Here is a 56,686-nt window from a genome sequence, read left to right as displayed (position 1 = left end):
CTTGGCGTTGTAGTCAGCTCGCAGGTTGGCGGACGGGTAGCTAACAAATTCCGGTTCCGCGACGTGATGATCATTTCGTCCATTGTTCTGATTGTGGGTACGTTCCTGCTCGGCTATGTGATGGATACCTCCTCAAGCCGCGGACTGATTACGGTATTTATGGTCATTGTTGGCCTGGGGATTGGCGTATCGTTCTCTTTGCTCAACATCTCGACCTTAAACTCCGTGCCTCCGCAATACAAGGGCTCGGCATCGTCGCTTATTACCTTCTTCCGCACGATTGGCTCCGCCCTTGGCATTACCGTATTCGGCACGATGCAGAAGTCGCATTTCCAGAACTCGCTGACCGAGATTCCGGGCATTAACCCGGATATGGCAGATCAAATCAAAGGCGGTCAGGCTCTGCTTGATCCTGCGGTTCAAGCCAAAATGGGATTGCCCGCGGATTTCGTAACGCAGCTGCTCGGCAAGCTGTCGGATTCCATTCTGTTCCTGTTCCAATGGAGCTTGCTGCTGCCCGTGCTGGCGTTAGTATTCGCCATTCTGATGGGCCGCGCAAGGCTTCAAACCGCTCCGGCGCCAAAGCAGGCTCCAGCTTCCGATGAAACTGTCAAGCCATCTTATTCGGGGAGATAAGCGAGATGTCGATGAAGCTGTTAATTCTTGGGCTTCTTATGGAGAGAGAGAGACATCCTTATGACATCAGGCAGACGATTAAACAACGGAATTGGAATGAATGCTTCAAGCTGCGTGACGGTTCCTTGTATTATGCGGTGGATCAGCTTCGTGATCATGAGCTGATTGAAGCCGCCGAGATTGTTGCGGTACCCGGTGATAACCGTCCGGACAAAACGATCTACCGGGTTACGGAAAAAGGGAAGGCTGCCTTCGATAAGCTGTTGTATGATCAGCTCAGCCAGGTTTCTTATCCGCAGCATCCCGTATTTCTTACCTTGCCGTTTATCCGTTACGGGGATCAGGAGCAGGTTGAGCAGCTGCTGCTGAAGCAGCTCGCGGCTTGCGAGGATCGGATCAAGCGGATGGAAGCCGTCCTGGAATTCAAAGGCCCTTATATCCCGAACGGCTCGCAAATGATGATCAAAGGGATCAAGAAATTTGGGGAGACGGAGAAGGAGTGGCTGCTTGAGCTTCTCGAGGAAACGCGGAGCGGCAGACTCCTTCAGGGGCCATCCTGGTCGATTGAACAGATTGAGCAGTATCTTAAGTCCTATTCAGGGCCTCAAATATCGGAAGAATAGTACAAATACAGCTAGTGAACCGCACATCCGTGCGGTTCTTTTGTTTTTATTTAACTAATTTTCACGTATGGGGTCATTTACGTGCTGCTTTTTCGTGCAGGTATTGGATGAACCGATCCAAACGGACGGCATTTGTTCAAAATCCGCTTTTTCGGTCAAAATTTAGCCCTAATCTCCGACAAAGAAACAAGTGAGCCGCGCAGGATATATGACACGTTTTTCAAATCCTCCTATGTACAATCTAACCTATACCACAGCAGGTATGTCTGATTTACAAAAACGAGGGAAGAGGTGTAACGATGCATACAAAATTAAATCGTCAAGTGCTCTTATATGTACTTTGTATAGCTTTGTTCATGACCTTGGGCACGCGTTTTTTACCTTCAAATAAAGTATCTGCCGAAGTTACGCATGATTTATCATCCGCTCATCTGACTATTGACGAAGGCAATATCGTGGCGAGTGAAGCCTTGCAGCTGTTCACTCCGCAACTGCCGGAAGCCGCCGGTCTCAACCAGTCGGAGAGGCAGGAAGCCATTCTGCCGGAGCCTGAGCCTAGTACCATCCCCGAAGTACATAGTGCGATCGCGCCTGCCTCTGTGGAAGAACCGCCTGTACATACATATGAAGTAACCGCGTATTACCTCAACGTCCGCGAACAGCCGGATGCAAACTCCAATATTATTCAAGTTCTGAAGCAAGGCGACACCGTCAAGGTGGATCATACAACGGATAATGGATGGCTTGCACTAAGCGGTCAAGGGTTTGTCCATGGGCGTTACGCGGAACGGGTTGAAGGAAAAGAGACGGCAACAGCCAAATCCGTTGGTGAAGTTAAAGCGCAATCTCTGGCAAAAGCGAAAACAATCGCGGTCGAAGCGCCGCTTAACGATACCTTGGAGATTAAACCCGTTCTAGAATTGCCGTCGAAGCCGGAGAGGCCGTCATCCGCGGTGGAATCGGAATCGGGCCTTACCGAAGAGCATATAGCGAAGTTGTTTGAGAAAACGGCTCTGGCCAACCATGGATTGGAGAAAGCCATCCTCGATATTGAAGAGGAATACGGCATCAATGCCTATTTTACAATCGCCGTTATGAAGCTGGAGAGCGGCAACGGCAAGAGTACGCTTGCCAAGAAGAAGAACAATCTGTTTGGGCTTAACGCGATAGACAGCGATAAGTACAATAAAGCATTTTCCTTCGCAACGAAGGGAGACAGCGTCCGCAAATTCGGCCAGCTGCTGGCAAGGAATTATATTAATAAAGGCTTCACGACAATAGATAAGGTAGCGAGCAAGTATTGCCCGGCCAATCCAAAGTGGGCGAGTCTGGTTATGAATATTATGAAACGAGACTATAAGAAGCTATAGTTAACTTAAAACGGAAGCTAGGAACCTTTTGGCCCAAGATTCAATAAGTTATATAGTCAAATGACTATGTAACGGAGGTAAAATGATGGATAATCGTGGCTTTGTTCCTTTTGGAGGCGGCTTTGGAGGCGGAGGTTTTGGCGGAGGCTTCCGCCCACCATTCCGGCCATTCCCGCATCCTTTCTTCCCTGGGCGTTTCCTGTACCCGTTTTTCTTCTTCTCGCCGTTCTTCTTCCCATTCATCCGGGAAGACGACCGCAACTACTACTACGCTCATCATCAAGTGCAGACAGGGGATACGATGGAGCAAATCGCTCATGCGTACAATATTCCGGGCTCGCTCCTGGAAGAAGCTAATCTGCACATTGCGAATCCAAAATCGCTGAAGCATGGCGAGACTGTTGTTATTCCGCGTATTTCTAATATGTATTGCCACAAAACGTACATGGATATGCCGTCTACTCAATCGCTTTCCCAAGCACAGCCTAATGCTCAACCAAACGCAGTTAGCCCAAACATGGTAAGCCCGAATATGGCTAATCCCAATATGCACGGGGCTTCCGTAAATGGCCCCTTCTAAGATACAAAAACAAAAACAACGTCTGTCACCTTCGGCCAAGAAGGGAGCGGACGTTGTTTATTTGTTTATTTGATCAAGAGATTGTTAATTCTTTCATCTCCCAAGGGCTGACCGGACTTGTTCGAACGAACTGGGAGTGGAATTGAAGCAGCCTTTTGCCCCGGGTCGCATGCAGAATTTCCGCTTCCAGCTGAATCTCTGACAACAATGATTCCTGACCGGGAAGCTCGCGGCCATCCTTTTTGCGAATGGAGCGCCAATCCTGTTTCTGTTGCAATAACGCCACAGACTGCTCACTGGACAGCCCTTCGGTCAATAGCCGGACCATCTCGGGATCTTCATGATGGAGCGCTTCGATCAAGCTCTGCCCGAGCCGGTAAGGCGAAGAGTCGGCAAAATAAGGACGCAGCATCCCGGCTGCTTTATGGACCATAAGCTGATGCGGCAGATCCGGTGCATCGGATTTATGGGTGGAGCTGTTAAGGAAATGCACGCAAAAATGCCCCGAAAATCCGTTCTCCGGTATTCCGTCTCCGCCATGCGGCATTCCGTTCATGGAAGCCGCGATCTGCTTACCGTCCTTTTCCGCAATAACGGCTTTCCGGTCCCAGGTCCAGCCCTTGTTGTAAATTTGCTTCATAATTTCCGTATCTGCCTTGGTTACCGGCTGAACATCGGCATGATCATGACCTGCTCTTCGCTGTACCCGGAAGGACAAGCCGGTTTCCATATCCTTGATGACAAAAATGGCCTTGCGGGAGAACAGCTTCTCGGCCTCCTGCCAATCGAGCAGCTTGCCGTAATGGCGCTCGCGCAAAGCAGCGGCCGCCTGATTCAGCTTAGCCTCTGCTTTTGCAGGAAGGATTAGCAGCTTCCTCCGATTGTCGTCCCATAACCGGCCGCTGGAATCCACGCGAAGAAGAAGGGACGTGGATGCTTCCCGGGAAATATACAGATCGGTCAATCGCGGTGTCTCGTCGGATGCCTGCCAACTTGGTGAATTAACGGCGTTCACGAAATCGGAATCGTTAATTACGATATGGTCCTCGAAGAGAGCGGAGGGACTTGTTCTTACGGACAACAGCAGGCTGGCAGCCGATCGGCTCTCGCCATGACTAGATTTCGCGTAAACGGCATTCCCGGGCATCGATGCCAGGACGAGCAATACCATGAAGATTCCGCAAGCCATCCAACGGGTAAATCGCATAAAAAGCATAATTTCCTCCTGTTTCAAAATAATTCAAGCGTCTGCGAACCATACTATCCCTTGTCCATTATTATTCTCGGGTGTAATGGCGCTTATGTGACGATAGGAGAAGTGAGGAATGGGATTAAACGGAATCTGGATAGCTGGCCTTGCTATCTTATTGCAGCAGCCAGTACAACCGCCATCGCAGCCTGAGCAGACGCCTGCAGGTTCAGAGGAATTAACCATTGAGCACCGCGGACAACCGCTTGCCCGCATTAAACGGCAGGAATACGGTCTTCCGGGGACCTCGTTTCTGGATATAGGGAAATTTAACAAGCTGCAGTCCAAGCTGGAAAAGCATATCAACAATCCTCCCGTGAATGCCTATATCGGTGACCGGGGCCATATTGTGGCTGAGAAGCCGGGGTATCAGCTTGACCGCGATCGATTTGCTGCGCAGTTCTACGGTTATTTCTTCAATAATGAGCCATCCGCGATCGATGTTCCTCTCACGCCAGTGCATGCGAAGGTGGACAGCGAACTGCTGGCCAGCATTAAGGAGAAAGCGATTGGCCATTATGTCACTTATTACAACAGCAACAATAAGAACCGCTCGCATAACATCTCTCTGGCTGCCAAAGCGATATCCAATGCCGTCGTATTTCCCGGAGAGACCTTCTCCTTTAACCGGACGGTTGGACAGCGAACCATGGAGAAGGGGTATTTGAGTGCTCCGGTTATCGTCCGGGGAGAGCTGTCGGAAGGAGTTGGAGGCGGCATCTGCCAAGTCTCCTCGACGTTGTACAATGCGATTGACAGCGCAGGACTAAAGATCGTTCAGCGGTATTCGCACAGCCGCCATGTTCCGTACGTGATGCCGGGACGCGATGCCACGGTCAGCTGGGACGGGCCGGATTTCGTATTTCAGAATCAGTATAATCAGCCGATTCTGATTCGGGCTTTTGCCGGCAGCGGACGCGTCTTCGTATCCGTCTATTCTTCCGAGCTTATCGAATACAAACACCGCGATGTACCTAGCATGTCCAAGAAAATGCCGGAGGAAATCGCGTTAAAATCGAGGCAATTGCAAGACAGCCACAAGGAGGTGCAACCATGAGGAAACGGCTCGCGGGATTGATTATCGCTGCAGCTGTCGGCGTACAGATGGTTATGGCAACCGGAGCAGCGGCAGAAGGGGAGCTGGATGCGCTGCAGGCGGGATTTATCCGAAACAATAATCTGTGGCTGGCTGTGAAAGAGGTTCAAAAGCCGCTGACGAAACAAGAGTACATCCGGAGTCCGCAATGGTCGGATGACGGGAAATGGATGACTTTCCTGCGAGGAGAGAACCGCCCTGAGGTTTGGACGTACGAAGCGGCAACCGGCGGTATGCGCAAGCTCGGAGAGGGCTCCAATGTGAAATGGGCTCCGGGCGGCCATCGTCTGGCGATTCTGTCCGGAAGAATGCTCAGCGTCATGTCGGCGGACCGGCCAAATGATCATTCGCAGGAGCAGATCATGGATAATGCCGGAGAGTTCTCCTGGCTGCCGGATGGCAGCGGGCTGCTTGTATCTACGGCGCCCGAACTGCGGCCCGAAGGCGGGTGGGACCCCATTGAACTCTATGTCCTAAAGCCAGGCGGTCCATCAGCAGCCTGGACCAAGCAGCTGTTCTACCGCCTGCCTGGCCAATCGGATGATTTCTTCGCCATTCAGACAAGCCCGTTCAAATGGTCGCCTGACGGCAGCTGGATTGCTTTTATCGCGAAACCGACGGCATCTTTGTCCTCCGATGCCAATGCGCTAATTCTGCTGTCCTCGGATGGCAGGAGCTTTGTTAAAGCGGGAGAGATGTTAGGCTATACGGATTGGTTTCAGTGGGCTCCGGCAAGCAATAAGCTTGCTTTCGTCGATGGGACGGGCAGAGATGCGTCTTTAAACAAGAAGCTCACTATCCTGGAGGATATTGCTGCCTTAACCAAGCATGTTGTCACCCCAGCCGGTTATGCGGATAATGATTTTGCCTGGGATCGCGAAGACGCGCTAATTGTATCCCGGAGAAAAGAAGCGGCATGGTCAAGCGACGAAGAGGAGAGAACGCTGCCTGTATTGACAAGAGTGGATCTTCGTACCGGACGGCATAAAAACTTGACCAGGGCCATTGACGGTTACGGAGACTATGCTCCAACAATCATGAAGAACGGGCTGCTGGCTTATATTCAGGCGGGACAAGGATCTGCGGAGGTTAAGCTGCTGAAGGCAGGCGCCCGAAGTTCAATAACTTGGATTCCCAAGCTGACTGCTGCAGAGGATTACTACGGCAGGAGCAATTGGAGCGAGATGCTTGATTATCTGGAATAAATGGATTGGCCGGAACCCTGGAGTTCCGGCCAATTTGGCTTCAAGCGGAGTCTAGCCTGTCGAAGGGCTGTTTGGAACATGGCCTTTCTGGTTGCGGTTCCGGTCCGTTGAGCCCGCCACATTATTTTCAGCTTCTAAAGAGTTGAACTGCAGTGCATGCATTTTACCTTGGAAAGACCGTCGTTTATTATGCGACATAATCGGAATTCCTCCCTGCGATAGAATGGCGCCTACATCCTGTGGCGAGTTTAGAATGCCCGCAGATCGCAAGGAATATCGGGAGAAAAATCTTCTCTTTACACCATGACATGGATGACATATATTGAACCTTGTCCGTACAAATGTAAACGTCTTCACAAATGGGCAATAAGAACGCATGAAGGAGAGGATGCACTTGGAGAACAGCAATAAATTCGCATGGACCTGGAAAATCAAAGAGGAAATGCTTGAGGAATATGTAGCGATGCATCTGGCGCCTTGGCCGGAGATTATGGCAGAGCATACGAGGGCGGGCTTCCGGAATTATTCGATCTTTCAGAATGGCAACCAATTTTTCTACTGCTTCGAATGCGACGATGTAGAGAAGGCGTTCGGCATTATCGCCGAGAGCGAGCCATGCAACCGTTGGAACGCGATTACCTCGCAAATGGTGGAGGGCTCCTTCGACTTCCGGGAAGCGGAACCGATCCGGCCGATGAGAGAAGTATTTTATCTGAAATAATCCTAAATGAACTTATCCGGGACTGCTTGGCGCTCATGGGCGTTAAGCGGTTCTTTTTTGTTGCTGGAAGCCATTGCTTTGCAGAAAGTCGAAATTCGTCGTATTATATAGATTAGGTGTCATTCGATTTATTGAAGTCTGAGAGGAGCATTTATACGATGAGCGAGTTGAGTCAATACGGAATCCAATTAACGGCGCAAACAATACATGCTAAGCAATTCGAAAAGAAAATGAGAGGCTACAACCAGGAGCAAGTGGACGAGTTTCTCGATGAGATCATCAAGGACTACAGCCGCATGCAGGAGCTGATCGTGAAGTTCGAAGCGGATCTGGCGAACATACATAAAGAACTGATGAAGGACAAGGAAGCCTTTGATTACTTTATGATCAAGCGCCGACTGGAAGATCTGGAACAGCGCGTATTCGGGGAAAAGAGAGAGACGCTCCGTCCTCGCGTATTCTAGTTGGCAGGAAGCAAACAGCCGCTTGGCTCTATGGGAATAGAGCCAAGCGGCTGTTTTGTTGTCCTCTATTTGTTCGCTCGGCGAACCTTTAACTGCTTGCCTTTTACCGTCGTATTCTTCATCAGCTCTAGCACAAGCGACCCTTTGCCGTTCAGAATCTCAACGTCGGTCACATGGTCGAGAATGGTAATAATGCCAATGTCGTCGGCCGTTACGCCTTCAAGCTTGGCGATAGTCCCCACGAAGTCCACGGCTCTAAATTTCTTTTTCTTCCCGCCATTGAAGTTCAGCTTCATAATTTGCTTGTTCAGCTGCTCGCGGCGGTCTTTTTTTAGCTCCGCTCCGACGTTGATTTTGCGTTCGAAATCCTCCCGGCGAAGGTCGACGGCTTCTTCAGACGGAGCCTTCACTCTCGGAATGGCGAATCCAATGTAGTCTTCAATCTCTGCCAGCCGTCTGCCGTCATTGGGCGCGAGGAAGGTAATCGCCGTTCCGTTCTTGCCGGCACGGCCCGTGCGTCCGGTACGATGCACATAGCTCTCCTTCTCCAGCGGGATATCGTAGTTGATGACATGGGTGATATTCGTAATGTCGATACCTCGCGCCGCCACGTCCGTCGCAATCAGGTAACGGAATTGACCTCTCCTGAACGCATTCATGACCTCAAAGCGCTCTTCCTGCTCCAAACCGCCGTGGATGCGGTCGCATGGATAGTCCTGCTCGGCCATTGCGCGGAACAGCTTATCGACATTCTCCTGGGTCCGGCAAAAAATGATGCAGCTGTCCGGATTTTCCACAACGAGCACATCCTGAAGCAAAGCTAGCTTGTCTGCTTCCTTCACTTCGATAAGGGAATGTTCGATGGTGGCCGTCGTTAACCCGCTTGCCTGGATCTCGATTCGGGCAGGGTTGTCCATGTACCGGCGCGACAGCTGGGCAACATCCTCAGGGAAGGTAGCGGAAAATAACATCGTTACCCGGTCCTTCGGCAGGGCTTGTATGATCGCTTGTACTTGTTCGATAAACCCCATATTCAGCATTTCGTCGGCTTCATCAATGACGAGATAGGCAAGCTTATCCAGCGCAAGCGTACCGCGCTCGATATGGTCGAATACCCGTCCCGGCGTCCCAACCACCACATGCGTTCTTTGCTTCAGCTCCGCTTTTTGAATATGAAACGGGGATTTGCCGTAAAGTGCGGCTGCTTTAATTCGCTTAAACCGGCCGATATTCGCAATGTCTTCCGTAACCTGAACCGCCAGTTCGCGGGTTGGCGTTAAGATTAATGCCTGGGGCTTATTCTCGTTCCATTCCACGAGCTCGCAGAGCGGAATGCCGTATGCGGCCGTTTTGCCGCTGCCGGTTTGCGATTTGACGACCAAATCTTTTTTCGCGAGCGCGATGGGAATGACCTTCGACTGCACTTCTGTCGGGGTGTCAAAGCCCAAGCTATTTAGTGCCGTCGTAATTTCTTTGCTTAAATCTTTGAATGCTGTCATCTTCAACCTCTTCTGCATTTGATCTACACCGTACATTCTACATATACTTGTTCATTATACCCGGAAATGAGCCCGATAGTGTTATAATCGTTAGACGAACGGAAGGATGATAGAGATGAGCGTAATTAGGCTGGAGAACGTAACGAAGAAATATGAAGACGCCATGATCTTTCGCGATATTTATTTTCGCCTGAGTCAAGGAGAGCGTGTTGGACTGATTGGACGGAACGGTGCCGGCAAGTCGACGGTATTTAAGCTGATTATGGGAAAAGACGAGCCGACGTCCGGGAAGGTTGAAATCGATCCGCAAGTGAAGATCGGGTACTTCTCGCAGTTCTCGGAGCTTAGCGGCAGCTTATCCGTTCAGCAAGAGCTGGAGATGTGCTTTGCGGAGGTCGCGCTTATTGAGCGAGAGCTTCAAGAGGTCGGAGAGAAGCTGAGCACGGTTACGGATGACAGCGAAATGGACAAGCTTCTGTCGAGGCAGGCGGAGCTGTTTGAGCAAATGGAGCATCTGGACGGCTGGAACGTATCCGTTGAGATTAACACTGTGCTTACAAAGCTGGGATTCAACGATAATTCGCGTCATCAGCCGGTTGACGAGTTGTCCGGAGGCTGGAGAAACCGCGCTGCCTTGGCCAAAATGCTGATTCAAATGCCGGATGTCGTTCTGCTCGACGAGCCTACGAACTATCTGGATATAGAAGGGATCGCATGGCTGGAGCAATGGCTGTTCCGGTTCAAGGGCGCCATGATACTGGTATCGCATGATCGGCAGTTTATCGACAAGGTCGTAACGCGCACGATCGAGATTGAAAATTATCATTTCCAGGAATACGACGGCAATTATACCGATTATGTCCGCAAGAAGAAAATGCGCAAGAAGGAGCTGGACCGCCAGTTCGAATGGGAAGAGGAGCTTCTCCTGATGGAGGCCGAAGCGATTGACAGCCGCGGCAGCAAGAAATCCTCGAAGGACCGGCTTTCCCGCAAGCTGGCGGATAACAAGAAGCGGATCGAGCCGCATCCCGTTGAAGTTCTCATTACCGATATTTACGAGAAGCTGCGCTTCCCGGACAAGCTATGCGAAGTGAAGCAAATCAGCCAGACCTATGATGGCCGGCAGATCTTCCGGGATATCAGCTTCGATATTCAGAAGGAAGACCGCTTGGTCATTGCAGGCCCTAACGGGAGCGGGAAATCCACGCTCATTAAAGCGCTGACGGGGCAGGAGAAGCCGGAGGCGGGCGAAGTCGTCTGGGAGAGAGGAGTCAGCTACGCCTATTTCAACCGGATGTGGGAGGAGCTTGATCCGAAGGATTCGGTCAGCCACGCGGTGAACACGTATGGACTGGGACTTGACGCGCCGCGGAAAAAGGTGAATAAGTTCCTATCCATGCTGCAATTCTCGGAGATGGATTTAAGCAAGATGATCGGCAACCTCTCGGGCGGGCAGAAAGCACGGGTTGCGCTGGCCAAATGCCTTCTATCCGGCGCGGCCGTTATCATCTTGGACGAACCAACGAATCATTTGGATTTAACGAGCATCCAGGTCATGGAGCAGGCTTTAATTCATTTCCCGGGTGCGGTTATTACGGTCAGTCACGATCGGTTCTTTATCGATAAGATTGGGACAAAGATGCTGACTTTCGATCCGGAATCCGGTGTAACCGAGCAGCACTTATAGGGAACGCAGCATGCGGGACAAGGCACGTTTGTGCTTATGTTCCGCCTTTTTTATGCCTCTAGAAAAGTTCAAGGTTTTGAACAAATCGCAAAATATATTTTCGTTATAAGCGAAATATGCATAGACATACGAACATTCGTACCCTTAGAATAGGGATATGTTTCCATTTTCCATCATTCTCCAAAACAGGGAGGGGTCGTTCGCATGCAAGACATGATTCACCTTCATGAAGGCTGGACGAGCGCAAGTCCGGAGGAAGCCGGCTTCGACAGAGAGAATCTTCGCCGGCTCGACGAGCATTATTCTTCTATTATTGCTAGCGGTACGATTCAAGCTGCAAGCTACATTATTGCAAGAAGAGGAAAGGTATTTGCCCACCGGTCCCTCGGCAAGCTCCGAAGCGAGGAGAACAGCGCGGATCTGCTGCCGGATTCTATCCGCAAGATTTACTCCATTACGAAAGTCTTTACGGCCGTGGCTATTCATCAGCTGATTGACCGGGGTCAAATTTTCCTGACCGAATCCGTCAGCCGGATCTTGCCCGAGCTTGATAACGATAAGCATCGCGGCATTACGATATTCCATCTGCTCACCCATACATCCGGCATTCAAGGGGATCCCGGCTTTTATACGGAGCCTTACGGTCTGCCCTGGTATGAATGGATGGCCAAAGAAGCAAGGAAGGCTTATCCGCATGTCAACTGGCTGCAGGTAGTGCTGTCCGGACCTATGCAGCGCATGCCGGGCAAGGAGTGGATTTATTGCTCCAGCGGGTACGCGATTTTAGGCGAGGTTATCGCCAGGGTATCCGGGAAGTCCTATGAGCAGTACATACAAGATGAGATACTGGCTCCGCTTGGCTTAACAAGCACTTTTTTCAGCGTGCCCGAGGAGCGGAGGGATTCGGTCTGCTGTACGAATGATTGGGAGAAAAACCAGATATATAATCCGCGCGAGCGGACAGCCGAAATGCCCAACGTGGCAGGCAACGGTCTATACTCGTCGCTCGAGGATCTGTGGAAGTTTGGTCAGATGATGCTGGACGGCGGTATCGGCAACGGCAGGCGAGTCTTGTCTAAACGATCCATCGAGCTGCAAACGACAAATCATTTGAACGGTCTAACAAGCAGAGGCTGGGGGAATCTCCATACCGATTTCAAATACGGTCTAGGCTGGTCGGTGGATCATTATGACCTGGCTAGCCAAGGCACCTTCTCGCATGAAGGCTATGGTCATTGCGGCTTGTACGTGGACCCGGTTGAAGAATTGGTATTCGCATTTTTTGCTCCCAGCCATAAAGGATACACCAATGAATCCGTCTTAACGCCGCGCGCCATTGTATGGTCGGGCTTGGAATAATAAATCCCATGTACAGGAGGGCTGCCCATGACAACATCGGGCGTGTATGCAGCAATTCAGCCGCAGGAGACCGGATTTGATCCGGATGCGCGGCTTCGGTTGGAAGAGCATTTCAAGAAGCTGATTAAGCGGGAACAGATTCAAAGCGCAGCGTATCTTCTCTCCGCGAAGGGCAAGGTCTTCGCGAAAGGCGCATATGGACAGCTCAAATATAATGATCCGGATTCGGCGTACAAGGAAGATACGATCCGCAAAATCGCGTCGGTGACCAAGCTGTTTACCGCAACGGCGATTTTCCAGCTGGTGGAGCAGGGGAAGCTGTTTCTAAGACAGTCGGTCTCGGAGTGGATCGAGGAATTCAAGAACCCTACGTACGACAAAATTCAAATCTGGCATCTGCTCACTCATACTTCGGGACTTCATGCCGATGTCGGATACTTCCAGGAACCTTATCCAAGAGGCTGGTGGGATGTCCTGTTTGCTTTCGAGCCGGAGACGGAAGGTCCCTTTGCCATAACTGATCCGGAAGAGCTGGAGAAGCAGCGCCGCGGCCAGTGGCTCAGGGCTTTATTATCCGGACAGCCTTTATCGGCACCTGGTGCGGAGTGGAGCTACTCCTCTGCCGGATTTTGCGTGCTTGGCGAGATCGTAACGCGCGCGAGCGGAATTCCGTTCGAACAGTACGTGATGGAGAAGATTGTTCAGCCGCTAGGCATGAACCGCACTTTCTTCGTTATACCTCAGGAGCTGCATGACGAGGTATGCTGGATTAATGAGCAAGAGGTGAATCGGGATACCAAGCAGCAAGACCGCAGTTATGGTCCTCCAAGAGCAGGCGGCGGCATGAGTTCGACGCTTGCGGATTTATACCGTTTCGGCCAGATGCTGTTGAACAAAGGCACGCTTGACGGGGTTAAGATCTTATCTCGCAAGTCGGTCGAGAAGATGAGCACGAATGTCTTGAACAGCGGGATTGAAGGCTTTTGCTGGGGCGGGCGAATCAAGAATTTCACCTATGGACTAGGCGCGAATCTGACCGGTCACGATGATTGGCTGCCGGTTGGCTCCTATGGACATGAAGGAGCGGGACGCTGCAAGCTGCTTGTGGACCCGCAGCATCAATCCGTCGCGGTCTTCTTTGTTCCTTCTAATACGGATTGGTGTCCGGAGTCGATTAACGGTACGCAGAACATTATCGGCTCCGGCTGGCTGTGAAGCGGCTGACCGCCGTCATTTCCGCGATCGGATTCGCTACCTATAAGGAGTGGGCGGCGTTCCGGTCGCATATGGCGGCTTCGCTCCTGGTTGGTCCGGTAATGTTCCTCGTACAGGTCTTTATTTGGAAGGCCGTCTATCAGGGGCATGATACGATAAACGGATTGACGTATCAACAAATGCTTACCTATTACGGCGTGGCGAGCCTCATTCATTATATTTCGTTTGATTTCGCGGATTGGAACCTGCAGATGCTCGTGCGAAGCGGGAAGTTCGTCACCTTCGCCCTGAGGCCGCTGCCGCATTGGCTGTTTGCGCTCGCTCAGAAGATCGGTCATCGCTCGCTGGCCATATGGGTTGAAGTGCTGCCGGTGCTCTTGCTGTTCATCTTTGTCTTTGGCGTGAATCTGCAGCCTGCGGCACCAGGATGGGCGCTTCTTTCGATTATGTTCAGCTTCCTGATGAACTTTATGGTCAATTATTGCGTCGGGCTGACGGCCTTCTGGCTCGTCAGGGCAGAAGGGATCCGCCGGGTCTTCCTGTTGCTGAAGGATATTTGCGCGGGGGTATTCATTCCGCTGTCCTTTTTCCCGGAGGTTCTGCAGAAGATTCTGTTCTTCCTGCCCTTCCAGTTTATTACCTATCTTCCTGCCAGGGTATATGGAGGAGAATACGAGCTTGCCGGTATTCGTCTGTCCCTTGCGCAAGCAGTAGGACTTCAAGCTGTCGCTGTTGCCGCAACCGCTCTCGCGATGACTCTCCTGTACAACGCAGCAATGAGAAGATTCACGGGGGTGGGCGTATGAAGGAGAGCTTGCTCGGGGCTGTAATAAGAACGAAATTTGCGGAGCAATTGGCCTATCGCAGTCATTTCATCATCAGCGTTGTCATGCTCGTTATTGGTGATCTTGTTGTTCCGCTGGTCACCTTGCTCGTGTATAAGTCCGGTGCGTCGTTCCCCGGATGGACCATCCATGAGGCGCTGCTTATCCAAGCGGTATTTGCCTTGTCGAAGGGGATTGCGTTTCCGTTCTTCTTCGGGATGGTAGGCACGACGCTTGGCCATGTCCGTGAAGGCACCTTCGACTTGCTGCTGCTCCGGCCGCGGCCTGTCATGCTGATGGCGATGATTACCGGCTTTGATCCCGATGATTTCGGGCGGCTGTTCAGCGGCGCGGTTCTATTCGTCTACGCGTTAAGCGGGATGGCGATGCCGGGTGGGGAAGCATGGCTTCAATTCGGCTTGCTCTTCCTGGCATCGGTAACCATGCTGTGCGCGGTGTCTCTGTTCCTCTCCGGCATGTTGTTCCGCTGGGTTGGCAGCAGCCGCGTCTTTGATATCTTCGATGCCTTTACAAGCTTTGGCATGTATCCGGGCACGATCTTCTCGAAGTCGCTGCAAAATATCTTAACCTACATCCTGCCTATAGGACTCATTGCCTTTGTTCCTGCGGAAGCGCTGCTTGGCAGAAGCGGCTGGACAGGTCTGTGGGCATTGCTGCCCGCTGCAGGCTTCCTGCTGCTCGGAATGGGGTACTGGAACCGCATGCTTCGAGGGTATACAAGCGCAGGCGGATAATGGTTAACGACGGATAGGGAGGATGCAAGACGATATGATTGAAGTTCGCAATTTGACAAAAACCTATATGACCCATGAACGCGGCCACACCTTTCGGGAAGTGACACGCAACTTGATCAAACGGCCGATGAAGGAAATCAAGGCTGTTCACGACTTGTCTTTTACGGTGCCGCAAGGCGAGATGCTTGCTTTTCTTGGTCCTAACGGAGCAGGCAAGTCGACCACGCTAAAAATACTGACGGGTGTTCTTCATCCTACCGCCGGTGAAGTGAAGGCACTCGGGCTTATTCCCTGGAAGCAAAGGCGGCAATATGTCGGCAGGATTGGGGCTGTATTTGGCCAGAAATCGCAGCTGCTCTGGGATATTCCGCCGGTGGATGCCTTTTATATGAACAAAGCCATCTACGGGGTGCCGGAACAGCAATATAAGTCGACGCTGGATGAGCTCACCGAGCTGCTGAACGTTGGAAGCATTATCCGGAAGCCGACGCGTCAGCTCTCGCTTGGCGAACGGATGAAATGCGAATTCATAATGGCGATGCTGCATCGCCCGGAGATTGTATTCTTAGATGAACCAACGATTGGACTGGATATGATCGCGAAGGAGAACATCCGTCATTTTATCCGGAGCATGAACAGCCAGGGCGTCACCTTCATTCTGACTACGCATGATCTGGAGGATGTAGAGATGCTGGCGGAAAGAGTTATTGTGATCAATCACGGCGAAATTGTGGTGGATGATTCGCTTGGCGTCTTGAGAAGCCGGCTGGGAGACAAGAAGTCCGTTCGATTGACTACGGAAGCCGTGGTGCCTGATATTCGCGTTCAGGGCATTACGATCACTGAACGGATGGGTCCGCTCGAAATCGCGCTGGAGATTGACACGACTCTGTTGCCTTTAAAAAGATTTATTCGGGAATTCAATGAAGTCTACGGTATCGTCGATATGGCGATTGACGCGATTCCTATCGAATCGATTATGAAAGAGCTGTATATGAATGATTCGGCTGTTGAGACAGCCGCAGGGAAAGCTTGAACGTTGAAAAGGGCTGCCGTATGAGGCAGCCCTTCCTTCGTTTCGTCATTTGCAGTTGTTTTTGTTGCTGTTCTTCTTAGGAACCGATCCTGAGTTATCCGCCAGCTTATCGCCAAATTGATCAAGGCGCGATGGACTAGCTGCAGGCCCGTCATTATCCGGCTTATTGTTGCGTCCAGTCATGATTTCTCACCTCCAACCCTACTAGATTGAGCGGACGGGAATCAATTCATGCATGGTATCATCAACTTAAGAAAAAGCTGATAAATGCCGTTGACTTTGACGTTGCGTCAAGGTGTAAAGTGAGGTTGTCGGGAGGTGAGCAGATGGAATATACCGTACAGAAGCTGGGACAGCTCGCCGGTGTCAGCACAAGAACGCTGCGGTATTACGATGAACTCGGACTATTGAAGCCGGCAAGAGTCAGTTCATCCGGATACCGGATTTATGGCGAAGCGGAGGTTGATCTGCTGCAGCAGATATTATTTTTCCGCGAGCTTGGAATAGGTCTTGAACAAATCAAGCAGATCGTTACCGATCCTTCCTTTGACAAGACCAACGCCCTGAAGGAGCACCACGAGCAGCTTCTCGACCGTAGGCGGCAGCTGGATGTCCTCATCCGGAATGTCGAGCAGTCCATTGAACATGCGGGAGGGAAAATAAAAATGTCCGATAAACAGAAGTTTGAAGGCTTCAAGCAGAAGCTGATTGATGAGAATGAGAAGAAATACGGCAAGGAAATCCGGGAGAAATACGGCGATGATACGGTGAATGCGTCCAACGCCAAGCTGAGCAACATGACGCAGGAGCAGTTTGAAGAAGTGACTCAGCTGTCCGAGGAAATCAAGACCACCTTAGCCGAAGCCTTTGTAACAGGGGATCCTGCGGGCGAGCTGGCGCAAAAAACAGCCGATCTTCATAAACGCTGGCTGTGCTATTATTGGAAAGAATATTCGAAGGAAGCCCATGCCGGGCTTGCCCAAATGTATGTCGATGACGAGCGCTTCACCGCTTATTACGATACCGATCGGCCTGGAACGGCAGCTTTTCTGAGAGATGCCATTCATATTTATGCCGGAGTGAAGCAGCCGTAACCTATTATTTCTCCGCAGCCCTACGGGCAACGGTCATAATGCGGAGATCACCGCATATGTGCACCGCAGCTCTATGGAGCTGCGGTTTTTTGTTATGTGCGGCATGTTAACGGAAGGCCCCCTCATATATTGAAGTAGGCTCGGAATCCGTCGAAAGTTTGTCCTTTTGCAGAAAGGGGGAGGGGGAGATGCGGTTTCAGCTGGACGAGGAATACGAGCTGACCCGTTCGGCAGTGAGGGATTTTGCAGATGCTGAAGTAGCCCGGGGAGCGGCCGATCGGGATGAGTTCGAACGGGTTGATCGAGATTTGTTCAAAAGCATGGCCGAGATGGGGTTGACGGGAATTCCGATTGCCGAACGATGGGGCGGCGCGGGAAGCGATGCCTTGGCGTATGCCATCGTCCTGGAGGAGCTGGCACGTGTCTGTGCCTCAACCGCTGCCGTTCTTCATGCGCATACGATGGCATCATGGGTGGTCAGCCAATATGGTCAGCATGAGCTGCGCGAGGAAAAGTTAACGCCATTAACTACAGGGGCGAGAATGGGCACGCTCGCTGTCTGCGATCAGCCATTAAGGCTTAAAAGATTGGCTCAGAGCTCCTATCAATTAAACGGCTGTATTTCGTCCGTTGATCTGGCAGGTACGGCAGATGATTATATCCTTCTCGTCAAACACCGGAACGGCCGATTGTCGCTTGGGGTCGCTCCCGCCCATGCTGGCTCCTCCGGCATCAGCATGGGTCCAACGGCTAACAAGTTAGGGTTAAGAGGAGTGCCTTCCGCAAATCTGCAATTTAATTCCGGCATCTGCTCATTATTTAATGTGGTTAAAGAAAGTAATGGCCAATCTGAATTGGCGGCGGATTCGCATATCATTAACGCCATTAATGAAATGAGGGAGATCGGCCTTGCAGCGCAAGCGACGGGGATTGCCCAAGGGGCTCTCGAGGCTGCGCTTGCTTACGCAAAGGAACGGACCCAATTCGGCAAACCGATTGGCCTCCAGCAGGGCATTGCATTCAAGCTGGCTGATATGGCGGCGAATGTGGAGGCATCAAGGTGGCTTGTCTATGAAGCAGCCTGGTTACGGGATAGAGGGAAGGAAGGCAGCGGGAAGGCTGCCATGGCAAAGCTTTTTGCAATCAAGCATGCTGCAGCCATTGCAGTTGAAGCCGTGCAGATTTTCGGAGGTTACGGCTATATGCGCGAGTATCGCGTTGAGAGGTATTTGCGGGATGCCAAAAGTCTAGAAGCAGGCGGGGAAAATTCGTATTCGGCGATATTGGCCAGCCTGGAGGCGGAATAGGAGGAGCTGACGGCATGTCTACACGACAGTCTGTCATTGTAGCGGGGGCTAGAACGGCCTTTGGTAAATTTGGCGGCCAGTTCAAAGCTGTTCCCGCGGTTCAGCTTGGCGCTTCGGTGATTGAAGGAGCGCTGCAGAGATCCGGCATCAATGCCGATCAGGTCGAAGGCGTCATTATGGGGATGGTGCTTCAGGCAGGCGCGGGTCAAATTCCATCCCGGCAGGCTGCTAGACTGGCTGGTCTGAGCTGGGATGTTCCATCGGAGACGATAAACAAGGTTTGTGCATCCGGCCTACGAGCCATAACGGCGGCAGATCAAATGATCCGCTCCGGAGATGCTCATATTCTGGTTGCGGGCGGCATGGAAAGCATGAGCCGCGCGCCATATGCGGTCCCATCGGCCAGATGGGGAGCAAGAATGGGAAATGCGGCAATTGTTGATTTGATGAATAATGACGGTTTATTCTGCGCCTTCCATCAGGTACCGATGGGCTCGCTTGGCAACCGGGTGGCGGATGAATTCAAGATTGGCCGCAAAGAACAGGATGAATGGGCGCTGCGAAGCCATATCCGTGCGGTAGCTGCACAGCAGAATGGCCGTTTCGCCGAAGAGATTGTAACCATTACTCTGGACGATGGAACAAAAGCGGGAAGTGATGAGTGCCCTCGTCCGGACACGGATGCGGCTAAGCTTGCGAAGTTAAAGCCAGCCTTCGACAAAACCGGGACCATAACAGCCGGTAATGCCCCCGGCGTTAACGACGGCGCTGCCGCGGTTACGGTTATGTCGGCGGAGGAGGCCTCGCGCCAAGGGATAATGCCGCTTGCCACTATCCTTGGTCACGCTTCAGCCGGCGCTGAAGCGGCTTATCTGGCGACCGTTCCGGCTCTGGCCATCCGCAGGCTATTAAAGAAGACGGGAATACCAATCGAGCGAATTGATCTGTTTGAAGTAAATGAAGCCTTTGCCTCCGTTGTGCTGATCAGCGGTCAAATGCTGGGCTGGGATCCTGAGAAGGTCAACGTCAACGGCGGTGCCATAGCGCTAGGGCATCCGATTGGAGCAAGCGGCGCCCGTATCGTCCTGACGCTAATTCACGAGCTGAAGAGGCGGGGAGGCGGACTAGGCATCGCGGCTATATGCAGCGGCGGTGCGCAAGGCGACGCGATCCTGCTGCAGGTAGAAGGATGAACGAATTAGAGGTGAGGGGTTATGGAGCTGGTACAGCGTATCCGCCAGGTAACCGTGCTTGGGGCCGGGCAAATGGGAAGCGGTATCGCCCAGACACTGGCGCAAAGCGGGTATACAACGGCGCTATACGATATTTCCGATGCTGCGGTTGAGCGAGGAATGGGAGCTATCGCGAGTTCGCTTGACCGTTTGATGAACAAAGGGCGTCTGTCTCCGGAGCAGAGGGATGCCGCATGGCTCAAGCTTACACCGGTCACCACGCTTGATTCCTGCCGTAACTCGGATTTTGTAATTGAGGCAGTTCCGGAGCAGCTTGAGCTGAAGCAGAAGCTTTTCCGGGAATTAGATCGCTTATGTCCGCCCGAGACCATCCTTGCGACAAACACCTCTTCGCTGTCGATCACAGTAATTGCAGGGGTAACTAAACGCCCCTCGCAGGTGATCGGCATGCATTTCATGAATCCGGTGCCTCTTATGCCGCTGGTGGAAGTCATTCGGGGACTTGCGACTTCAGAGGACACGTTGACAACGACCGTTTCGTTAGCCGAAGCACTCGGGAAGACGGCGATCCGGGCGGAGGATTATCCGGGCTTTATCTCCAACCGCATCTTGATGCCGATGATTAACGAAGCGGTCTATGCGGTCTATGAAGGAGTTGCTTCGCCCGAAGCGGTAGACCAGATCATGAAGCTGGGCATGAATCATCCGATGGGTCCTCTGACGCTCGCTGATTTTATTGGTCTGGATACTTGTCTGTCCATTATGGAAACGTTGCAGGAAGGGTTTGGCGATTCGAAATACCGGCCTTGTCCGCTGCTTCGCAACTATGTATCGGCCGGATGGTTAGGGAAGAAAACCGGGAGAGGTTTCTACAGCTACGATTAGAATCGCACCCGAAAGGAGCGATTGACGATGGAACTCCGGTTTACGAAGGAGCAGCAAGAGCTGCAGCACGCTATACGTCAATTTGCCGCGGCAGAGATTGCTTCAGCCGTACCGATGATGGAGTCGGAGGAGCGCTTTCCCGTTGATCTCATTAGACGTATGGCTGAGCGGCAATGGATGGGAATACCCATACCGAAGCTGTGGGGAGGAGCAGGCAAGGATTTCATCTCCTATATTATAGCGATTAACGAAGTATCGAAGGTTAGCGCGGCGGTTGGCGTTATTTTGTCGGTACATTCCTCGGTCTGCACGCTCCCTATCCTGAATTACGGGTCGGATCAGCAGCGCCAACAGTTCGTCAGGAAGCTGGCTTCGGGAGAGTGGATTGGCGCTTTTGCGCTGACAGAGCCGCATGCGGGCTCAGATGCGGCTGCGATACGAACTTCTGCCGCCAGAAAAGGCGAGGATTATGAGCTGAACGGCTCCAAGCTGTTTATTACGAATGCCGGTGCTGCCGGCGTATACCTTCTGTTCGCAGTTACGGATGCGGCCAAACGGGCAGGAGGGATCTCGGCGTTTATCGTTCCCGGCGATACGGAAGGTCTTCATATCGGGAAGCCGGAGCGGAAAATGGGCTTGCATGGCTCCAATACCTGCGAGCTTCATTTCGAGCAGCTGCGAATTCCCGCAGAGTACCGTCTTGGCCGGGAAGGCGAAGGGTTTGCGATTGCCAAAGGCTCGCTGGACGGCGGCCGGATCGGCATTGCGGCGCAAGCGTTAGGCATTGCGGAAGCTGCGATGCTGCTTCTGCGGAAGCGGCTGCAGCTGCCAAAGGGCAAGCTTCTCACTCACCGCCACGCGGAGCTGGCAGAGCTGATGGCAAGAACAGAAGCAGCCAGGCTGCTTGTCTATCGGGCGGCGTCCTTGCGACAGGACGGCAGGCCATGCACGAAGGAAGCTTCGATGGCCAAAATGTTCGCATCTGATACGGCGGTAGCGGTAACCGGTGCCGCCGTTCGGCTATTGGGGGCTGAAGGGTTGTCCAGGGATCATCCGGCAGAGCGGTTGTTCCGGGATGCCAAGGTGACGCAAATCTATGAGGGCACCAATGAGATACACCGCATTGTAATCAGCGGCAGATTGATGAAATGAAGGTGACTTTTATGACAAGTAGTCCCGGACTTAAGCTACGGGAGGCGATCCAGGAGGAACAGCCGCTTCAAGTGGCGGGAGCAATTAACGCCTATGCGGCAATGATGGCGGAGCAGGTCGGTTTCCGTGCCCTCTACTTATCGGGTGCGGGTGTCGCGAACGCCTCCTTTGGCCTTCCTGATCTTGGCATCACCACGCTTCAGGACGTGCTCGAGGATATCCGCCGGATTACGAATGTGACGGAGCTGCCGCTGCTGGTCGATATTGATACCGGCTTCGGAGGCGCCTTCCAAATTGCGCGCACGATTAAGGAGATGCAAAGAGCCGGAGCGGCTGCCGTCCATATCGAGGATCAGGTGGCGGAGAAGCGCTGCGGCCATCGGCCCAACAAGGCAATGGTCCGCACGGATGAGATGGTGGACCGCATCAAGGCAGCCGTTGATGCGAGGACAGATAGCAGCTTCGTTATTATGGCCCGTACGGATGCGCTTGCTTCGGAAGGGCTTGATGCCGCGATTGAACGCTCGCGCAAGTACGTGGAGGCAGGCGCGGATATGCTTTTTCCCGAAGCGGTGGGCAGTCTGCAGGAATATAAGCAGTTTGCCGAGGCTGTTCGGGTACCAATACTAGCGAACATAACGGAATTTGGAAGGACGCCGCTGTTCACCGCCCAAGAGCTTCGGTCGGCCGGCGTTGGTCTTGCGCTTTATCCGTTATCCGCGTTCAGGGCGATGAATGCGGCAGCGCTGCGCGTTTTCCGCGCCATCCGTGAAGAGGGCACGCAGCAGAAGGTGATTAATCTGATGCAGACCCGCGCGGAGCTGTATGATTTTCTGCACTATTACGACTATGAACATAAGCTGGATGTGCTGTTTGGGATGGAAGAGAAGGACAAGAAGGAGGAAGAGTAAATGCCCGGAGCTAAGCAAGGAGGTCTTGCGGATGTTATTGCCGGTCAGACAGGCATCTCCACAGTCGGCAAAGAGGGGAAGGGATTATCCTACCGCGGCTATTCCATCTATGAGTTAGCCCAGTTCGCAACCTTTGAAGAGACCGCTTATTTACTCCTGTACGGCTGGCTTCCAACAGCTCAGCAGCTTAACGAATTTCACAGACAGCTGGCTGACAGCCGGGAGCTGCCTCCTGCCATAGCCAGCATTCTTGAATTGCTGCCGGGAAGCACTCACCCGATGGACGTACTCCGAACCGGCATCTCTGCGCTCGCTTCCTTTGAACCGGAAGAGGAAGACCGTTTAGCCCTGGATATCGCGGTCCGGTTGCTCGGCTGCACGTCGTCGATGCTGCTGTATTGGCATCATTACCAGCATTCCGGCAAACGGATCGATACGTCCGGAAGCGGAGGAGGAATTGCCGAGCATTTCCTAAGCCTGCTCCATCAGAGAGAGCCCGATGAGCAGCATGTCAAAGCGTTGGATGTATCCCTTACCTTATACGCGGAGCATGAATTTAACGCCTCAACCTTCGCCGCCAGAGTAACGGCCTCCACGTTGTCGGATTATTATTCAGCGATTACCACGGGGATTGGCACGCTGCGCGGACCGCTGCATGGCGGCGCCAATGAGGCTGCGATGGAGCTGATCGAACGGTATGATAATCCGGAAGAAGCCGAATCGGGCATCTTGGAAGCGCTGCGGGTGAAGCAGCTGATTATGGGCTTTGGCCACCGCGTGTATTCGGTATCCGATCCGCGGTCGGATGTTATTAAGGAGTGGTCCCTTACCTTGTCGGAGCAAGCAGGAGACCGGAAGCTCTACGACATATCCGAGAGAATCGAGCAGGTGATGCGCCGGGAGAAAAAGCTGTTCCCGAATCTCGATTTCTACAGCGCCTCGGCTTATCATCATCTGGGCATTCCGACCTCCCTGTTTACGCCCGTCTTTGTTCTCTCCCGCCTGACGGGATGGTCGGCCCATATCCTGGAGCAGCGGGCAAGAAACCGGATAATCCGCCCGAGCGCGGACTATATCGGACCGGAACCGCAAGGGTGGCTGCCGCTCGAGCAGCGATAGAGGATTCTAGACCTCAAGGGAGGAGTATAGATGATATGTCTGTAACGGTTCATCATCAACGTCCGGAACCCGACCCGCTGCTGGTCGATATCGCCGATTACGTGCTTCATAAAGAGCTGACGAGCGCCGAAGCGTACGGGACAGCCAGGCTGTGTCTGATGGATACGCTCGGCTGCGGATTGTTAGCGCTGCGCTATCCGGAATGCACCAAGCTTCTGAGTCCTCTTGTGCCCGGTACGGTTGTGCCAAATGGCGCCCGAGTGCCAGGCACCTCAATCCAAGCAGATCCGGTCACGGCCGCATTCCAGATCGGCTGCCTGATCCGCTGGCTGGACTATAACGATACCTGGCTGGCGGCCGAATGGGGGCATCCATCGGATAATCTTGGCGGAATACTCGCCGCCGCCGATTATATCAGCCGCAGGAACAGAGCCGAAGGCAGCGCGGCATTAACGATGCGCGATGTGCTGACGGCAATGATTAAGGCGCATGAAATCCAAGGGATACTCGCGCTCGAGAACAGCTTCAACCGAGTGGGGCTTGATCATGTGCTGCTCGTGAAGATTGCTTCAACCGCCGTTGTCACCCAGCTTCTTGGAGGCGGCAAAGAAGAAATCATAAATGCGGTATCCCATGCCTGGCTGGATGGTCATGCTCTACGGACGTATCGTCATGCGCCGAATACCGGCTCCAGGAAATCATGGGCGGCAGGCGATGCGACAAGCCGCGCGGTATGGCTTGCTTTCATGGCACTGAGAGGGGAGATGGGGTATCCTTCCGTTCTGTCGGCTCCCGGCTGGGGCTTTCAGGATGTGCTCTTCAAAGGGAAATCGCTTGTTCAGGCGCGTCCGTTCGAATCCTATGTGATGGAGCATATCTTGTTCAAAATCTCCTATCCGGCGGAATTTCACGGACAGACCGCGGTGGAGGCTGCCATCCGCCTTCATCCGCTAGTGAAAGACCGGCTGGATAATATAGCGGCAATCGAGCTTACCACTCACGAGTCGGCTATACGCATCATAGACAAGAAAGGGCCTCTGCATAATCCGGCCGACCGGGATCATTGTCTGCAGTACATGGTTGCGATTGGTCTGCTGCACGGCGGGCTTACGGCGGATCATTATGAAGATGCTGCGGCATCTGATCCAAGAATTGATCGGTTGCGTGACAAAATGCGAGCCGTTGAGGATCCGCGTTATACGGCGGAATACCTCGCGGCGGACAAACGTTCGATCGCAAACGCGATTCAGGTCTTTTTCGCGGACGGTTCCGCAACGGATAAAATCGAGGTGGAGTATCCGATCGGCCACCGGAGAAGGAGAGGGGAGGGTATTCCGCTGCTCGTGAGTAAGTTCGCGGACAATCTGAGGACGCGGTTTCCCGCCAGACAGACGGAGAGGATCGCCGGTCTCTGTCAGGATCAGGAGGCATTGGAGCATACGGCGGTAGATCAATTTGTTGATTTATTCGTCATTTAGAGTGGCGGCCTGCCAAAGGCCGTCTTTTTTCGTGTTTTCCTGACATCCTTCATTGAGTTATAGGCCCTCTAACGCTTATAATATAACGAGAAAAAAGTTTAAAAAGAAAAGGTGCATTCATGAGTATATTAAACGTAGAAAGATTAAGCCATGGATTTGGCGACCGCGCGATTTTTAATGATGTCTCGTTCCGCTTGCTCAAAGGGGAGCATATCGGCCTGATCGGGGCGAACGGCGAAGGCAAATCGACCTTCATGAACATTATTACGGGCAAGCTCCAGCCGGATGACGGCAAGGTGGAATGGTCCAAACGGATGCGCGTTGGTTACCTTGACCAGCACGCGGTATTAAGCAAAGGACTTACGATGCGCGATGTTCTTAAAGGCGCCTTCCAATATTTGTTTGACATGGAACAAGAAATGAACGATATGTACGGCCGAATGGGCGACGTATCGCCGGAAGAACTCGAAAAGCTGCTCGAGGATGTCGGCACGATTCAGGATACGCTCACCAACCAGGACTTCTATCTGATTGATGCGAAGATCGACGAGACCGCGCGTGGACTTGGTCTGACCGATGTCGGCCTCGACAAGGACGTTCATGATCTGAGCGGCGGCCAGCGCACGAAGGTCCTGCTCGCCAAGCTGCTGCTCGAGAAGCCGGATATTCTGCTCCTCGACGAGCCTACCAACTACCTGGACGAGCAGCATATTGAATGGCTGAAGCGTTACCTGCAGGAGTATGAGAATGCCTTCATTCTGATCTCTCATGATATTCCGTTCCTGAACAGCGTAATTAACCTGATCTACCACATGGAAAATCAAGAGCTTACCCGCTATGTGGGCGACTACGATCATTTCCTGGAAGTTCATGAAATGAAGAAGCAGCAGCTCGAATCGGCGTTCAAGCGCCAGCAGCAGGAAATTTCCGAGCTGAAGGATTTCGTTGCCCGGAATAAAGCCAGCGTTGCGACGCGCAACATGGCCATGTCCAGACAGAAGAAGCTCGACAAGATGGAAGTCATTGAGCTCGCGAAGGAGAAGCCGAAGCCGCAATTCAACTTCATGGACGCAAGAGCATCCAGCAAGCTGATCTTCGAGACGAAGGATCTTGTCATCGGCTACGATTCGCCGCTTTCAAGGCCACTGAATCTCCGCATGGAGCGCGGTCAGAAGATTGCCCTCGTTGGTGCGAACGGTATCGGCAAAACAACCCTTCTGCGCAGCATTTTGGGTGAAATTCCGGCGGTTGAAGGCTCCGTTCAGCGTGGCGATATCCTTAGCATCGGTTATTTCCAGCAGGAGATGAAAGAGTCGAACAACAATACCTGCATCGACGAAATCTGGAATGAGTTCCCGTCTTATTCGCAGTTCGAAGTGCGTGCTGCTCTCGCGAAATGCGGTCTGACGACCAAGCATATCGAGAGCAAGATCGCCGTGCTCAGCGGCGGCGAGAAAGCCAAGGTACGCCTGTGCAAGCTGATCAACCGCGAGACTAACCTGCTTGTGCTCGACGAGCCGACGAACCACTTGGACGTTGACGCGAAGGAAGAGCTGGCCCGCGCGCTGAAAGCGTACAAGGGAAGCATTCTGCTGATTTCCCATGAACCGGAATTCTACAAACAAGTCGTTACCGAAACGTGGAATTGCGAAGAGTGGACAACGAAAGTATTCTAATGAATTGAGCATAATAGGAATAACTGATCCTGCCTGACAGCTTGTTGTCGGGCAGGATTTTTTTATGGCTTAAGGAGGCCGTTTGCATGAATCGGCAAAGCATTGGATATGTATCCGGGATTACCCAATATCCCGTGAAATCATTGGCTGGCAACGAATTGGAGAAGGCTGTCATCACGCCGTACGGACTTTACGGTGACCGGAGTCATGCTTTTGTGGACGAGACGAAGGAAGGCTGGAATCAGTACATAACGGCGCGGGAGGTGCCGATGATGTTAGGTCTGCATGTGGTTTTTCAAGATGGAGAGGAACGATCCGGCACGGAAGAAGAGTTCCCGCCTCTTCAAATTACCGGACATGAGGGTCAGACCTTTGGCTGGAATGAGGAGCTGCTGGCTTATCTGCAGCCCCATTCAAGGCGAACGATGGCTCTAAAACGTTACAAGCCAACGGATGAGCTGCTCGGAGTAGACGCCCGCTGTCTATTGATCATCACGGATCGCACGCTGGCCCGCTTGGAGCAAATGCTTGGCAAACCGCTCGATTCCCGGAGATTCCGGGCCAATCTCCTCGTCCGTTTATCCGATGATTACGCGGGCGATGAATACGGATGGATCGGGAAGCAGCTTCAGATCGGAGCAACGAGACTGGAGGTGGTGGAGCCTTGTGACCGCTGCTCCCTGATTACGCTGGATCCGGATACCTACGCGAGAGATGTATCAATCCTGAAAAAGGTGAATGAAGAGATGGGCTTAAACTTTGGCGTGTATGCTCAAATTGCAGAAAAGGGAGTAATCGGGATCGATGATCCAATATACCCCCTATAGGTATTTTTATTGATTGACATATATACGGGTGGGGGGTATACTGAAGCCATTCAATGATATTGAGAAATGGATGTGTTGCGTATGCCCCCCATGGAATCGAATGACCAGGCAACCTTTGACATAACCGGAATGACCTGCGCCGCTTGTGCGAACCGTATCGAGAAGGGATTAAACAGATTGCCCGGCGTTGCATCCGCTACGGTGAATTTCGCGATGGAAACGGCCCGGGTGGAATATGCGTCAAACGAAGTGACCGTGGAAGATATGCGGCGCAAGGTCGAGCAGCTGGGTTACGCGGCTCTTGAGCGCGTGGAAAGAGGGGATGCGCGGAAGCATCCCGAAAGACAAGGACAGATCAGGAAGCTGATCATATCCGCCGTCCTATCCCTTCCGCTTATCTGGAGCATGGTTGGGCACTTTTCTTTCACCTCGTGGCTTTATGTGCCGGAGCTGTTCATGAATCCTTGGTTCCAGCTGATCCTGGCGACTCCCGTTCAGTTCTACATTGGCCGGTCCTTCTACGTAAGTGCCTATAAGGCGCTTAGGAACGGCGGCGCCAATATGGACGTCCTTATCGCGTTAGGCACGTCTGCCGCGTATTTCTACAGCTTATACGCCACGGTGAAGTGGGCAGCGGACGGTTCCTCGATTCATCACGGACCGGAGCTGTATTTCGAGACCAGCGCGATTCTGATTACTCTTGTCTTGCTCGGGAAGCTGTTCGAGACGCTTGCGAAGGGCCGTACATCGGAGGCGATCAAGTCGCTGATGGGATTGCGAGCTAAGACGGCGACAGTTATAAGAGAGGGTCAGGAAATGATGATCCCCGTTGAGCAAGTGATCAAAGGGGATGTCGTAGTTGTGCGGCCCGGCGAGAAAATTCCCGTTGACGGTATCGTGGTGGAAGGCGCTTCTGCCGTGGATGAAGCGATGCTGACGGGCGAAAGCCTGCCGGTTGAGAAGAACGCGGGAGATACGGTTATCGGAGCAACGATTAACGGCAACGGCATTCTGAAAGTGCAAGCGACGAGGGTTGGGGCAGAGACAGCGCTGGCTCAAATTATCCGGGTCGTTGAGGAAGCCCAAGGCTCCAAGGCGCAAATTCAACGGATTGCGGATGTGATCTCGGGTATCTTTGTTCCTATTGTGACAGGTATAGCTCTTATCGCTTTTCTGGTCTGGCTGATCTTTATCAAGCCCGGTGACGTAACGGCAGCCCTCGAGACAGCCATTGCGATTCTGGTTATTGCCTGCCCGTGCGCGCTTGGATTGGCAACGCCTACTTCGATTATGGCGGGATCCGGACGCGCAGCCGAGCTCGGTATCTTGTTCAAGGGCGGAGAGCATCTGGAGCAGACGCATAAAGTGGATGTCGTAATCCTGGATAAGACGGGGACGGTGACAAACGGCAAACCGACTTTAACGGATCTTGTTGTTGCGGAAGGCAGAGACGAGGAAGATTTTCTGCGTCTTGTAGGCGGTGCAGAGCAGCTATCGGAGCATCCCTTGGCCGTTGCGATTGCCGATGGGATACGGGAGAGGGGTATATCCTTTGCAGCCGCGGAATCGTTTGAGGCTTTGCCGGGCTTTGGGATCCGGGCTGTAGCGGAAGGACAGTCCATCCTGATTGGCACTCGCAGGCTGATGGAGCAAGAGGGGATTCAAGCGGCGGAAACGTATCCGGTAATGGCCGATCTGGAGCATGCAGGCAAAACGGCGATGCTGGTTGCCATTAACGGTCAATACGCGGGAATGATCGCGGCTGCCGATACGATCAAAGAAAGCTCGCTTTCCGCCGTACAGCGGTTGAAGCAGCTTGGCATTAAGGTCATTATGGTTACCGGCGACAATGAGCGGACTGCGCTAGCTATAGCCGGTCAGGCTGGTATTGACCACGTGCTGGCGGAGGTCCTGCCGGAAGGCAAGGCCGCTGAAGTGAAAAAGCTTCAACAGCAAGGACATATCGTCGCGATGGTTGGTGACGGCATCAACGACGCTCCTGCACTGGCTACCGCCAATATCGGCATGGCGATTGGCACGGGTACCGATGTGGCGATGGAAGCGGCAGATGTCACGTTGATGCGCGGCGATCTGGAGAGCATCCCGGATGCCATCTATATCAGCCGCATGACGATGCGCAATATTAAGCAGAATTTGTTTTGGGCGCTTGGCTACAATACACTTGGCATTCCAATAGCGGCCATTGGCCTGCTTGCTCCGTGGGTCGCCGGCGCGGCGATGGCGCTCAGCTCCGTCTCGGTTGTTGCGAACGCCTTAAGACTGCAGAAGCTTCATGTAAGACGCCGATAACGACGAATGTCCGCACCGCATTCGGATTAGGAGTTGTCCAATACAAGGAAAAGTCGTTATAATAGGCATATAGAAAATGAAGAAAGTGGTGCAGCATGGGTCGTAAGTGGAATAACATTAAAGAGAAAAAAGCTTCTAAAGACGCCAATACAAGCCGCATTTATGCGAAATTTGGTCTTGAAATTTATGTAGCGGCGAAGAAAGGCGAGCCTAACCCGGAATCCAACGGCGCTCTGAAGTTCGTTCTTGAGCGCGCGAAGACGTATAACGTACCGAAGGCGATTATCGATCGCGCGATCGAGAAAGCAAAAGGCGGCTCGGATGAGCAATATTTCGAGCTCCGTTATGAAGGATTTGGTCCCGCGGGCTCGATGATTATCGTTGATGCCTTGACGAACAACGTTAACCGCACGGCTCCTGAAGTACGCTCGGCTTTCAACAAAGCCGGCGGCAATATGGGCGTAAGCGGCTCGGTATCCTATATGTTCGATCAAGCGGCGGTTATCGGCGTGGAAGGCAAATCGCTGGATGACGTCATGGAGATCATGCTGGAAGCGGATGTGGATGTCCGCGACATCGTGGAAGAAGACGAGTCCGTGATGGTGTATGCCGCTCCGGATCAGTTCAACGCGGTTCAAGAAGCCTTCAAGAATGCGGGCATTACGGAATTTGTAGTTGCGGAAGTAACGATGCTTGCGCAGAACTACGTTACTCTTCCGGAGGATGCGGTAGCTTCCTTCGAGAAGCTGATTGATGCCCTGGAAGATCTTGAAGACGTTCAACAGGTTTACCATAACGTTGAATTTGAATAATGGTTATATGGGAGACGGTCGCCTGTTAGGCGGCCGTTTTTTCGTGCCGCGTGGATTAATATCAAGGTATATCCAAGTATAGTAGGTAACCTGGAACCAATCTAATGAAAAACATTTCAGTTCTTTTCAACCTGATGGTTGTCCATTAGAATAGGGGTTGCTTGTACGAAACGTGCATGGCTCCTAGTTGGCAGGATGATGCCGTTTGCGTTTGAAAGCGTTTGTCTAATCTCGGCTATCGAATGGAGGAAGAAAACAATGAAATATCGGAAACTTGGCGGTACAGGTCTGAAGGTTAGTGAAATCAGCTTAGGCAGCTGGCTTACATATGGCGGTTATGTCGAGCGCGAGAACGCGGTAAACGCGATCCGCACGGCTTACGATTTGGGAATTAACTTTTTTGATACGGCAAATGTGTATGAACGGGGCGGAGCAGAGGAGCTTGTAGGCGAAGCGCTTAAAGCTTATCCGCGCGAGTCTTACGTTCTGGCGACAAAAGTATTCTGGCCGATGGGCGACGGCCCTAACGACCGCGGTTTGTCCCGCAAGCATGTTATCGAGCAGGCCAACGCCAGCTTGAAGCGTCTTGGTCATGATTATATCGATATTTACTATTGCCACCGTCATGATCCGGAAACTCCGCTTCACGAAACGCTTCGCGCGATTGATGATCTGGTTCGTTCCGGCAAAGTGCTGTACGTCGGAGTAAGCGAATGGCAGGCTTCGCAAATCGCGGAGGCTCTTGGCGTAGCGGATCGTTATTTGCTCGACCGCATTGTAGTGAACCAACCGATATATAATATGTTCGAGCGTTACATTGAGAAGGAAATCATTCCTCTCAGCGAACGTTCCGGCATTGGCCAAGTCGTATTCTCGCCGCTTGCGCAAGGCCTGCTGACGGGTAAATACACGTCAACGACCGATTTCCCTGCCGACAGCCGCGCAGCCAAGATCGATTGGATGGGTAAAGGCATTACGGAAGAGAAAATCAACAAGGTCCGCCAGCTTGAAGCTATTTCCGCTGAGCTTGGCATTAGCGTAGGCAACCTGGCGCTTGCTTGGATTCTCCGCCAGCCAAACGTTGCCAGCGCGCTTGTTGGTGCCAGCCGTCCGGATCAAGTAACCGAGAATGCGAAGGCTTCCGGCATTAGCTTGAGCGAAGATGTACTGACGCAAATTGAATCGATCTTGAAGTAAGGAGACTAGTTTAGATGGCAAAAGTCGTAGTTACCGGAGGCAGCGGAATGCTTGGGCGATGGATCGTCAAGCATTTTGCGGACAAAGGTTATGAAGTGCTGAACGTGGATACTAAGCATCCGGAAGAGGCTGTTTGCCCAACCCTGATCGTGAATCTGGAGGACCTGGGACAAACTTACGGCGCGCTTGCGGGAGCAGACGCCGTCGTGCACATGGCGGCTATTCCAAGAGCGGGAATGGTGCCGCCCGAGGTTACTTTCCGCAACAACGTGATGTCGACCTATAATGTGCTGGAAGCAGCGGCCGGCCTCGGCATTAGCAAGGTGGTAATCGCGTCCAGCGAGTCCTCCTACGGGATCTGCTTTGCGGAGCATCCGTTTGGACCGCAATACGTGCCGATGGATGAGGCTCATCCGCAGCTTCCGCAGGACAGCTACGGTTTATCCAAAATCGTCAACGAAGCTACAGCGGATATGTTCCACCGCCGTACCGGCATGCAGGTCGTATCGCTTCGCCTGGGCAATGTCATTCCGCCGGAATGGTATGAGCGCTTCCCGTCCTTTATTCATAAGCCGGAGGAGCGGGAACGCATCCTTTGGAGCTATATCGACACGCGTGATGTCGCGGAGGCTTGCGAGCTTGCGATTAAAGCGGAAGGGCTTGGCTCTGTGGCTATCAACCTTGCTAATGATGAATCGAGCATGGATATAGTAAGCCGCGAGCTGATGGCGGCGCGTTACCCGGAGGTCACGGACTTCCGCGCTCCGCTTGAAGGCTACGAATCGCTGCTTAACAGCGATAAAGCGAAAAACCTGCTTGGCTGGCAGCCGAAATATTTCTGGCGCGAGCAGCTGGACAAATAGATGAACAGAAGACCGGCTATCACCGTAATCGATTGGTGAAGCCGGTCTTTTTGTATAGACAGCCTTCCGGCAGGAGGAGTATACTTTATTAGCTTACTTAAGGGAATTTACTTATCGATATAAGAAGGTGCCGCAGCTTGTGAGTTATTTGTTTCTATTCCTGGCGACATTGGCCTGGAGCTTTGTTGGGGTGCTGGTCAAGACGGCATCTACGATGGTGGACAGCTCCATCATCTCATTTTGCAGGTTCTTCTTTGGCGTTATTGTGCTAGGAATCTACCTGCTCATGAAAGACGGCAAGATTCAGTTCCGTTATCGTATGAAATGGCTCTGGTTTGGTGCCGCTGGCAAGTCTGCCAACTATATTTTCGAGAATATCGCGTTAATGATCGGTTACTCTTACGGCAATATCCTCGTACAGCCTGTTCAGACGGTCATTCTTCTGTTTGCGGGAAGCGTTATCTTCAAGGAGAAGGTAACAAGGGCAGGCTGGCTCTCAGCTGTTCTCTGCGTCATGGGCGTTATTGTGGTTGGCTGGAATGGCGTTCCGCTGGATGAGCTGCTGGGCAGCAGCGGATTGACGACTGTGCTCTTTACCTTGGCGGGGATCGGCGCCGCGATTCATGTCTTGAGCCAGCGCATGCTTGTGAAGACGATGGATAACGGGAACATGAACTTTTCCGTCTTCCTGCTCGCTACGTTGATGGTGTCTATTCCCATACCGTTTCAGACGCAAGGGTTTACGGGAGTGTCAACGGCCGGTGCGTGGAGCGCGCTTGTTATCCTTGGAGTAATTACGGGTCTCAGCTTCTTCTGGTTCGCGGAAGCCATGAAGCGGGTGCCGTTTGCCGTCGTGGCGATTGTTGGCAACAGCTCCGTATTGTTCTCGATTCTGTGGGCGTATATCTTCTTCAAGGATCCGATTACAAGCTATATTATTATAGGTACACTAATCTTTGTAGCAGGCTTCCTTCTTCTTAACTTCTCGGGTCCAAGGAAAAAGACGGTGAAGCAGGAAGACGGCGTCGAAGCCGCAGTATAAGAAGAACGGAGCGATTATCATGGAACAAGTCAGCGACCTGCCGGCGAAGCTGAGCAAGCCGGCCTTGCGGGCTTTTGCAAATGCAGGCTACCTGAAGCTCGAACAATTTGCCGGATTAACCGAAGAAGAGGTGCTGGCGCTGCATGGCGTGGGGCCAACGGCCATTGTTCTGCTTCGCCAGGCACTTGCGGAAAAGGGACTAGCCTTCCGTCAATAAGGCAAAGAGCAGCAGTCGCTGCTCTTTTTTTTCGTGCATGCGGATTTTATGCCGATATAACGTATTCATCCCATCCGTGGCCCGATTGGCATGGGCAATCTGTTTCATAATTTGGTCTCCTTCGTTATATATTTGTAAGCATGTGACCATGATGGGTAATGAAGGGGGAAGCTGCAATGTTCGTCAGCAGTAAGAAATCTGCCAGGCTCCGGCTGCGCATTGCCTCTCAGAGCACGATCCGCACAGCAAGCGGCAGGGAGCTGGTTGTCGCAGAAATTAAGACAAATAAACCGATTCCGCCAGCCTCGCATGGTACCGTACGATTACGCGGCAAGCTGCAATAATGCAACGTTAGCCCCTATATTTAGGGGCTTTTTGTTGTTGCCTGGAAAACTTTTCTTCGAGTATACTGTTAGGAGGACGGGAGGGGGCTAGACTTGAAAAGATTCGGACAAGCCGTCTTTGGTACCGTTGCCGGACAGATTATCTTCTGGGTAGTTGTCAGTGTAATGCTTCCCGCCTTGCTGGAGGAGCTCTTCGCCTTGAATGATTGGCTGTCAAAGCCTCTTGGACGCTTAGCCGAATGGAAGGCGGACAGTACCCTCGAAGGCAGACTGAAATTTATCGTTTTATTTATTGTATACGCTTCACCGATAGCGGTAATTGCGGGCTTCATCGCCTCACGGCTTAAGTCGAGGGAGATTGAAGCTGCGATGCCTCCGTACCGGTCACGCAGCAACTACGAACGCTTAATCGCCGACGTGAAGGAAACAGTGAGCAGCCGGGATGCCGCAAATGAACTCAAAGCGGAGAAGATCAACCTGTTGTTTGATGCCCTGATTGAGGATGTATGCCATCTGTTCCAGGTGCAGCGGACAGGGGTGAGGGCCGTTCTGGTTATTAACAACCGGGGCAGGCATAAGCTGACGAGCTGGCGCTGGGGACGTGCCTGCACGCCTGATCAGGACCGGATGGACTATAAGGCGATCGACAAATTTCTCGAGACGGAGCTTACTTATCCGACATGGGAGCAGGTAAAAAGTCATTTCGATCATACCGATTCCGATACGCTTCTCTTTATCCGCAATAGCGGAAAGCTGGGACTCGGCTGCTTGATCGCCATCGAGAATTCGATCGATCTTGAGGCGCATCTGCAGGAATGGGAGCATATCGTAAGGCCCTTTACGATGCTGGGACATATGGACAAGCTGGTACGATTTGTCGTAAACTATACGTAGAGGGAGGCGATTCCAGATGAACTTATTCGATCGATTATTCGGTAGCAAGCCTAAGAAAACACCAGTAAAGATCGTTCGAAAGGTTAAGCATTCGGATAAGCCGGCCTTAACGATTGCCAAGCACGGAACCGTTATCTTGCGCGGCAAGATTGAAGACGATTATAATATGGCGAAATAACAACAAGCCCCTTAGCCGCTGCACACGCGGAGAGGGGCTATTTATTTTTCTATGTATTCGAAAGGAGGCCGCATACGGAAATGCAACAGGCCGAAACAGGCTGGAGATGGGGGAAGCCGGTCAACCTAATTATCCTGGCGCTATTTATCCTCTACAGTCTCATTATGATCAAGCTGCTGTTCATCCGGGGGGACTACTACCGATGGAACAAGTATAACTATAATATCATTCCGTTCCATACGATTAAATCCCTGATCTACAACCGGGATGCCTATAATACCGATGCCTGGGTGAAAAATCTGTTCGGGAACATTGTCTTGTTCATTCCGCTTGGAGTCTTTATCCCAGTGCTGAATCGCAGGATGCTTCATCCGGTTAGATGCCTCACGGTCATTATTCTTCTTCTATTGCTCGTAGAGTTGATTCAATTGGTAACCAGAGTAGGGAGCTTTGACATCGACGATATTATTCTGAATACGTCAGGCGCAATAATTGGATTAGCTTTTATGACGAGTCTCGCTCCTTGGTTGTTACGTCAGCATTAAGACAAAAAAACCGCGCCATTGGCGCGGTTTTTTGTTTGCCCTTATTTCTTCAGAATCCCTTCGAAAAACACTTGGAAGGTAATTAGCAGCTGGTCTCCAAAGCCATCCTTCGAGATGCCCATCACCCAATTGAGCATAGTCCCCAAATACATTTGCGTGGCAATGCAGGCCATCGTCTGAGCCGGGATTGTCGTGGTGAATTCACCGGTCTGCTGACCTTTCTCAAAGACGGGAACAAGATTATCAATGATTAAGCAGAAGCCGTCCTTGCTTTCTTCGATATTCTGATTGTTAGCGAGCATGCCTTGGATCGACAGCAGCAGCATGCCGTGATTCTGAGCCATCGAGTCCCCTAAAGTCTTGATCAAGGCGAGGAAGCGGGGAGTATAAGGACCGGGTTTATCCTTCAGGTTGACTAATTCATCAATAGTCACTAATTTGTCCAGCTTGCCGCGGACATCCTCTTTGGTCTTGAAATAGTTAAAGAAGGTGCCCTTGGCAACGCCGGCAGCTTCCGTGATTTGGGCGACGGTAGTGGCTTCAAAGCCTTGTTCGGCAAACAGGCACATCGCCGCTTCAAGTATTCGGTTTTTGGTCTCGAGCTTTTTCTCTTCTCGGTTCACAGCCATCATCCTCCGTTATTGCCTACAGTATAGCATATCCAAGAAGGAATGGGGTTCAAACTTTAAATGACCAATAGTACAATAATATCAATTCATTCTAACTAATGAGATATTTGTTTTCTCAATAACTTGCTTTATATGCAATTATATAGCCGTAAAATAAAAATGACCATCGGTTCAATTAAATGTTGACCGATGGTCATTTTATCGTTATAATCCAAAATGACAGAAGTTAAGAATGGAGGATATACATGACGAAATCAAATGTTCTGGCTGTACCGGACGCGAGTACGTTCACGATCCGATCGATCATCGCGCCGCTCATTGCGGTTATTGTTGGTTTATTTATGGTTATTCTGGACGGGACCGCTATGAACGTTGCTTTAAGCGGGTTCATGAAGGAGTTCGGGAAGGACCTGTCCGTCGTGCAATGGACGACGACAGGTTATGCATTGGCACAAGCGGCGGTTATCCCGCTGGCCGGCTGGCTGTCCGACCGATTCGGGGCGAAACGGATATTCCTGGTGTCGGTGGGGATGTTTACGGTTGGTTCCTTGCTTTGCGCGTTTGCAGGCAATATCGAAATGCTGATTTTATTCCGCGTCATTCAAGGTCTTGGCGGCGGCATGGTTATGCCGATTGCCTTCGCGATTATCTATAGGCTGAGTCCCCCCGAGAAGGTGGGCTCGGTGATGGGGATGCTGGGGATCCCGGTTCTGATCGCTCCGGCGTTAGGCCCGGTTGTAGCCGGCGCATTCATTGATTATGCATCGTGGCACTGGATTTTCCTGATTAATATCCCGCTTGGCATTATTGGCATTATCGCCGGCATACGAACCTTGCCGAACATTGAACGCCAATCGGTGAAGTCGCTGGATATTCCGGGTATTGTATTTGGACCGCTTGCCTTTGCGGCCTTATCGTACGGGGTAAGCGAAGGGGGAAATAGCTGGACATCGGTTCAGACTTTAACCGGACTGATTGTTGGAGCAGCTTCGTTAATCATCTTTATATTCGTTGAACTGCGGAGCAAGCAGCCGCTACTGGAGCTTCGGGTATTCCTTTCAAGAGATTTCAGCAGGGGCATTATCGTGCAGTGGTTTACCCAAATCGCGCTTATGGGAACGTTCTTCCTGATTCCCATGCTGCTTATTCAGGTGCAAGGTCATACCGCAACCGAATCCGGCCTGATCATGCTTTCACAAGCGATTGCTTCCGCGGTCTTTATGCCAATCGGCGGCAGACTGTTTGACCGGATTGGCGCTAGACCGCTTATCGTTACCGGACTCAGCGTTGTTGGCATTGCTTCATTTCTGTTATCAAACATCTCCGCCGATGACGGCTTGTCGCTTATTCTGATCACTTCCGGTCTGTTTGGCGTCGGAATGGGATTGTCCATGATGCCGATGAATACCTATCTGATTCAAGCCTCTCCGCCAAGATTGGTTGGACGCGTGACAGCTCTCACTTCCGCTGCTCAGCAAGTCATGACGTCATTTGCGATTGCGGGTCTCAGCACGTACTTGACGACGAAGATAAAAAATGCCGCAGAGCCAGGGCAAGCACCTGATGTTGCCGCGTTATACAGCTCCTACGGAGAAACCTTCCTTGTTGTTGTCGGAATAGCCATAGCAGGCGCTATACTCGGCTTGCTGCTTCGTAAACCGGTAAGAGCTCCCGGTGACGAAGGGGCAATCGCGGAAGCGCCAATGATGATGGGGCATTAATCCCCGGAAAGTCCGATCAGAATATTGACTGCCCTGGCATCTGCCGGGGCTTTTTTCATTCAAGGGGAGCATAAAATAAAGCACGGCCAAGAATCCAAATCATCGAAATCATCCGCTTATACTGGAAAAGCATATTTATTTGCAGGGGGATAAGAATGGCAAGTAATCTGGTTTATTACAGTCAAAAAGACAAGCGTTGGTCAAGTCTTCCGTATACCGTCACCGGCAGCAAAAAACAGACAATCGGGACAAGCGCCTGCGGGCCTGCGTCCTTTGCAATGGCGGCAAGCTGCTTTCTGGGGAGGGCGATTCTGCCTTCAGAAGCCGCTAGGTTCGCATTAGACAAGGGTTACCGCACACGAAGCAAGGGTACAGCTTGGGGATTCTTTGCGGCAGCTTCGAAGCATTATCAATTAGGCTGCATCCAAACCCGCTCGCTGGAGACTGTGCAAAAGGCACTCTCGGCCGGCGCTCTTGTTATAGCAACGATGGGCCCGGGACATTTGACAGCTGTCGGTCATTTCGTGCTTATGGTGGGTATTTCCGGCATATGGGCAGATGTTTTTGACCCTAACCATAACAACAAGAATTACGGGAATGATGGTCTGATTAAACAAGGCGTAAAGAAGGATGGCAAGATTTCCGTTCAGCTGTCGGTGTTTCAGAGAGAAGCGAGGCAATTTTGGATAATCACAAAGGAAGATAATGAACTCCAGAGACCCTAATCCGAACGAAATTACCATCTTTTTCTGAATTGTTCAGGAATGGATGTTTTTTTTCGTTTACAGACTGTACATCTGTATGTTATCTTCAATATATAATGTTTGCTTTACCGCTATAAAGCGTCTACGCGACATCAGACTACGGAGGGTGCACATGACAGCATTAGAAGGACTGCGATCGGCCATTGATAAGACGGACCAACAGATTGTTGCTTTATTGGCTCAAAGATTCATCTATACTGAGGCAGTAGGGGAATACAAAGCAGCAAATCAGCTTCATTCACAAGACCCTAGCCGGGAAGAGCAGCAGTTCAAGAAAATTGTTGAGCTCTCCGAGCAATACGGCTTGAGACCCGAGTATGCCGTAGACATTTATCGTAGAATTATGGACATCGTTATTTCCAGACATCAAGAGCTTCAAGCAGATAAGGCGGTATAAAGCGCTGCGGTTGTAACTTCGGTTACGCCGCAGTGCTTTTTTTGTACATATTTCCATTCCTATTGGAGCAAAATGACAATAACTCAAAAACGTTAGGGAGGGTGTCCGTATGATCATCCTCGGTCTGTTTATCATCAGCGTGCTGGGCTTGCTGTTCATGTCTATGCTGGACGTGCTGGTGTTTAAACAGCAGTTCTTGCAAGCGATTGTGCATTTGCTCCCGATCTACCCGGATACTTCAACGATTTTTATCATTGCAGCTGCGTTCCTGATGGCAGCCTGGACGGACTTCGATATGACCAAACGTCTAAAGAAGAAATTCGGAAGCCAATCTAACAAGCAGGGAGGTGGGGAGAACGGTGGTGCCAAGCAAAACAAACGCGGTTGACATGTTCGCGATGCAGCTGGTCTTTTTGCTCAGCACATCCATTATCTTCGGAACGCCTAGTGTCGTTCCCGACTCGTGGTTAGTTGGCATTATCGCGTTTTTCCCCGCATGCTTGTTTATTGTCATATATGGTGCCATGTTATCCTCTCAAAAAAATTTGGGACTGTATCCTCTGCTTGAGAAAGCATGGGGGAAGGTTGTGGGCAGAGGGTTTGTGCTTATCTATGCCACTTACTTCTTATACATTGCGGCACGAAATATTCGGGATATGATTGAGCTTATCATGAGCGCGCTGCTGCGCATGTCGCCGGTGCCGGTTCTGACTACGCTGTTCGTGCTCATTATTGCTTATGCCACATTAGGCGGGATACAAGCCATTGCGCGTTTTGCCTCGCTTGTTCTATGCATTGTCTTGGCGATGTTGTTCATGCTGGCAGTCTTATTGATGTTCAGCAGCTCGATTATTCTGGAGCAGATGCTTCCGTTCTTGTCGAAAGGGATAGGGCCGGTCGTGCAGTCCGCCTTTCAACATTCCATCTGGTTCCCTTATGGAGAGATCATCGTTTTTCTGGTTTTTCAACAAGAGCTTGGAGGGGCGAAGGGATTTCGCCGCGTCACCTTGTATGCTTTTCTCAGCGCATGCTTCATTTTGTCGATCACGGATCTGATTCAAGTCTGGACTTTAGGGATCGAGGGGAAAAAATATTCCTCTTTCGCCTTATTGGATGCCGCTCGTCTTATAAATATCGCCAATATTATAACGCGGATGGACGCGGTCATTGCGTTAATCATTATCTTCGGTACGCTGCTCAAATGCTCAGTCTTTCTCTTTGCTTGCGCGGAAGGCTTAACGCATATTTTTAAGGGCCAGCAGGGGAAATATAATTTCCCGCTTGCTCTGCTTGCAGGGGCATTCTCGATTCTCGTAACGCGCAACAGCGCCGAGCATATGATTGAAGGCTTGAAATACGTCATCTATACCCTGCATATTCCGCTTCAGCTGGTGGTGCCGCTCTTGACGCTGCTGCTGCTCCGAATCCGTTACCGAAAAGGGGAGTCCACATGAATACGGAGAATCAGAACGCGATTGGGGAGGATCCATACGGATTAGAAAATGTAAAAAAACAATTTGACCAAGTGTTTGGCAATACGGCTGATCTGGCGGTAGTCTCCGTCAACGTGGGGCAGTATAAAGGGCTGTTATGCTATCTGACCACCATGACGAATACGGATTTTATCATCGATCATGTCCTCAACGATCTTGCGCTGTCCGAGCAAAAAGAGCCTATGGGCAAGGAAGAGACGTTCCATCTTCTGGAGACCATCCATTATGCCGTTCTTAAGCATGAAACCTTGCAGAGCATGGACACGGTGATGGACAAGATCGTCCTTGGCAAGGCCGCTATCTTTATCGATGGATTTCAGAAGGTGCTTGTTCTGGAGGTTAGAACTCTCAATTCCCGTTCTATTGAAGAGCCATCCACGCAAAATGTGGTTCGTGGTCCAAAGGAAGGCTTTACGGAATCCGCGGACACCAATATGAGCTTGATCCGCAGAAGATTCAACAACGTAAATCTCCGCTTCGAGCGATTTGAACTGGGTTATAAGACACACACGGCCGTCTATATCGCTTACCTGAATGGCGACGTGGATGAACATATTCTGAAGCAAGTGAGAGACAAGCTGAACAACTCGCATATCGACAGCCTGTTTGATTCCGCAAAGATCGAGGAGCTGCTTCACTCCAAGAATAAAGGGGTCATTTTATTTCCGACCGTCTATAACAGTGAACGCCCGGATGCGATATGCAGCCATATGATTAACAGGCGAATAGCGGTATTGGTTGACGGAAGTCCGTTTGTGCTCATTGTTCCGTCGCTCTTCTCCGATTTCTTCAAATCGCCGGAGGACGAGTATCAATGGTCGTTGATCGGAGCCTTTGCCCGCTGCCTTCGCTACTTCGCTTTTATTCTGTCGCTAATTGTCCCGGCCCTCTATATCGCGGTGACCAGCTATCATCAGGAGCTTGTTCCGACCATTCTGCTCACCAGTATTGCGGCGCAGCGGGAAGGGATTCCTTTTCCGGCGAGTATAGAGATTCTATTAATGGAAATTACATTCGAAATTCTGCGCGAAGCGGGTACCCGAATGCCCCGGCTTGTGGGTCCTACCATCTCCATCGTAGGAGCTCTCGTGCTCGGGGAAGCTGCGGTGCAAGCAGGTGTTGTCTCGAATATTAATGTCATCGTCGTATCCATGACAGCTATCTCCGGCTTTGTAGCGCCTATTTATACGTTTGGTTCAAAGGTTAGATTCTTCCGGTTCGGAATGATCATCATGGCTTCCGTAATCGGGTTGTATGGTCTAGTCTTGGGCTGCTGTCTTCTTATGGTGCAGTTAACGCGAATCGAATCCTTTGGCGTGCCGTACGTATCCCTGTTCTCCCGATGGGATAAGAGGAGGACGACATGAGATTCATGCGAATAGCAGGGGTGATTATGCTGTGCTGCTCCCTGACAATCGCTTGTACGGGTTGCTGGGACCAGACCGAGCTTAACCGATCTTCGCTTGTCACCGGTATGGCTTTGGAGCCGGGTGACCATATGAAATACAAGGTGACCTTCGAGGTTGTTAACGCCCTTGAAACCGACCCGAACAAAGGAGGAAAGGGCGGTACGCCTACCGCCGTTTTCTCCAAAGAGGGTAATTCGATTGCGGAGGCTACTCAGAAAATCAACGAAAATCTGGAACGAATGATTCTGATCTCTCATATTCGGGTTATCATCATTGACGAGAGGCTTGCCCGGAAAGGGATCAATCAGTTTATAGACGTTCTGCAGCGGAACCGTTATATCCGAGAGGATGTTCTTGTTCTCGTGGGGAAAGGGTCCAAGGCATCCGACTTCCTCAAGACGGTCTACGCGAGGGGGCAATACGCCGGTTATAAGATACAACTGCAGGTAGAGACTTATCGCAAGGTGTATGGCGGTATTCCCCGCAGTCACTTGTACGATGTTGCGCAAGCCTTGTTGACAGAAGGACGCGTGCTGCTGCTGGGGGCGATCTCCATAACGGGAGATGTGGAAAAAAGCGAGTCCCTCGACGCCATAAAAACCGTCTATCCGGCTGCCGTTGTCAGAATGGCGGGAGCTGCCGTCTTCCGCGGCGATAAGCTGATTGGCTTCCTGTCGAATGAGCATACGCGCATGGTGATGCTGGCAAGCGACTACGTGAATAACACCTTGTTTGCGATCCCCGGACCGGACGTTAATCCTTCAAACCCAGGTGCCATTGCCGTTCAGTTCTACCATATGCATAGCCATATGCATGTCAAGATGGATGGAAATACGCCTAAGGTTCGTGTGGTCGTTGAGGGTGACGGTAAAATAACAAGCATTGACGAGAATATCAAGCTATCGACGATTCAGGGGTTTGAGAAGGTTGAAGCGATGACCAGGGATTACGTGAACGAACAAATGCTGAAGACAGTCAGCTATGTCCAGAAGAAGTTTGGCGTAGACGTGTTTGGCTTTGGCCAGCATTACTACCGCTACCACTTCCGCAAGTTTAAACCCTTTGCGCAGAATTGGGATTCGTACTTTGTCAAAGCCGAGGTCAAAGTAGACAGTAACTTTACCTTAAGACGTCCGGACTTGAAAACCCAAAAGGTAATGAAGGATGGGATTGGGCCTTAAACGAAGAGCAAGAAAGACCAACAACTGTTGGTCTTTCTTGCGTTAGAAGAGGAGATTCAGAGATTAATCGCGACCATGATGACCGCGGATAACCAGATAAGGACTGCCGATAGCTTATTGACGACCTTCATCAGTCTGCCGCTTGTATCCATCCTGCCTAGCATTCGCCCTGCCAAGGCGAGAGTGAAGAACCACAGCCAGGAAACGAGAATGCAGGCGGCGGTGAACATCCCCTTGTCAAACCCGCCGTAATGAAGGGAGCTTGTGCCGATTACCCCGATCGTATCCATAATGGCATGAGGGTTTAAGAGGGAGACGGAGACGGCAAGCATTATCTGCTTGCGCGGGGAGTACCGTACTTCCGATGCTTGCAAATCACCAGCGGAACGCCAGGTCGTCCATCCGATGTAAGCGAGGAAGAGGACGCCGGCCATAATAAGAATGGTTTTGAGCACGGGGATGCTTATAATAAGAACTGAGACTCCTAGAATGGCAAGCAGGATCAGAAGCGTATCGCAGATCGCCGCGGCGATCACAACTGGCAATGCCATTCTGAATCTGGTCTGAAGGGCGCCTTGGGAGAAAATAAATACGTTTTGCGCCCCGAGGGGCAGGATCAAGCCAACGGCCAGCAATAAACCATGCAGGAACGGCAATCGAAACACAGCCTTTCAATGTTGTAAATATGGTCCCATTGTATAGGGCCAGCTGCCCGTTGTCGCCATCCAAATGGTTGGCAGACAACCCAACCAATGCAAACGAATAACGGGGGAGAACCATGAAATATGAAACAAACTGGCGGCCTGTGAGAGGCAGCGGAATTCCCTTGTACCTGCAAGTAGCAGATTACATAAGGGATAAAATCGAAACCGGAGAATGGCCGCCCGGCAGCCGAATTCCTACCGAAAGAGCGATTGCGCAGGCTTTTTCCATTAATCGGAGCACGGTCGTGCAGGCATTCGCAGAGCTTGCGGCAGAAGGTTATATCGAGGGGAGAAGCGGGAGCGGCACGTTCGTTTCGTCTAATACGGGAGATAAGGGCATTCCAAAGCTGCCGGATTGGGAGTCCTACGTGAAGACAGGCGTTCACCGTCCTAATAACCGGACCATTCAGGATATTAATCATGCGGAGTTTATGCCGGGTATTATAAGGCTGGGCACGGGTGAGCCTTCACCGGATTTGTACCCGCAGTCGATGGAGACCATTCTGCGGCAGCTGCCAATCCCCATGAAGGATCTTGGCTATCCGGAGCCTCGTGGACTGTATTCGCTTCGGGCGGAAATAAGCCGTCATATGGCCGGTTACGGGGTTCATGTATCACCGGACTCGGTTCTTATTGTCTCGGGGGCTCTTCAGGCACTACAGCTTATTGCGCTTGGCCTGCTCAAGAACGGATCATCCGTATTAACGGAAGCCCCGTCTTACCTGCAATCCCTCCAGGTCTTTCAGTCAGCCGGCATGAGTATGTCGGGTCTTCCGATAGATGAGGAAGGCTTGTCGGAGAAGGCTTTAGAGCATTATGCAAGGAGCGGGAAGGGGACTATTCTTTATACGATTCCAAGCTTTCACAATCCTACGGGTACCGTGATGACCGGGAAGAGAAGGCAGGAAATTTATCAACTCTGCGCCCAGCATAAGCTGCCGATGATGGAGGATGATGCGTACCGAGATCTTTGGCTGGACGAGCCTTCTCCTCCACCGATTAAAGCGCTGGATCAGAACGGACTGGTCCTGTATATCGGAAGCATGTCAAAGACATTGAGTCCCGGCCTCAGAATCGGTTGGGTCATCGGACCGGAGCAGGTTATCCATCGGCTTGCCGACGTGAAGATGCAGTCGGATTACGGCGCAAGCACGTTATCGCAATGGACGGTTAAGCAATTTCTAGAGCAAGGAAAGTATAGCGAGCATTTGGATTTTGTGAGAAGAGAGCTGAGGACTCGCCGGTCGCATATGCTGCGGCTGCTGGACCGTTATTTGAAGGGAAAGGCGGATTGGAGCGTGCCAAGCGGCGGCTTTTACATTTGGCTGAAGCTCAAAGGCGGGGTATCCATAGCCGCTTTGTTCGAGACCTTGCTTAAGGAGGGAGTACTCGTAAATCCCGGCTTTCTCTATGACAAAACCGATCAGCGGCATCTTCGGCTTTCCTATTCTTACGCTTCCTTGGAGCAGATGGAGAAGGGGATTTGGCAGCTTGCAAACAGCATTCCTTGAAAATAAGGGATGCTGTTTTTTTGTTCGAAATTTCCATTAGAAAAATGCAAACTTTTTGGGAGGGAATTGCGTCTTGATAACATAACAAAATTATTTAATAAGTAAGGGACGGAAAACAGCAATGGAAGACAACATGAACAGTAAGAAACGTTATATGCCCGGTATTGACGGGCTGCGGGCTTTATCGGTGCTCGCCGTTATCGCGTACCATCTAAACATGAAGTGGGCGCAGGGTGGATTGATTGGAGTTGCGATCTTTTTTGTCATCTCCGGCTACCTCATTACCGATCAAATCCTAATCCAGAAGCAGCGTTACGGAAAGCTGGATTTGAAAGATTTCTGGATCAGAAGAGCGCGAAGGCTGCTTCCTGCGATGTTCTGTATGCTGTTGTTTGTTGCCATATGGCTGTTGTTCCTCGATCCCGATCGACTCATACATTTGCAAGGCGATTACTTATCATCGTTATTCTATATAAATAACTGGTGGCTTATCTTCCATCAAGTCTCGTATTTCGAAAGCTTTGGTCCGCCGTCCCCCATCGGCCATTTATGGTCGTTGTCGATTGAAGAGCAGTTTTATCTGATATGGCCGTTGCTGCTGCTCCTGACTCACCGCCGCGGCAAGCTGTTTATTTTTATTCTTGCGGCGGCCGTTGCTTCGGCTTTGTTAATGGCGTTCCTGTATGTACCGGGTTCCGATCCTAGCCGCGTGTATTACGGTACGGATACCCGCATGTTTGGGCTTCTAATCGGTGCAGCGCTTGCCGTGGTTTGGCCTAGTCATAAGCTTAACGCCGCAGTATCGAAGGCGTCCCGATTCTCAATGGATATAGTCGGTGCGGCCGGTCTGATCATACTTATCGTCATGATGTACCAAATGAATGAATATGACTCATCCCTTTACGAGGGCGGATTTATGGGCTTGTCCGTTCTTACGGCTCTTGTAATCGCTGTCCTTGCCCACCCGGCAAGCATGCTGGGCAAGGCAATGGGCGTACGTCCGCTCAAATGGATTGGCGTTCGTTCTTATAGCTTATATATTTGGCATTATCCCGTTATTATTCTGACTAATCCGTCCAATCAAGCAAGCAAACCAGGCGTCCTGCTGATTATGGTGCAGATCGCGGCAAGCTTTATATTAGCAGCTTTGTCCTACAAGTTTGTGGAAGAACCGCTTCGACGCGGCTCGCTTCGCGCGAAGTTCCGGAACGTATTATCCGTTAGATGGCTTGGTGTACAGCCGCTTGCTTTTCTTATCATTATCCCTTTATTGCTCACGCCCAGCGTCTTCGGAGACTACTACCTGTTAAAAGCCAAACCGGCATCGGTGCCGGTTGCCTCCCAGGATAACAATCCGGAACATGACGAACAGTCGCCTACGCCAACGCCGAGCAGTGGAGAAGATGACCAAGCGAGTGCCACGCCGGATCAGGATCCCGGCAAGCCTGTTACCAATCATGCACATGAGAGTACGAAGGATAATGATGATTCTAAACCGTCCAAAGAGCCGGAGCATACGGAAAAGCCTGAACAAACGCCGAAGCCGTCAACGGAACCGTCAACCAAACCGTCATCGGAACCGTCGACTGAACCAACAACGCCGCCGTCAACAGAAACACCGGCAGGGGACTCCGGCGAAACTCCGCCTAAGAACTCCAATGAACCTGCGGAGACAACCAAGCCGCCTGTAGAGCATTCATCGGGTAAAGGCATTACCGTAATCGGCGATTCCGTCATTCTGGATGCTGCGCCATTCCTCGAGAAGCATATGCCGGGTATTGTTATTGACGGAAAGGTTGGACGTCAAATGAGGCAGGCGCAGGCCGTTATTAATCAGATGAAAGCTGATAATACGCTGGGCAGCACGGTCGTCATTGAGCTGGGAACAAACGGTTCTTTTACAAACAAACAAATCAAGGCTTTGATCCAGTCACTGGATAAGGTTGATCATATTTATCTTGTTAATACGCGGGTTCCGCGGGATTGGCAGGATGTCGTAAATAAGATGCTTCCAGAAGTTGCTAAGGCATACAACAATGTCACCGTAGTAGACTGGTATTCTGCAAGTGAAGGGAAGGACGATTATTTCTCCAAGGATGGCGTTCACCTAATGCGGGAGGGCGCAGAGTTCTATGCAGCTATGCTGATGGACGCTATCGCCAAGTGACATAAATAGAGAAGGGTATGCCGGCCATGAACAGAAAGACCGATCAATTATTGACGGATTGCATTACCGAGAATAAAGAAAACATTTACCGGCTGGCATATAGCTATGTGAAAAACAAAGAGGACGCGCTCGATATTGTTCAGGATGCCATCTATAAAGCCATGACGAGCATTGAGTCGCTGAAGGATAAAGCTGCGGTCAAGAGCTGGTTCTACCGCATCGTTGTCAACACCTCTTTGGATTTTTTGCGCAAGCATAAGAGGGTTCATCCGATGGAACAGGAGAAGCTGGAATCCTACGCGCCTAACGCGGTGGATTCCTACACGGATATTGATCTGGTCAAGACGCTGGCCGATCTGCCCTCTAAATACAGGGAAGTCGTAGTCCTGCGCTATTTCGAGGATATGAAGATCGAAGAGGTAGCGGATGTGCTTCACGAGAACGTAAATACGGTCAAAACCAGATTGTATCAGGCGTTAAGGCTGCTTCGCGTGAAACTGAAGGATACTTCCTTAAAGGAGACTAAGTAATGAATGATATACTGGAGCAGTTTCGGAAGGAGTACCAATCGGTTCCGATTCCGGAGGAGCTGGACACCATCGTTAACCGTTCGATCAAGCAAGCTTTGCATACGCGCAAAGTGAAACGTTTGAAAGTGAAGGGGATGACGGCAGCAGCTGCTATTCTTGTATTTCTGATTGCGATAAATGCCAGTACAACGGTTGCGAACGCTTTTGCTTCCATTCCTGGGATTGAACGAATTATTAAAGTATTGACCTTGCATGAGATCAAGGAGAAAGACTCCCATTATGATGTGGATATTAAAACTCCGGCGATCACCAATATGGAGAACAAGCAATTGCAGCTTGGCCTGAATCAGAAGTATCTGAATGAGAACAAGGCGCTATATGACAAGTTTCAGGCAGAGATTGAAGAGCTGAAGCAGCAAGGATTGAGTGAGGCTCATATAGGCGTAGATGCCGGTTACGAAGTGAAGACCGATAATGATACGATCTTCTCAATCGGCCGTTATATCGTGCAGACAGCCGCTTCTTCGTCGATGGAGATGCAATTTGATACGATTGACAAGAAGAATCAGATTCTGATCACGCTGCCGATGTTGTTCAGCGATGATCAATACGTGAAGCTGATCAGCGACAATATCATCAGTCAAATGAAAGAGCAAATGAAAGGCGAAGAAGGCAAGATTTATTGGATAGCCGGAGAATCCGGCGACATTCCGATGGATGAGGCTTTCTCGTCGATTAAGAAGGATCAGAGCTTCTATATCAATAAGGACGGCAAGCTGGTGATCGTCTTCAACAAATACGAAGTAGCCCCGGGCTTTATGGGGATGATTGAGTTCGTTATTCCGACGGATGTTATTCAGGGCGATCTGGTCAGCCATAATTATATCAAGTAAACAGAGGGACTTTAGTTCCTCTGTTTTTTGTTGTTAGAGTAAGTCTAAATTCCTTTTTTTGGTGACAAAACGGAGCGTCGGATGGTAAAATACAGCCGATAAAGTTAAAGCGAAGGGGTCATTCCTATGAAACTTCAATCCAATACCATTCTTATTACGGGCGGCGCTTCCGGTATCGGTCTTGAGCTTGCTGGCCGCTTGCTTGAGAAGGGCAACACGGTGATCATAGCAGGCAGGGATCGGGAGAAGCTGGATAAAGCCAAAGCGCAATATCCCAAGCTTCATGCGTTCTCGTGCGATGTTACGGATCCGGCGGCAATTGCAGAGCTGTACAATAACGTAACCGCTCAATTTCCTGATCTTAATGTGCTTATTAATAACGCAGGGCAGATGCGTAAAATCAATCTTCTGGCAAACGAATTGGTAGACATTAACAGCGAGATTGCGACGAACCTAAGCGGTCCGGTCCGCATGGTGAATCAATTTCTGCCCCATCTCTTAAAGCGGCCTGCCTCCGCCATTATGAATGTCTCGTCAGCGCTAGCCTTTGTTCCTTTCGCTATTTCGCCTGTATACGGCGCGACCAAGGCAGGCATTCACTCCTATACCCAATCGTTACGGGCGCAGCTGAAGAACACCTCCGTTCAAGTATTTGAGCTTGCCCCGCCGTTAACGAAAACAACGCTGGTAGACGCTTTTGGCCCAAATGATATGAAAGGCAGCGTGCCTATGGAGACATCCAAGCTGATTGATCACGTCATCGCAGCCATGGAGCGCGATCAGCTGGAAATACGCCCGGGGCAGAGCAATCTGCTCAAGCTGATGAGCCGCTTGGCGCCTAATTTTATTTTCAAGCAGCTTAGCAAATCGGTAGATGCCATGCTGGCCGATAGCGGTAAATAAACAAAAGACCCCGTAAGGGGCCTTATTGTTAATTAGCTTTCTTGTTCTTTCTTATCACGATAGCCGCAGCCACCGTTACCGCCAAAAATCCCACAGCTGCAAGCGATGATAACCAACAGGATAAACAAAACAAGAATAATACTAGCTGATTGCATTAAGGTAAAACCTCCTAGTAATTTAGAATACAATATAGATTATGATTCTATGCTATCAAGTGCTTGGACCTTTATCCGGTAGATAGAAGACTAATTCCAACTGACCTGATAGAATGATCATCCCGGATAGATAGATTTACCGGTTCCGCTCAAACGAACAAAAGACCCCGGGATGGGGTCTTTTGCATTATATTTAGAGAATTTACATTCGTCAGCATTCATGGAGGCATGATGCTTCAAGTTATTAGTAGTAACCTTTACCTGTACCAACGCCTCCAACTTGTGGGCCGCATCCACCGCCCCAACCGCCTACAAATCCGCAACCGCAGACGATGATCACCAGCAAGATGAACAACACAAGAATTGATCCGACGTTATTGAAACCATGACCAAGTCCTGACATAATTCACAACACCTCCTTACGTCTGGAGTATACATTAATATATGTCTGGGGAGGGTATGTGATTGGGTATTTGCCTCAGAGACATTTGACCAATTCCATCTGCCCCTCCGGGTTAAGTGTCAGGGAAGTTCGGCGTAAACACTTACATCCGTGGTATAGGTGATTGAGATGATTTGCATGAATATGAAAGGGGCAGTTCCATTGTCATGTTGATGACTAATGGAATTGCCCCTTTGCTTTTACACCAGCTTTTTCCGGACAGCGCCGGAGATTAGGTCTATGATGGTAATCATGACAACGATGCCTAGCAGGATGATGCCGACACGGTCCCAGTGGCGGGTGCTTAAGGCGAAGATAAGCGGGGTGCCGATCCCGCCTGCCCCGATGAAGCCCAGGATGGTAGCGGAGCGGACGTTGATCTCGAATCGGTATAGTGTATAGGACAGGAAGCTGGGAAGAACCTGCGGCAGAACAGCGAACCATAGCAGCTGCAGGCGATTGGCTCCGGAGGCCATTAGCGCTTCCGACGGGCCGCGGTCAATATTCTCGACCTCCTCCGCGAACAGCTTGCCAAGCATCCCGACGGAATGAATACCGAGGGCAAGAACGCCGGCGAAGGAGCCGGGGCCAACAGCCTTGATGAAGAGCAGGGCCATTACAAGCTCGGGAAACGTCCGGACAAAGCTCAGAAGGACTCTTCCTGAACCGGAGATGGGACGGAACCGGCTCATGTTCGCGGCTGCCCAGAAGGCGAAAGGGATGCTGACGGCGGCGGAAATAACCGTTCCGAGTATTGAGATAGCAAGGGTATCGAGCAGCCCTCGCAGCAGATCCTCGCCCTCAGGCAGATATACGAAATCCCAATCTGGCGCGAATAGGCCGGTCACGATGGATTCGACGACCTGACCGGCAGTTTCCTTTATGCCGGTAAACGGAATTCCGCTGAAAGCCCAAACATAAACGGCGAGGAGAGCGGCATAAATCAGCCAGCGGGACGAACTTCTTTTAGGCTTGGGGATCATTATTGGATTCATAACAGCTTCTCCCTCAATTTGGTGCTCGCATAATCGATGAGCAGAACAACGGCCAGTGTAAAGAGAATGATGACGCAGGTCTTGTCATACTCCAGGAAGCCGAGCGTAGCCTCGTAGTAAAGGCCGATCCCGCCTGCGCCAACCAGTCCCAGCACGGCAGCCGCACGGACATTAATCTCGAAGGTATACAGAACAAAGGACATGAAATTGGCCTGAATCTGCGGGACAACTCCGTACGCGATTCGTTGAAAATAATTGCCCCCTGCAGCAGTCAGCGCTTCAAGCGGTCCGCGGTCAACGGTCTCCAGCAGCTCATAGGTTAATTTGGAGATTAAGGCAACGGAGAATACCGTCAAAGCCAGAATGCCCGGCACAGGGCCAAGTCCAAATACGGATACGAAGATGGCAGCGAGCAGCAAGTCCGGAATCGTCCGGACCAGATTCAAGAGAAGGCGGGACGGATAGTACAGCCAGCGGTTTGGTGCCAGGTTACCCGCGCATAGCAAGGCAACGGGGATGGCGATGATAGCGCCAATCGTAGTGCCAACAAGCGCCATGCGAATGGTCTCCAGCATGCCGCGTACGATATTGTCGAAGTAGCTCCAGCGCGGGGGGAACATCTGCTTCAGCAAATCCGCCATATTGGGCATGCCCGTGAACAATTCGCCAAGCGAAGCCTCGGTTTGCTTGCCGCTCCCCCAGATCAATGCCAGGATTAGAACGGCGGTCATATAAAGTTTAAGTCTGCCGGGAGGTTTTGGACGCAAGGATGGTTGAGACGGATCAGATCCTAGCTTGATCTGCGTGCTCATACAACGACCTCATCTAGCAGCTCGCCCTGCTGAAGCGGACGGCCGTATATTTCGGCAAAGCGTTCATCCGTCGCCTCCGACACGGGTCCATCAAAGACAACCTCACCGGCGCGGAGGCCGATAATTCGGGTAGCGTACGTTCTGGCCAGATCAATGAAATGCAAGTTAACAATGGTTGTGATGCCCCATTCCTGATTGATTTTCTTCAGATCGTCCATAACCTGCTTCGTAGTCAACGGGTCAAGAGAAGCAACGGGCTCATCCGCCAGTATGATCTTAGCCTCCTGCGCGAGAACGCGCGCTATAGCGACGCGCTGCTGCTGCCCGCCCGAGAGCTCATCGGCTCTGGCATATGCTTTTTCCATAATATGAACCCGGCTTAACGCCTCAAAGGCCAAATCGATGTCCTGCTTCGGAAAACGCCCGGTCAACGTGCGAAAAGTAGAGTGATAGCCAACCCGTCCGGCCAATACGTTGCGGAGGACGGAGGAACGCTTGACCAGATTAAAGCTTTGGAAAATCATGCCGATATTGCGCCGGATCAGGCGAAGCTCTTTGCCTTTGGCTTTCGTTATAGATTGACCGTTTATAAGGATTTCACCGCCGGTAATGTCGTGAAGCCGGTTAATCGAGCGGAGGAGCGTGGATTTGCCGGCGCCGGACAAGCCGACGATCGCGACAAATTCGCCATCCCGGATCGTCAGATTAATATCGCTTAACCCTTTGGTTTCGTTCGGGTAGATTTTCGTTACTTGGCGGAGTTCAATCATGGGAGTACCATCCTTTTAGATAGTTTTGAATAACGGCACAAGCCAGTACAAGCCGCCGGCGGCGTTTGTACTGGCTTGTCCGAAGCCTGATTAATCATTCGCTTACGGGAGCTACTCGGTTTTTACTTTTTCGTTATACTGGCGAACGATATCAAATACACGGTCATCCGATTTCACGTAACCTTGATGGGAATACACGTCGAAAATAATCTGATGTCCTTCCGTATCCGTGCCGATATCGATAAAAGCTTGTTGAATCTTTGCGAACCAATCCGCGTTCATATCGGAGCGGACGCTGATCGTATCGTTGGGAATGGGTTCCGTAAAAGCAAGAACGCGAGTGTCTTCAAACACTTTCGGATAATCCTTCTGTACGATGGTGCGCGCATCCTGGAAAATAGCAGCGGCATCAACGTCGCCGTTCAATACGGCCAGAACGCCTTGGTCATGGCCTTTCACGGTTACCGGCTGCACATCCTTCAGCGGGTCAAGACCTGCGTCCATCAGGGCAGCGGCAGGCCATACATAACCGGCGGAGGAAGTCACGTTCTGGTAAGCGATTTTCTTGCCTTTGAGATCCGCAATGGTTTTAATAGGCGAATCTTTTTTTACAATAATCATCGATTTGTAGTTATCCACGAGGTCCGTAGTAGGAGCGCCGGTAGCGTCGTCCACGCCAAAACGCTGAGCTTGCAGCATAACCTCGGCAGCTCCTTTTTCTTTCGCCAATACATAAGCGGTTGGAGGGAGGAAGCCAACATCAACCTTTTTCGAAGCCATAGCTTCAATAATCGTGTTGTAGTCGGTCGAAACGCTGACTTTTACCGGGATGCCAAGCTTGTCGCTCAGCAGCTTCTCGAGCGGCTTTGCTTTCGCTTCAAGCGTGTCGGCATTTTGCGATGGAACGAATTGGACGGTCAGCTCGGTTGGCACATAGCCTTCCGGCGCTTTGCTCTCTTCAGGTGTTGGCGTTGGAGACGGTTCGGTAGATGCGGAGTTAGACGGACTAGCGGCATTCGCTTCATTGGCGTTTGCATTTGTGTTGTTATTGCCGCAGGCGCTCATCAGCAGCGTAAGCAATAACAGGGGCAAAACGATCAGTTGCAGTTTCTTCAATTCCAAACCCTCCAAATATTTCTATATTTTTAATACTCGTTCACTATAGGTAATCTCTATTAACGGAAGGTCAAAGCGGAGATAAGTATTTGTAAATTGGTTATTAAGTAATATCTTGGATATTAATGCTTTGTTACAATAACGCTGATATTCCAATTAGGTAAGGAGAGCGGCCTGTGGATCGGAAGAAAACATCCTGCGTCATTCTGGCAACAAGCGATATTCACGGATACATTCATCCGGTAGATTATCGGACGGGAGAAGAGAAGCCGTCCTGCTTAGCTAAGCTGGCAGCGAGGATTAAAGAAGAGAGGGGCAAAACGCAAAATTTGTTACTCATTGATAATGGGGATATGCTGCAGGGCTCGCCGATTGCGGCTTATGCCGCAGCCAATCCTGCAGAGGTTCATCCGTGTATAGCTGTTATGAACGGCTTGGATATGATGCTGCGGTTCCGGGAAATCATGAGTTTAATTTTGGCTGGGACAAGCTTAGGGCTGCGGCAGATACATCCGAGTTCCCGTGGCTGTCAGCCAATATTGTAAATGCGGACACGGAGGAGCCCGCATTTGGGCAGCCTTATCTGGTCAAATGGCTGGATGGTAACCTGAAGGTTGTGATTCTGGGAATAACAACCCATTATATTCCGCATTGGGAGCTTGCCAGTCATATTGCAGGCTTGGAGTTCCGGGATGTTCTGAACACGGCCAAGGTTAGGGCGTCTTATATTCGAGAGATTGAACAGCCGGATCTGTTCATTGTCAGCTATCACGGAGGGTTTGAACGGGATTTAGAGCTTGGTCATGCTGCAGAGCGATTAACCGGCGAGAATCAGGCCTATGCGATCTGTATGGAAGTGCCGGGGATTGACGTCCTAATAACCGGTCACCAGCATCGCAAGCTGGCGGGAGAACTGAATGGAGTCTCAATCGTGCAGTCGGGCTGCAATGGTCAGGCACTCGGCCAAATCAAGGTTCAATTCGAACGGAAATAGGGGCAATGGAGGATTTATTCAAAGTCTGCGTGTTTGTTGGAACCTGATCCAAATACGGCGGCGGATGAACAAGTGATGGCAATGACGGGAAAAGTGGAATCATTGAAGCAAGGGTGGCTGGATCAGCCGAATGGCCGATCTCAAGGAGATTTATTAATCACGGAACCATTCAAATGCCGAATAGCCCCGCATCCTTTTATTCAGTTCATCCATCAGGTTCAGCTTGCGGCGTCAGGCGCTGAGCTGTCCGTGGCTTCATTGCTTAGTGAGGAGACGACAGGTTTTGGACTATTATTACGATGAGAGAGGTGCTGTCAGCCTTTGCTTATCCGAATACGCTAAGTGTTCTCCGGCTAACCGGCTGGGATATCCGCCAAGCGCTGGAGCATACCGCAGCGTACTTTGCCCTCGATCAAGCAGGGCAACCAACGGTTAGCGAGGAATATCTCGTACCCAAGCCCCAACATTACAATTATGACATGTGGTAGGGGATTGAATATGACATTGATCTGTCATTGCCTGTCGGAGAAAGGTTAACGAAGCTTGAGCGCAATGGCAAGGAGCTCGTCAGTACAGATGAATATTCGGTGGTGATGAACAGCTATCGTGCGGGCGGAGGAGGCAAATACGATAGTTTTCGAGGGAAGCCGATACTCCTATGAGGGTTCGGCGGATATGGCAGAGCCGGCGGTGGAATATATCCGATCGCAAGGGATTATTCTTGCATCCGACATGGC

At 51.3% G+C, this 56,686-nt stretch carries 60 protein-coding genes and 1 pseudogene (1 of these 61 cut by a window edge); 49 read left to right on the top strand and 12 right to left on the bottom strand.

Going from position 1 to position 56,686, the window contains the following annotated elements; translation table 11 throughout:
• From M3194_RS14835 to M3194_RS14820, 4 genes are all read left to right on the top strand, one after another.
• Positions 1 to 636 carry the 3' portion of an MDR family MFS transporter gene (locus M3194_RS14835; protein WP_251654844.1) on the top strand. The gene continues 927 nt to the left of window position 1, outside the view, so 636 of the gene's 1,563 nt are visible here — the last part of the coding sequence; the start codon falls outside the window, past its left edge; its stop codon occupies positions 634 to 636.
• 5 nt (positions 637 to 641) lie between these two features.
• The gene (locus M3194_RS14830; RefSeq protein WP_251654843.1) at positions 642 to 1,259 is read left to right on the top strand and encodes a PadR family transcriptional regulator; all 618 of its coding nucleotides are present in this window, start codon (positions 642 to 644) and stop codon (positions 1,257 to 1,259) included.
• Positions 1,260 to 1,558: 299 nt separating this feature from the next.
• Positions 1,559 to 2,629, top strand: coding sequence for a glucosaminidase domain-containing protein (locus M3194_RS14825; RefSeq protein WP_251654842.1), 1,071 nt, complete (start codon positions 1,559 to 1,561; stop codon positions 2,627 to 2,629).
• Between the two features lie 82 nt (positions 2,630 to 2,711).
• Complete coding sequence (locus M3194_RS14820) at positions 2,712 to 3,209, top strand: LysM peptidoglycan-binding domain-containing protein (RefSeq protein ID WP_251654841.1); 498 nt, start codon at positions 2,712 to 2,714, stop codon at positions 3,207 to 3,209.
• A 73-nt stretch (positions 3,210 to 3,282) separates the two neighbouring features.
• Here the strand turns inward: M3194_RS14820 and M3194_RS14815 are convergent, their stop codons facing one another.
• Entirely contained in the window at positions 3,283 to 4,416 is a 1,134-nt protein-coding gene (locus M3194_RS14815) for a hypothetical protein (RefSeq protein WP_251654840.1), read from the bottom strand.
• Between the two features lie 118 nt (positions 4,417 to 4,534).
• Between M3194_RS14815 and M3194_RS14810 the strand changes: the two genes are divergently transcribed.
• The 4 genes from M3194_RS14810 (at position 4,535) to M3194_RS14795 (ending at position 7,944) form a co-directional block, all read left to right on the top strand.
• Positions 4,535 to 5,515: a VanW family protein gene (locus tag M3194_RS14810; protein WP_251654839.1), complete on the top strand. Its 981-nt coding sequence runs from the start codon at positions 4,535 to 4,537 to the stop codon at positions 5,513 to 5,515.
• The gene (locus M3194_RS14805) at positions 5,512 to 6,759 is read left to right on the top strand and encodes a TolB family protein (protein ID WP_251654838.1); all 1,248 of its coding nucleotides are present in this window, start codon (positions 5,512 to 5,514) and stop codon (positions 6,757 to 6,759) included. The genes M3194_RS14810 and M3194_RS14805 overlap by 4 nt, the downstream gene beginning before the upstream one ends.
• 394 nt (positions 6,760 to 7,153) lie before the next feature.
• Positions 7,154 to 7,480, top strand: coding sequence for an L-rhamnose mutarotase (locus M3194_RS14800; protein WP_397334323.1), 327 nt, complete (start codon positions 7,154 to 7,156; stop codon positions 7,478 to 7,480).
• Positions 7,481 to 7,638: 158 nt separating this feature from the next.
• Positions 7,639 to 7,944: a DivIVA domain-containing protein gene (locus M3194_RS14795; protein ID WP_251654837.1), complete on the top strand. Its 306-nt coding sequence runs from the start codon at positions 7,639 to 7,641 to the stop codon at positions 7,942 to 7,944.
• Between the two features lie 65 nt (positions 7,945 to 8,009).
• Here M3194_RS14795 and M3194_RS14790 read toward each other — a convergent pair whose 3' ends face one another.
• Positions 8,010 to 9,449: a DEAD/DEAH box helicase gene (locus M3194_RS14790; RefSeq protein WP_285889287.1), complete on the bottom strand. Its 1,440-nt coding sequence runs from the start codon at positions 9,447 to 9,449 to the stop codon at positions 8,010 to 8,012.
• A 109-nt stretch (positions 9,450 to 9,558) separates the two neighbouring features.
• Here M3194_RS14790 and M3194_RS14785 point away from each other — a divergent pair, with 109 nt between their 5' ends.
• The 6 genes from M3194_RS14785 to M3194_RS14760 all read left to right on the top strand — a co-directional run bounded on the left by M3194_RS14785 (position 9,559) and on the right by M3194_RS14760 (position 16,319).
• Positions 9,559 to 11,130 carry an ABC-F family ATP-binding cassette domain-containing protein gene (locus M3194_RS14785; protein ID WP_251654835.1) on the top strand — a complete coding sequence of 524 codons (1,572 nt, stop codon included), beginning with the start codon at positions 9,559 to 9,561 and terminating at the stop codon, positions 11,128 to 11,130.
• Between the two features lie 204 nt (positions 11,131 to 11,334).
• The gene (locus M3194_RS14780) at positions 11,335 to 12,489 is read left to right on the top strand and encodes a serine hydrolase domain-containing protein (protein ID WP_251654834.1); all 1,155 of its coding nucleotides are present in this window, start codon (positions 11,335 to 11,337) and stop codon (positions 12,487 to 12,489) included.
• Positions 12,490 to 12,516: 27 nt separating this feature from the next.
• A complete protein-coding gene (locus M3194_RS14775) occupies positions 12,517 to 13,704 on the top strand; it encodes a serine hydrolase domain-containing protein (protein ID WP_251654833.1) in 1,188 nt (395 codons plus the stop codon).
• Positions 13,701 to 14,510, top strand: coding sequence for an ABC transporter permease (locus tag M3194_RS14770; protein ID WP_251654832.1), 810 nt, complete (start codon positions 13,701 to 13,703; stop codon positions 14,508 to 14,510). The genes M3194_RS14775 and M3194_RS14770 overlap by 4 nt, the downstream gene beginning before the upstream one ends.
• On the top strand, positions 14,507 to 15,283 hold the full coding sequence (locus M3194_RS14765) for an ABC transporter permease (RefSeq protein WP_251654831.1): 777 nt from the start codon (positions 14,507 to 14,509) through the stop codon (positions 15,281 to 15,283). Before M3194_RS14770 ends, M3194_RS14765 begins: the two co-directional genes overlap by 4 nt.
• A 34-nt stretch (positions 15,284 to 15,317) precedes the next feature.
• Entirely contained in the window at positions 15,318 to 16,319 is a 1,002-nt protein-coding gene (locus tag M3194_RS14760) for an ABC transporter ATP-binding protein (RefSeq protein WP_251654830.1), read from the top strand.
• Between the two features lie 45 nt (positions 16,320 to 16,364).
• Here M3194_RS14760 and M3194_RS14755 read toward each other — a convergent pair whose 3' ends face one another.
• A complete protein-coding gene (locus M3194_RS14755) occupies positions 16,365 to 16,502 on the bottom strand; it encodes a hypothetical protein (protein ID WP_251654829.1) in 138 nt (45 codons plus the stop codon).
• Between the two features lie 143 nt (positions 16,503 to 16,645).
• Between M3194_RS14755 and M3194_RS14750 the strand changes: the two genes are divergently transcribed.
• The 16 genes from M3194_RS14750 (at position 16,646) to M3194_RS14675 (ending at position 34,402) form a co-directional block, all read left to right on the top strand.
• The gene (locus M3194_RS14750; RefSeq protein WP_251654828.1) at positions 16,646 to 17,413 is read left to right on the top strand and encodes a MerR family transcriptional regulator; all 768 of its coding nucleotides are present in this window, start codon (positions 16,646 to 16,648) and stop codon (positions 17,411 to 17,413) included.
• A gap of 188 nt (positions 17,414 to 17,601) precedes the next feature.
• Complete coding sequence (locus M3194_RS14745; protein WP_251654827.1) at positions 17,602 to 18,720, top strand: acyl-CoA dehydrogenase family protein; 1,119 nt, start codon at positions 17,602 to 17,604, stop codon at positions 18,718 to 18,720.
• 14 nt (positions 18,721 to 18,734) lie between these two features.
• A complete protein-coding gene (locus M3194_RS14740; RefSeq protein ID WP_251654826.1) occupies positions 18,735 to 19,913 on the top strand; it encodes an acetyl-CoA C-acetyltransferase in 1,179 nt (392 codons plus the stop codon).
• 21 nt (positions 19,914 to 19,934) lie between these two features.
• Positions 19,935 to 20,798, top strand: coding sequence for a 3-hydroxyacyl-CoA dehydrogenase family protein (locus M3194_RS14735; protein WP_251654825.1), 864 nt, complete (start codon positions 19,935 to 19,937; stop codon positions 20,796 to 20,798).
• Between the two features lie 27 nt (positions 20,799 to 20,825).
• The gene (locus tag M3194_RS14730; RefSeq protein WP_251654824.1) at positions 20,826 to 21,950 is read left to right on the top strand and encodes an acyl-CoA dehydrogenase family protein; all 1,125 of its coding nucleotides are present in this window, start codon (positions 20,826 to 20,828) and stop codon (positions 21,948 to 21,950) included.
• Positions 21,947 to 22,861: a methylisocitrate lyase gene (prpB, locus tag M3194_RS14725; protein WP_251654823.1), complete on the top strand. Its 915-nt coding sequence runs from the start codon at positions 21,947 to 21,949 to the stop codon at positions 22,859 to 22,861. Before M3194_RS14730 ends, prpB begins: the two co-directional genes overlap by 4 nt.
• Positions 22,862 to 23,980: a citrate synthase/methylcitrate synthase gene (locus tag M3194_RS14720; RefSeq protein ID WP_251654822.1), complete on the top strand. Its 1,119-nt coding sequence runs from the start codon at positions 22,862 to 22,864 to the stop codon at positions 23,978 to 23,980.
• 35 nt (positions 23,981 to 24,015) lie between these two features.
• Positions 24,016 to 25,458 carry a bifunctional 2-methylcitrate dehydratase/aconitate hydratase gene (locus M3194_RS14715; RefSeq protein WP_251654821.1) on the top strand — a complete coding sequence of 481 codons (1,443 nt, stop codon included), beginning with the start codon at positions 24,016 to 24,018 and terminating at the stop codon, positions 25,456 to 25,458.
• A gap of 119 nt (positions 25,459 to 25,577) precedes the next feature.
• A complete protein-coding gene (locus tag M3194_RS14710) occupies positions 25,578 to 27,134 on the top strand; it encodes an ABC-F family ATP-binding cassette domain-containing protein (RefSeq protein ID WP_251654820.1) in 1,557 nt (518 codons plus the stop codon).
• Between the two features lie 86 nt (positions 27,135 to 27,220).
• A complete protein-coding gene (locus tag M3194_RS14705) occupies positions 27,221 to 27,961 on the top strand; it encodes an MOSC domain-containing protein (protein WP_251654819.1) in 741 nt (246 codons plus the stop codon).
• Between the two features lie 81 nt (positions 27,962 to 28,042).
• A complete protein-coding gene (locus M3194_RS14700; protein ID WP_285889262.1) occupies positions 28,043 to 30,271 on the top strand; it encodes a heavy metal translocating P-type ATPase in 2,229 nt (742 codons plus the stop codon).
• 95 nt (positions 30,272 to 30,366) lie between these two features.
• A complete protein-coding gene (locus M3194_RS14695) occupies positions 30,367 to 31,083 on the top strand; it encodes a YebC/PmpR family DNA-binding transcriptional regulator (RefSeq protein WP_251654818.1) in 717 nt (238 codons plus the stop codon).
• A gap of 258 nt (positions 31,084 to 31,341) precedes the next feature.
• The gene (locus M3194_RS14690) at positions 31,342 to 32,280 is read left to right on the top strand and encodes an aldo/keto reductase family protein (RefSeq protein WP_251654817.1); all 939 of its coding nucleotides are present in this window, start codon (positions 31,342 to 31,344) and stop codon (positions 32,278 to 32,280) included.
• A gap of 14 nt (positions 32,281 to 32,294) precedes the next feature.
• Complete coding sequence (locus M3194_RS14685) at positions 32,295 to 33,143, top strand: NAD-dependent epimerase/dehydratase family protein (RefSeq protein WP_251654816.1); 849 nt, start codon at positions 32,295 to 32,297, stop codon at positions 33,141 to 33,143.
• Positions 33,144 to 33,282: 139 nt separating this feature from the next.
• Positions 33,283 to 34,185 carry a DMT family transporter gene (locus M3194_RS14680; protein WP_251654815.1) on the top strand — a complete coding sequence of 301 codons (903 nt, stop codon included), beginning with the start codon at positions 33,283 to 33,285 and terminating at the stop codon, positions 34,183 to 34,185.
• A gap of 19 nt (positions 34,186 to 34,204) precedes the next feature.
• The gene (locus M3194_RS14675) at positions 34,205 to 34,402 is read left to right on the top strand and encodes a helix-hairpin-helix domain-containing protein (protein ID WP_251654814.1); all 198 of its coding nucleotides are present in this window, start codon (positions 34,205 to 34,207) and stop codon (positions 34,400 to 34,402) included.
• Here the strand turns inward: M3194_RS14675 and M3194_RS31275 are convergent.
• Entirely contained in the window at positions 34,385 to 34,510 is a 126-nt protein-coding gene (locus M3194_RS31275; protein WP_285889261.1) for a hypothetical protein, read from the bottom strand. The genes M3194_RS14675 and M3194_RS31275 overlap by 18 nt on opposite strands.
• A 68-nt stretch (positions 34,511 to 34,578) precedes the next feature.
• Between M3194_RS31275 and M3194_RS14670 the strand changes: the two genes are divergently transcribed.
• From M3194_RS14670 to M3194_RS14655, 4 genes are all read left to right on the top strand, one after another.
• On the top strand, positions 34,579 to 34,746 hold the full coding sequence (locus tag M3194_RS14670; RefSeq protein ID WP_251654813.1) for a hypothetical protein: 168 nt from the start codon (positions 34,579 to 34,581) through the stop codon (positions 34,744 to 34,746).
• A gap of 93 nt (positions 34,747 to 34,839) precedes the next feature.
• Complete coding sequence (locus M3194_RS14665; protein ID WP_251654812.1) at positions 34,840 to 35,640, top strand: hypothetical protein; 801 nt, start codon at positions 34,840 to 34,842, stop codon at positions 35,638 to 35,640.
• A gap of 16 nt (positions 35,641 to 35,656) precedes the next feature.
• A complete protein-coding gene (locus M3194_RS14660) occupies positions 35,657 to 35,818 on the top strand; it encodes a hypothetical protein (protein WP_251654811.1) in 162 nt (53 codons plus the stop codon).
• Positions 35,819 to 35,898: 80 nt separating this feature from the next.
• The gene (locus tag M3194_RS14655; protein WP_251654810.1) at positions 35,899 to 36,363 is read left to right on the top strand and encodes a VanZ family protein; all 465 of its coding nucleotides are present in this window, start codon (positions 35,899 to 35,901) and stop codon (positions 36,361 to 36,363) included.
• A 41-nt stretch (positions 36,364 to 36,404) separates the two neighbouring features.
• Here M3194_RS14655 and M3194_RS14650 read toward each other — a convergent pair whose 3' ends face one another.
• On the bottom strand, positions 36,405 to 36,986 hold the full coding sequence (locus M3194_RS14650; protein WP_251654809.1) for a TetR/AcrR family transcriptional regulator: 582 nt from the start codon (positions 36,984 to 36,986) through the stop codon (positions 36,405 to 36,407).
• A gap of 251 nt (positions 36,987 to 37,237) precedes the next feature.
• Between M3194_RS14650 and M3194_RS14645 the strand changes: the two genes are divergently transcribed.
• From M3194_RS14645 to M3194_RS14615, 7 genes are all read left to right on the top strand, one after another.
• A complete protein-coding gene (locus tag M3194_RS14645) occupies positions 37,238 to 38,713 on the top strand; it encodes an MDR family MFS transporter (RefSeq protein WP_251654808.1) in 1,476 nt (491 codons plus the stop codon).
• A 155-nt stretch (positions 38,714 to 38,868) separates the two neighbouring features.
• Positions 38,869 to 39,438: a C39 family peptidase gene (locus M3194_RS14640; RefSeq protein ID WP_251654807.1), complete on the top strand. Its 570-nt coding sequence runs from the start codon at positions 38,869 to 38,871 to the stop codon at positions 39,436 to 39,438.
• 151 nt (positions 39,439 to 39,589) lie between these two features.
• Positions 39,590 to 39,874: a chorismate mutase gene (locus M3194_RS14635; protein WP_251654806.1), complete on the top strand. Its 285-nt coding sequence runs from the start codon at positions 39,590 to 39,592 to the stop codon at positions 39,872 to 39,874.
• 109 nt (positions 39,875 to 39,983) lie between these two features.
• Positions 39,984 to 40,262 carry a hypothetical protein gene (locus M3194_RS14630; RefSeq protein ID WP_251654805.1) on the top strand — a complete coding sequence of 93 codons (279 nt, stop codon included), beginning with the start codon at positions 39,984 to 39,986 and terminating at the stop codon, positions 40,260 to 40,262.
• A complete protein-coding gene (locus M3194_RS14625; RefSeq protein WP_251654804.1) occupies positions 40,234 to 41,328 on the top strand; it encodes a GerAB/ArcD/ProY family transporter in 1,095 nt (364 codons plus the stop codon). The genes M3194_RS14630 and M3194_RS14625 overlap by 29 nt, the downstream gene beginning before the upstream one ends.
• Positions 41,325 to 42,734, top strand: a complete 1,410-nt coding sequence (locus M3194_RS14620) for a spore germination protein (RefSeq protein ID WP_251654803.1) — start codon at positions 41,325 to 41,327, stop codon at positions 42,732 to 42,734. The genes M3194_RS14625 and M3194_RS14620 overlap by 4 nt, the downstream gene beginning before the upstream one ends.
• Positions 42,731 to 43,957 carry a Ger(x)C family spore germination protein gene (locus M3194_RS14615; RefSeq protein ID WP_251654802.1) on the top strand — a complete coding sequence of 409 codons (1,227 nt, stop codon included), beginning with the start codon at positions 42,731 to 42,733 and terminating at the stop codon, positions 43,955 to 43,957. The genes M3194_RS14620 and M3194_RS14615 overlap by 4 nt, the downstream gene beginning before the upstream one ends.
• Positions 43,958 to 44,013: 56 nt before the next feature.
• Here the strand turns inward: M3194_RS14615 and M3194_RS14610 are convergent, their stop codons facing one another.
• Complete coding sequence (locus M3194_RS14610; protein ID WP_251654801.1) at positions 44,014 to 44,613, bottom strand: LysE/ArgO family amino acid transporter; 600 nt, start codon at positions 44,611 to 44,613, stop codon at positions 44,014 to 44,016.
• Positions 44,614 to 44,735: 122 nt separating this feature from the next.
• Between M3194_RS14610 and pdxR the strand changes: the two genes are divergently transcribed.
• The 5 genes from pdxR to M3194_RS14585 all read left to right on the top strand — a co-directional run bounded on the left by pdxR (position 44,736) and on the right by M3194_RS14585 (position 50,665).
• Positions 44,736 to 46,172 (top strand): MocR-like pyridoxine biosynthesis transcription factor PdxR, encoded by a 1,437-nt coding sequence (pdxR, locus tag M3194_RS14605; RefSeq protein ID WP_251654800.1) that lies wholly within the window; start codon positions 44,736 to 44,738, stop codon positions 46,170 to 46,172.
• Positions 46,173 to 46,305: 133 nt separating this feature from the next.
• On the top strand, positions 46,306 to 48,339 hold the full coding sequence (locus M3194_RS14600) for an acyltransferase family protein (protein WP_251654799.1): 2,034 nt from the start codon (positions 46,306 to 46,308) through the stop codon (positions 48,337 to 48,339).
• A 26-nt stretch (positions 48,340 to 48,365) separates the two neighbouring features.
• Positions 48,366 to 48,869, top strand: a complete 504-nt coding sequence (locus M3194_RS14595; protein WP_251654798.1) for an RNA polymerase sigma factor — start codon at positions 48,366 to 48,368, stop codon at positions 48,867 to 48,869.
• Positions 48,869 to 49,762 (top strand): anti-sigma-V factor RsiV, encoded by an 894-nt coding sequence (rsiV, locus tag M3194_RS14590; RefSeq protein ID WP_251654797.1) that lies wholly within the window; start codon positions 48,869 to 48,871, stop codon positions 49,760 to 49,762. The genes M3194_RS14595 and rsiV overlap by 1 nt, the downstream gene beginning before the upstream one ends.
• 126 nt (positions 49,763 to 49,888) lie before the next feature.
• On the top strand, positions 49,889 to 50,665 hold the full coding sequence (locus M3194_RS14585; RefSeq protein ID WP_251654796.1) for an SDR family oxidoreductase: 777 nt from the start codon (positions 49,889 to 49,891) through the stop codon (positions 50,663 to 50,665).
• 32 nt (positions 50,666 to 50,697) lie between these two features.
• Here M3194_RS14585 and M3194_RS31270 read toward each other — a convergent pair whose 3' ends face one another.
• The 6 genes from M3194_RS31270 to M3194_RS14560 all read right to left on the bottom strand — a co-directional run bounded on the left by M3194_RS31270 (position 50,698) and on the right by M3194_RS14560 (position 54,904).
• Complete coding sequence (locus M3194_RS31270; RefSeq protein WP_285889260.1) at positions 50,698 to 50,820, bottom strand: hypothetical protein; 123 nt, start codon at positions 50,818 to 50,820, stop codon at positions 50,698 to 50,700.
• A gap of 244 nt (positions 50,821 to 51,064) precedes the next feature.
• Positions 51,065 to 51,223, bottom strand: a complete 159-nt coding sequence (locus M3194_RS14580; protein ID WP_175532768.1) for a hypothetical protein — start codon at positions 51,221 to 51,223, stop codon at positions 51,065 to 51,067.
• Positions 51,224 to 51,462: 239 nt separating this feature from the next.
• Entirely contained in the window at positions 51,463 to 52,257 is a 795-nt protein-coding gene (gene phnE / locus M3194_RS14575) for a phosphonate ABC transporter, permease protein PhnE (protein ID WP_251654795.1), read from the bottom strand.
• Complete coding sequence (phnE, locus tag M3194_RS14570) at positions 52,254 to 53,069, bottom strand: phosphonate ABC transporter, permease protein PhnE (RefSeq protein WP_251654794.1); 816 nt, start codon at positions 53,067 to 53,069, stop codon at positions 52,254 to 52,256. Before phnE (M3194_RS14570) ends, phnE (M3194_RS14575) begins: the two co-directional genes overlap by 4 nt.
• Positions 53,066 to 53,839 (bottom strand): phosphonate ABC transporter ATP-binding protein, encoded by a 774-nt coding sequence (phnC, locus tag M3194_RS14565; RefSeq protein ID WP_251654793.1) that lies wholly within the window; start codon positions 53,837 to 53,839, stop codon positions 53,066 to 53,068. Before phnC ends, phnE (M3194_RS14570) begins: the two co-directional genes overlap by 4 nt.
• Before the next feature lie 111 nt (positions 53,840 to 53,950).
• Positions 53,951 to 54,904, bottom strand: a complete 954-nt coding sequence (locus tag M3194_RS14560) for a phosphate/phosphite/phosphonate ABC transporter substrate-binding protein (protein ID WP_251654907.1) — start codon at positions 54,902 to 54,904, stop codon at positions 53,951 to 53,953.
• A 463-nt stretch (positions 54,905 to 55,367) separates the two neighbouring features.
• Here M3194_RS14560 and M3194_RS14555 point away from each other — a divergent pair, with 463 nt between their 5' ends.
• The 3 genes and pseudogenes from M3194_RS14555 (at position 55,368) to M3194_RS14545 (ending at position 56,611) form a co-directional block, all read left to right on the top strand.
• Entirely contained in the window at positions 55,368 to 55,949 is a 582-nt protein-coding gene (locus M3194_RS14555; protein WP_251654792.1) for a metallophosphoesterase, read from the top strand.
• A 72-nt stretch (positions 55,950 to 56,021) separates the two neighbouring features.
• The gene (locus M3194_RS14550) at positions 56,022 to 56,252 is read left to right on the top strand and encodes a hypothetical protein (protein ID WP_251654791.1); all 231 of its coding nucleotides are present in this window, start codon (positions 56,022 to 56,024) and stop codon (positions 56,250 to 56,252) included.
• Positions 56,249 to 56,611, top strand: a pseudogene (locus M3194_RS14545) (5'-nucleotidase C-terminal domain-containing protein). The gene M3194_RS14550 and the pseudogene M3194_RS14545 overlap by 4 nt, the downstream one beginning before the upstream one ends.
• Positions 56,612 to 56,686 lie beyond the last annotated feature (75 nt).

The organism is Paenibacillus glycanilyticus (assembly GCF_023715145.1).
GTDB lineage: Bacteria > Bacillota > Bacilli > Paenibacillales > Paenibacillaceae > Pristimantibacillus > Pristimantibacillus glycanilyticus_A.
Note: the sequence above shows the minus strand (reverse complement) of the source record. Positions and strands in the feature narration are given on the sequence as shown.

Bases quoted from the DNA above. Each gene is read 5' to 3' on its own strand.
- M3194_RS14830 (WP_251654843.1), top strand. From the start codon at position 642: ATGTCGATGAAGCTGTTAATTCTTGGGCTTCTTATGGAGAGAGAGAGA.
- M3194_RS14825 (WP_251654842.1), top strand. From the start codon at position 1,559: ATGCATACAAAATTAAATCGTCAAGTGCTCTTATATGTACTTTGTATA.
- M3194_RS14820 (WP_251654841.1), top strand. From the start codon at position 2,712: ATGATGGATAATCGTGGCTTTGTTCCTTTTGGAGGCGGCTTTGGAGGC.
- M3194_RS14815 (WP_251654840.1), bottom strand. From the start codon at position 4,416: ATGCGATTTACCCGTTGGATGGCTTGCGGAATCTTCATGGTATTGCTC.
- M3194_RS14810 (WP_251654839.1), top strand. From the start codon at position 4,535: ATGGGATTAAACGGAATCTGGATAGCTGGCCTTGCTATCTTATTGCAG.
- M3194_RS14805 (WP_251654838.1), top strand. From the start codon at position 5,512: ATGAGGAAACGGCTCGCGGGATTGATTATCGCTGCAGCTGTCGGCGTA.
- M3194_RS14795 (WP_251654837.1), top strand. From the start codon at position 7,639: ATGAGCGAGTTGAGTCAATACGGAATCCAATTAACGGCGCAAACAATA.
- M3194_RS14785 (WP_251654835.1), top strand. From the start codon at position 9,559: ATGAGCGTAATTAGGCTGGAGAACGTAACGAAGAAATATGAAGACGCC.
- M3194_RS14780 (WP_251654834.1), top strand. From the start codon at position 11,335: ATGCAAGACATGATTCACCTTCATGAAGGCTGGACGAGCGCAAGTCCG.
- M3194_RS14775 (WP_251654833.1), top strand. From the start codon at position 12,517: ATGACAACATCGGGCGTGTATGCAGCAATTCAGCCGCAGGAGACCGGA.
- M3194_RS14765 (WP_251654831.1), top strand. From the start codon at position 14,507: ATGAAGGAGAGCTTGCTCGGGGCTGTAATAAGAACGAAATTTGCGGAG.
- M3194_RS14760 (WP_251654830.1), top strand. From the start codon at position 15,318: ATGATTGAAGTTCGCAATTTGACAAAAACCTATATGACCCATGAACGC.
- M3194_RS14755 (WP_251654829.1), bottom strand. From the start codon at position 16,502: ATGACTGGACGCAACAATAAGCCGGATAATGACGGGCCTGCAGCTAGT.
- M3194_RS14750 (WP_251654828.1), top strand. From the start codon at position 16,646: ATGGAATATACCGTACAGAAGCTGGGACAGCTCGCCGGTGTCAGCACA.
- M3194_RS14745 (WP_251654827.1), top strand. From the start codon at position 17,602: ATGCGGTTTCAGCTGGACGAGGAATACGAGCTGACCCGTTCGGCAGTG.
- M3194_RS14740 (WP_251654826.1), top strand. From the start codon at position 18,735: ATGTCTACACGACAGTCTGTCATTGTAGCGGGGGCTAGAACGGCCTTT.
- M3194_RS14735 (WP_251654825.1), top strand. From the start codon at position 19,935: ATGGAGCTGGTACAGCGTATCCGCCAGGTAACCGTGCTTGGGGCCGGG.
- M3194_RS14730 (WP_251654824.1), top strand. From the start codon at position 20,826: ATGGAACTCCGGTTTACGAAGGAGCAGCAAGAGCTGCAGCACGCTATA.
- prpB (WP_251654823.1), top strand. From the start codon at position 21,947: ATGAAGGTGACTTTTATGACAAGTAGTCCCGGACTTAAGCTACGGGAG.
- M3194_RS14720 (WP_251654822.1), top strand. From the start codon at position 22,862: ATGCCCGGAGCTAAGCAAGGAGGTCTTGCGGATGTTATTGCCGGTCAG.
- M3194_RS14715 (WP_251654821.1), top strand. From the start codon at position 24,016: ATGTCTGTAACGGTTCATCATCAACGTCCGGAACCCGACCCGCTGCTG.
- M3194_RS14710 (WP_251654820.1), top strand. From the start codon at position 25,578: ATGAGTATATTAAACGTAGAAAGATTAAGCCATGGATTTGGCGACCGC.
- M3194_RS14705 (WP_251654819.1), top strand. From the start codon at position 27,221: ATGAATCGGCAAAGCATTGGATATGTATCCGGGATTACCCAATATCCC.
- M3194_RS14700 (WP_285889262.1), top strand. From the start codon at position 28,043: ATGCCCCCCATGGAATCGAATGACCAGGCAACCTTTGACATAACCGGA.
- M3194_RS14695 (WP_251654818.1), top strand. From the start codon at position 30,367: ATGGGTCGTAAGTGGAATAACATTAAAGAGAAAAAAGCTTCTAAAGAC.
- M3194_RS14690 (WP_251654817.1), top strand. From the start codon at position 31,342: ATGAAATATCGGAAACTTGGCGGTACAGGTCTGAAGGTTAGTGAAATC.
- M3194_RS14685 (WP_251654816.1), top strand. From the start codon at position 32,295: ATGGCAAAAGTCGTAGTTACCGGAGGCAGCGGAATGCTTGGGCGATGG.
- M3194_RS14675 (WP_251654814.1), top strand. From the start codon at position 34,205: ATGGAACAAGTCAGCGACCTGCCGGCGAAGCTGAGCAAGCCGGCCTTG.
- M3194_RS31275 (WP_285889261.1), bottom strand. From the start codon at position 34,510: ATGAAACAGATTGCCCATGCCAATCGGGCCACGGATGGGATGAATACG.
- M3194_RS14670 (WP_251654813.1), top strand. From the start codon at position 34,579: ATGTTCGTCAGCAGTAAGAAATCTGCCAGGCTCCGGCTGCGCATTGCC.
- M3194_RS14660 (WP_251654811.1), top strand. From the start codon at position 35,657: ATGAACTTATTCGATCGATTATTCGGTAGCAAGCCTAAGAAAACACCA.
- M3194_RS14655 (WP_251654810.1), top strand. From the start codon at position 35,899: ATGCAACAGGCCGAAACAGGCTGGAGATGGGGGAAGCCGGTCAACCTA.
- M3194_RS14645 (WP_251654808.1), top strand. From the start codon at position 37,238: ATGACGAAATCAAATGTTCTGGCTGTACCGGACGCGAGTACGTTCACG.
- M3194_RS14640 (WP_251654807.1), top strand. From the start codon at position 38,869: ATGGCAAGTAATCTGGTTTATTACAGTCAAAAAGACAAGCGTTGGTCA.
- M3194_RS14635 (WP_251654806.1), top strand. From the start codon at position 39,590: ATGACAGCATTAGAAGGACTGCGATCGGCCATTGATAAGACGGACCAA.
- M3194_RS14630 (WP_251654805.1), top strand. From the start codon at position 39,984: ATGATCATCCTCGGTCTGTTTATCATCAGCGTGCTGGGCTTGCTGTTC.
- M3194_RS14620 (WP_251654803.1), top strand. From the start codon at position 41,325: ATGAATACGGAGAATCAGAACGCGATTGGGGAGGATCCATACGGATTA.
- M3194_RS14615 (WP_251654802.1), top strand. From the start codon at position 42,731: ATGAGATTCATGCGAATAGCAGGGGTGATTATGCTGTGCTGCTCCCTG.
- pdxR (WP_251654800.1), top strand. From the start codon at position 44,736: ATGAAATATGAAACAAACTGGCGGCCTGTGAGAGGCAGCGGAATTCCC.
- M3194_RS14600 (WP_251654799.1), top strand. From the start codon at position 46,306: ATGAACAGTAAGAAACGTTATATGCCCGGTATTGACGGGCTGCGGGCT.
- M3194_RS14595 (WP_251654798.1), top strand. From the start codon at position 48,366: ATGAACAGAAAGACCGATCAATTATTGACGGATTGCATTACCGAGAAT.
- rsiV (WP_251654797.1), top strand. From the start codon at position 48,869: ATGAATGATATACTGGAGCAGTTTCGGAAGGAGTACCAATCGGTTCCG.
- M3194_RS14585 (WP_251654796.1), top strand. From the start codon at position 49,889: ATGAAACTTCAATCCAATACCATTCTTATTACGGGCGGCGCTTCCGGT.
- M3194_RS31270 (WP_285889260.1), bottom strand. From the start codon at position 50,820: ATGCAATCAGCTAGTATTATTCTTGTTTTGTTTATCCTGTTGGTTATC.
- M3194_RS14580 (WP_175532768.1), bottom strand. From the start codon at position 51,223: ATGTCAGGACTTGGTCATGGTTTCAATAACGTCGGATCAATTCTTGTG.
- phnE (WP_251654795.1), bottom strand. From the start codon at position 52,257: ATGAATCCAATAATGATCCCCAAGCCTAAAAGAAGTTCGTCCCGCTGG.
- phnE (WP_251654794.1), bottom strand. From the start codon at position 53,069: ATGAGCACGCAGATCAAGCTAGGATCTGATCCGTCTCAACCATCCTTG.
- phnC (WP_251654793.1), bottom strand. From the start codon at position 53,839: ATGATTGAACTCCGCCAAGTAACGAAAATCTACCCGAACGAAACCAAA.
- M3194_RS14560 (WP_251654907.1), bottom strand. From the start codon at position 54,904: ATGAGCGCCTGCGGCAATAACAACACAAATGCAAACGCCAATGAAGCG.